At 74.4% G+C, this 56,225-nt stretch carries 50 protein-coding genes and 2 tRNA genes (1 of these 52 running past the window's edge); 22 read left to right on the forward strand and 30 right to left on the reverse strand.

From position 1 onward, the window contains the following. Positions 1–52 precede the first annotated feature (52 nt). The 3 genes from hisC to gap form a co-directional block, all read right to left on the reverse strand. Positions 53–1,123, reverse strand: coding sequence for a histidinol-phosphate transaminase (gene hisC, locus AB0O09_RS28480; RefSeq protein ID WP_363546223.1), 1,071 nt, complete (start codon positions 1,121–1,123; stop codon positions 53–55). A 29-nt stretch (positions 1,124–1,152) separates the two neighbouring features. Next, positions 1,153–2,052, reverse strand: a complete 900-nt coding sequence (locus AB0O09_RS28485) for a pyridoxamine 5'-phosphate oxidase family protein (protein WP_363546225.1) — start codon at positions 2,050–2,052, stop codon at positions 1,153–1,155. Between the two features lie 139 nt (positions 2,053–2,191). Then, complete coding sequence (gene gap / locus AB0O09_RS28490; protein ID WP_363546228.1) at positions 2,192–3,199, reverse strand: type I glyceraldehyde-3-phosphate dehydrogenase; 1,008 nt, start codon at positions 3,197–3,199, stop codon at positions 2,192–2,194. Positions 3,200–3,511: 312 nt separating this feature from the next. On the opposite strand from gap, the gene AB0O09_RS28495 reads away from it, so the two are divergent. The 4 genes from AB0O09_RS28495 to AB0O09_RS28510 all read left to right on the forward strand — a co-directional run bounded on the left by AB0O09_RS28495 (position 3,512) and on the right by AB0O09_RS28510 (position 7,648). Continuing rightward, positions 3,512–4,258, forward strand: a complete 747-nt coding sequence (locus tag AB0O09_RS28495) for a helix-turn-helix domain-containing protein (protein ID WP_363546231.1) — start codon at positions 3,512–3,514, stop codon at positions 4,256–4,258. A gap of 167 nt (positions 4,259–4,425) precedes the next feature. Continuing rightward, entirely contained in the window at positions 4,426–5,208 is a 783-nt protein-coding gene (locus AB0O09_RS28500; protein ID WP_363546234.1) for a class I SAM-dependent methyltransferase, read from the forward strand. Then, positions 5,205–6,872 (forward strand): AMP-binding protein, encoded by a 1,668-nt coding sequence (locus AB0O09_RS28505; protein ID WP_363546236.1) that lies wholly within the window; start codon positions 5,205–5,207, stop codon positions 6,870–6,872. The genes AB0O09_RS28500 and AB0O09_RS28505 overlap by 4 nt, the downstream gene beginning before the upstream one ends. Before the next feature lie 182 nt (positions 6,873–7,054). Beyond that, positions 7,055–7,648 (forward strand): TetR/AcrR family transcriptional regulator, encoded by a 594-nt coding sequence (locus tag AB0O09_RS28510; protein WP_344622153.1) that lies wholly within the window; start codon positions 7,055–7,057, stop codon positions 7,646–7,648. Here AB0O09_RS28510 and AB0O09_RS28515 read toward each other — a convergent pair. The 3 genes from AB0O09_RS28515 to AB0O09_RS28525 form a co-directional block, all read right to left on the reverse strand. Then, positions 7,549–8,022, reverse strand: a complete 474-nt coding sequence (locus AB0O09_RS28515) for a LysR family transcriptional regulator (RefSeq protein WP_363546238.1) — start codon at positions 8,020–8,022, stop codon at positions 7,549–7,551. The two genes, AB0O09_RS28510 and AB0O09_RS28515, sit on opposite strands and share 100 nt — an antisense overlap. A 60-nt stretch (positions 8,023–8,082) precedes the next feature. Next, complete coding sequence (locus AB0O09_RS28520; protein WP_363546241.1) at positions 8,083–9,105, reverse strand: ScbA/BarX family gamma-butyrolactone biosynthesis protein; 1,023 nt, start codon at positions 9,103–9,105, stop codon at positions 8,083–8,085. 211 nt (positions 9,106–9,316) lie between these two features. After that, on the reverse strand, positions 9,317–9,967 hold the full coding sequence (locus AB0O09_RS28525) for a ScbR family autoregulator-binding transcription factor (RefSeq protein WP_363546243.1): 651 nt from the start codon (positions 9,965–9,967) through the stop codon (positions 9,317–9,319). Positions 9,968–10,280: 313 nt separating this feature from the next. Here AB0O09_RS28525 and AB0O09_RS28530 point away from each other — a divergent pair, with 313 nt between their 5' ends. Then, a complete protein-coding gene (locus AB0O09_RS28530; RefSeq protein ID WP_344622157.1) occupies positions 10,281–11,447 on the forward strand; it encodes an acyl-CoA dehydrogenase family protein in 1,167 nt (388 codons plus the stop codon). A gap of 99 nt (positions 11,448–11,546) precedes the next feature. Here AB0O09_RS28530 and AB0O09_RS28535 read toward each other — a convergent pair whose 3' ends face one another. Both AB0O09_RS28535 and AB0O09_RS28540 read right to left on the reverse strand, forming a co-directional pair. Further along, positions 11,547–11,927, reverse strand: coding sequence for a hypothetical protein (locus AB0O09_RS28535; protein ID WP_344622158.1), 381 nt, complete (start codon positions 11,925–11,927; stop codon positions 11,547–11,549). After that, the gene (locus AB0O09_RS28540) at positions 11,924–13,555 is read right to left on the reverse strand and encodes a class I adenylate-forming enzyme family protein (protein ID WP_363546246.1); all 1,632 of its coding nucleotides are present in this window, start codon (positions 13,553–13,555) and stop codon (positions 11,924–11,926) included. Before AB0O09_RS28540 ends, AB0O09_RS28535 begins: the two co-directional genes overlap by 4 nt. 421 nt (positions 13,556–13,976) lie before the next feature. Here AB0O09_RS28540 and AB0O09_RS28545 point away from each other — a divergent pair, with 421 nt between their 5' ends. The 4 genes from AB0O09_RS28545 to AB0O09_RS28560 all read left to right on the forward strand — a co-directional run bounded on the left by AB0O09_RS28545 (position 13,977) and on the right by AB0O09_RS28560 (position 16,796). After that, on the forward strand, positions 13,977–14,429 hold the full coding sequence (locus AB0O09_RS28545; RefSeq protein WP_363546249.1) for a hypothetical protein: 453 nt from the start codon (positions 13,977–13,979) through the stop codon (positions 14,427–14,429). A 127-nt stretch (positions 14,430–14,556) separates the two neighbouring features. Further along, positions 14,557–14,970 carry a DUF3151 domain-containing protein gene (locus AB0O09_RS28550; protein ID WP_263104466.1) on the forward strand — a complete coding sequence of 138 codons (414 nt, stop codon included), beginning with the start codon at positions 14,557–14,559 and terminating at the stop codon, positions 14,968–14,970. A gap of 153 nt (positions 14,971–15,123) precedes the next feature. Beyond that, positions 15,124–15,699 carry a hypothetical protein gene (locus AB0O09_RS28555; RefSeq protein ID WP_363546252.1) on the forward strand — a complete coding sequence of 192 codons (576 nt, stop codon included), beginning with the start codon at positions 15,124–15,126 and terminating at the stop codon, positions 15,697–15,699. Positions 15,700–15,923: 224 nt separating this feature from the next. Next, entirely contained in the window at positions 15,924–16,796 is an 873-nt protein-coding gene (locus tag AB0O09_RS28560) for a DUF3152 domain-containing protein (RefSeq protein WP_363546255.1), read from the forward strand. Between the two features lie 93 nt (positions 16,797–16,889). Here AB0O09_RS28560 and AB0O09_RS28565 read toward each other — a convergent pair whose 3' ends face one another. The 5 genes from AB0O09_RS28565 to purS form a co-directional block, all read right to left on the reverse strand. Continuing rightward, on the reverse strand, positions 16,890–18,641 hold the full coding sequence (locus AB0O09_RS28565) for a hypothetical protein (protein ID WP_363546258.1): 1,752 nt from the start codon (positions 18,639–18,641) through the stop codon (positions 16,890–16,892). Between the two features lie 107 nt (positions 18,642–18,748). After that, the gene (locus tag AB0O09_RS28570; RefSeq protein ID WP_363546260.1) at positions 18,749–19,558 is read right to left on the reverse strand and encodes a sterol carrier family protein; all 810 of its coding nucleotides are present in this window, start codon (positions 19,556–19,558) and stop codon (positions 18,749–18,751) included. Between the two features lie 69 nt (positions 19,559–19,627). Next, positions 19,628–21,883: a phosphoribosylformylglycinamidine synthase subunit PurL gene (purL, locus tag AB0O09_RS28575; RefSeq protein WP_363546262.1), complete on the reverse strand. Its 2,256-nt coding sequence runs from the start codon at positions 21,881–21,883 to the stop codon at positions 19,628–19,630. Continuing rightward, on the reverse strand, positions 21,883–22,560 hold the full coding sequence (purQ, locus tag AB0O09_RS28580) for a phosphoribosylformylglycinamidine synthase subunit PurQ (protein WP_030274667.1): 678 nt from the start codon (positions 22,558–22,560) through the stop codon (positions 21,883–21,885). Before purQ ends, purL begins: the two co-directional genes overlap by 1 nt. Continuing rightward, positions 22,557–22,817: a phosphoribosylformylglycinamidine synthase subunit PurS gene (purS, locus tag AB0O09_RS28585; RefSeq protein ID WP_199922992.1), complete on the reverse strand. Its 261-nt coding sequence runs from the start codon at positions 22,815–22,817 to the stop codon at positions 22,557–22,559. The genes purQ and purS overlap by 4 nt, the downstream gene beginning before the upstream one ends. A 453-nt stretch (positions 22,818–23,270) precedes the next feature. Here purS and AB0O09_RS28590 point away from each other — a divergent pair, with 453 nt between their 5' ends. From AB0O09_RS28590 to AB0O09_RS28620, 7 genes are all read left to right on the forward strand, one after another. Further along, entirely contained in the window at positions 23,271–23,588 is a 318-nt protein-coding gene (locus tag AB0O09_RS28590) for an Lsr2 family protein (RefSeq protein WP_030274670.1), read from the forward strand. Between the two features lie 139 nt (positions 23,589–23,727). Beyond that, a tRNA-Gly gene (locus tag AB0O09_RS28595) sits at positions 23,728–23,800 on the forward strand. A 54-nt stretch (positions 23,801–23,854) separates the two neighbouring features. Beyond that, positions 23,855–23,927, forward strand: a tRNA-Gly gene (locus tag AB0O09_RS28600). A gap of 176 nt (positions 23,928–24,103) precedes the next feature. Continuing rightward, positions 24,104–25,078, forward strand: a complete 975-nt coding sequence (locus AB0O09_RS28605) for an ABC transporter ATP-binding protein (protein ID WP_363546265.1) — start codon at positions 24,104–24,106, stop codon at positions 25,076–25,078. Then, on the forward strand, positions 25,075–25,917 hold the full coding sequence (locus AB0O09_RS28610; protein ID WP_363546267.1) for an ABC transporter permease: 843 nt from the start codon (positions 25,075–25,077) through the stop codon (positions 25,915–25,917). The genes AB0O09_RS28605 and AB0O09_RS28610 overlap by 4 nt, the downstream gene beginning before the upstream one ends. A gap of 98 nt (positions 25,918–26,015) precedes the next feature. Continuing rightward, positions 26,016–27,263, forward strand: coding sequence for a sensor histidine kinase (locus AB0O09_RS28615; protein WP_363546269.1), 1,248 nt, complete (start codon positions 26,016–26,018; stop codon positions 27,261–27,263). Continuing rightward, positions 27,260–27,874, forward strand: coding sequence for a response regulator transcription factor (locus AB0O09_RS28620; protein ID WP_363546271.1), 615 nt, complete (start codon positions 27,260–27,262; stop codon positions 27,872–27,874). The genes AB0O09_RS28615 and AB0O09_RS28620 overlap by 4 nt, the downstream gene beginning before the upstream one ends. An 87-nt stretch (positions 27,875–27,961) precedes the next feature. Here the strand turns inward: AB0O09_RS28620 and AB0O09_RS28625 are convergent, their stop codons facing one another. From AB0O09_RS28625 to purD, 4 genes are all read right to left on the reverse strand, one after another. Beyond that, a complete protein-coding gene (locus AB0O09_RS28625) occupies positions 27,962–28,861 on the reverse strand; it encodes a phosphoribosylaminoimidazolesuccinocarboxamide synthase (protein ID WP_363546274.1) in 900 nt (299 codons plus the stop codon). Positions 28,862–28,904: 43 nt separating this feature from the next. Then, positions 28,905–30,446, reverse strand: a complete 1,542-nt coding sequence (locus AB0O09_RS28630) for a N,N-dimethylformamidase beta subunit family domain-containing protein (RefSeq protein ID WP_363546277.1) — start codon at positions 30,444–30,446, stop codon at positions 28,905–28,907. A gap of 163 nt (positions 30,447–30,609) precedes the next feature. Continuing rightward, entirely contained in the window at positions 30,610–32,082 is a 1,473-nt protein-coding gene (locus tag AB0O09_RS28635) for a hypothetical protein (RefSeq protein ID WP_363546280.1), read from the reverse strand. 520 nt (positions 32,083–32,602) lie between these two features. Next, entirely contained in the window at positions 32,603–33,844 is a 1,242-nt protein-coding gene (purD, locus tag AB0O09_RS28640; RefSeq protein WP_363546283.1) for a phosphoribosylamine--glycine ligase, read from the reverse strand. A gap of 481 nt (positions 33,845–34,325) precedes the next feature. Between purD and AB0O09_RS28645 the strand changes: the two genes are divergently transcribed. Beyond that, on the forward strand, positions 34,326–35,096 hold the full coding sequence (locus AB0O09_RS28645; protein ID WP_363546335.1) for an SLATT domain-containing protein: 771 nt from the start codon (positions 34,326–34,328) through the stop codon (positions 35,094–35,096). Positions 35,097–35,195: 99 nt separating this feature from the next. Here AB0O09_RS28645 and AB0O09_RS28650 read toward each other — a convergent pair whose 3' ends face one another. The 3 genes from AB0O09_RS28650 to AB0O09_RS28660 form a co-directional block, all read right to left on the reverse strand. Beyond that, positions 35,196–35,846, reverse strand: coding sequence for a hypothetical protein (locus tag AB0O09_RS28650; RefSeq protein WP_363546286.1), 651 nt, complete (start codon positions 35,844–35,846; stop codon positions 35,196–35,198). 121 nt (positions 35,847–35,967) lie between these two features. Further along, the gene (locus AB0O09_RS28655; RefSeq protein WP_363546288.1) at positions 35,968–36,885 is read right to left on the reverse strand and encodes a GntR family transcriptional regulator; all 918 of its coding nucleotides are present in this window, start codon (positions 36,883–36,885) and stop codon (positions 35,968–35,970) included. 226 nt (positions 36,886–37,111) lie between these two features. Further along, on the reverse strand, positions 37,112–37,909 hold the full coding sequence (locus AB0O09_RS28660; protein WP_359984455.1) for a carbon-nitrogen family hydrolase: 798 nt from the start codon (positions 37,907–37,909) through the stop codon (positions 37,112–37,114). A 156-nt stretch (positions 37,910–38,065) separates the two neighbouring features. Here AB0O09_RS28660 and AB0O09_RS28665 point away from each other — a divergent pair, with 156 nt between their 5' ends. Both AB0O09_RS28665 and AB0O09_RS28670 read left to right on the forward strand, forming a co-directional pair. Continuing rightward, complete coding sequence (locus AB0O09_RS28665; RefSeq protein ID WP_363546291.1) at positions 38,066–38,899, forward strand: maleylpyruvate isomerase family mycothiol-dependent enzyme; 834 nt, start codon at positions 38,066–38,068, stop codon at positions 38,897–38,899. 163 nt (positions 38,900–39,062) lie between these two features. Next, complete coding sequence (locus AB0O09_RS28670; protein WP_363546293.1) at positions 39,063–39,872, forward strand: Bro-N domain-containing protein; 810 nt, start codon at positions 39,063–39,065, stop codon at positions 39,870–39,872. Between the two features lie 84 nt (positions 39,873–39,956). Here AB0O09_RS28670 and AB0O09_RS28675 read toward each other — a convergent pair whose 3' ends face one another. The 6 genes from AB0O09_RS28675 to AB0O09_RS28700 all read right to left on the reverse strand — a co-directional run bounded on the left by AB0O09_RS28675 (position 39,957) and on the right by AB0O09_RS28700 (position 47,849). After that, entirely contained in the window at positions 39,957–41,273 is a 1,317-nt protein-coding gene (locus AB0O09_RS28675) for an MFS transporter (RefSeq protein WP_363546296.1), read from the reverse strand. Positions 41,274–41,392: 119 nt separating this feature from the next. After that, complete coding sequence (locus AB0O09_RS28680) at positions 41,393–42,619, reverse strand: M64 family metallopeptidase (protein WP_363546299.1); 1,227 nt, start codon at positions 42,617–42,619, stop codon at positions 41,393–41,395. 199 nt (positions 42,620–42,818) lie between these two features. Continuing rightward, positions 42,819–44,069 (reverse strand): ABC transporter permease, encoded by a 1,251-nt coding sequence (locus tag AB0O09_RS28685; protein WP_363546301.1) that lies wholly within the window; start codon positions 44,067–44,069, stop codon positions 42,819–42,821. Further along, positions 44,066–44,749 (reverse strand): ABC transporter ATP-binding protein, encoded by a 684-nt coding sequence (locus tag AB0O09_RS28690; protein WP_363546304.1) that lies wholly within the window; start codon positions 44,747–44,749, stop codon positions 44,066–44,068. The genes AB0O09_RS28685 and AB0O09_RS28690 overlap by 4 nt, the downstream gene beginning before the upstream one ends. Continuing rightward, complete coding sequence (locus AB0O09_RS28695) at positions 44,746–46,287, reverse strand: peptidoglycan-binding protein (RefSeq protein ID WP_363546307.1); 1,542 nt, start codon at positions 46,285–46,287, stop codon at positions 44,746–44,748. The genes AB0O09_RS28690 and AB0O09_RS28695 overlap by 4 nt, the downstream gene beginning before the upstream one ends. A gap of 332 nt (positions 46,288–46,619) precedes the next feature. After that, on the reverse strand, positions 46,620–47,849 hold the full coding sequence (locus tag AB0O09_RS28700; protein WP_363546310.1) for a benzoate/H(+) symporter BenE family transporter: 1,230 nt from the start codon (positions 47,847–47,849) through the stop codon (positions 46,620–46,622). A 192-nt stretch (positions 47,850–48,041) separates the two neighbouring features. Here AB0O09_RS28700 and AB0O09_RS28705 point away from each other — a divergent pair, with 192 nt between their 5' ends. Continuing rightward, positions 48,042–48,929 carry an LPXTG cell wall anchor domain-containing protein gene (locus tag AB0O09_RS28705; RefSeq protein ID WP_363546313.1) on the forward strand — a complete coding sequence of 296 codons (888 nt, stop codon included), beginning with the start codon at positions 48,042–48,044 and terminating at the stop codon, positions 48,927–48,929. Between the two features lie 65 nt (positions 48,930–48,994). Here the strand turns inward: AB0O09_RS28705 and AB0O09_RS28710 are convergent, their stop codons facing one another. Genes AB0O09_RS28710 through pdhA form a run of 3 tightly spaced genes read right to left on the reverse strand, consistent with a single transcriptional unit; the run spans position 48,995 to position 52,574 of the window. Next, positions 48,995–50,428 (reverse strand): dihydrolipoamide acetyltransferase family protein, encoded by a 1,434-nt coding sequence (locus AB0O09_RS28710; RefSeq protein ID WP_363546315.1) that lies wholly within the window; start codon positions 50,426–50,428, stop codon positions 48,995–48,997. 14 nt (positions 50,429–50,442) lie between these two features. Beyond that, positions 50,443–51,420: an alpha-ketoacid dehydrogenase subunit beta gene (locus AB0O09_RS28715; RefSeq protein WP_363546338.1), complete on the reverse strand. Its 978-nt coding sequence runs from the start codon at positions 51,418–51,420 to the stop codon at positions 50,443–50,445. Beyond that, a complete protein-coding gene (gene pdhA / locus AB0O09_RS28720; protein ID WP_344622184.1) occupies positions 51,417–52,574 on the reverse strand; it encodes a pyruvate dehydrogenase (acetyl-transferring) E1 component subunit alpha in 1,158 nt (385 codons plus the stop codon). Before pdhA ends, AB0O09_RS28715 begins: the two co-directional genes overlap by 4 nt. A 373-nt stretch (positions 52,575–52,947) precedes the next feature. On the opposite strand from pdhA, the gene AB0O09_RS28725 reads away from it, so the two are divergent. Together AB0O09_RS28725 and AB0O09_RS28730 are read left to right on the forward strand one after the other, a co-directional pair. Beyond that, entirely contained in the window at positions 52,948–53,616 is a 669-nt protein-coding gene (locus tag AB0O09_RS28725) for a response regulator transcription factor (RefSeq protein WP_344622185.1), read from the forward strand. A 178-nt stretch (positions 53,617–53,794) separates the two neighbouring features. Continuing rightward, entirely contained in the window at positions 53,795–54,820 is a 1,026-nt protein-coding gene (locus AB0O09_RS28730) for a phosphotransferase (protein WP_363546340.1), read from the forward strand. Positions 54,821–54,832: 12 nt separating this feature from the next. Here AB0O09_RS28730 and AB0O09_RS28735 read toward each other — a convergent pair whose 3' ends face one another. Continuing rightward, positions 54,833–56,225, reverse strand: partial view of a protein kinase gene (locus tag AB0O09_RS28735; RefSeq protein ID WP_363546319.1) — the 3' portion only. 356 nt of this gene lie beyond the right edge of the window; 1,393 of the gene's 1,749 nt are visible here — the last part of the coding sequence; its start codon lies beyond the right edge, outside the window; it ends in the stop codon at positions 54,833–54,835.

The following is a 56,225-nucleotide window of genomic DNA, read 5'->3' on the forward strand; positions in this document are numbered from 1 at the left end:
GGGGCACCTCCCAGCCTTCGGCCGGGAGGTGCCCCCACGCGCCCCTGATCGGTTACCGCCAGGCGGCAGCCGCCCGCAGGACCACGTCGTTGGCCTCCGGCTCCCCCACCGTGATCCGCACGCCGTCCGTCCCGTACGGTCGGACCACGGCGCCGAGTTCCGCGCAGGCCCCGGTGAACGCGGCGGTGCGCCCGCCGAGCCGCAGCCAGACGAAGTTGGCCTCGCTGTCCGGCAGGTCGAAGCCGCTCTCACGGAGCGCCGCGGTGACCCGGGCCCGTTCCTTCACCAGCAGTTCGACCCGGTCGAGGAGTTCGTCCTCGGCGGCGAGCGAGGCCAGTGCGGCGTCCTGGGCGAGCCCGCTGACGCCGAACGGCAGCCCCGCCTTGCGGAGCACGGCCGCCACCTCGGGGTGGGCGACGGCGTAGCCGATCCGCAGGCCGGCCAGGCCGTAGGCCTTGGAGAAGGTGCGCAGCAGCACGACGTTGCCGTGCCGGCGGTGGAACGCGAGGCCGTCGGCGGCGTCCGGGTCGCGGACGAACTCGGTGTAGGCCTCGTCGAGGACGACCGTCACGTCGCCCGGCACCCGGTCGAGGAAGCGCTCCAGTTCGGCGCGGCGGACGGCGGTGCCGGTGGGGTTGTTGGGGGTGCAGAGGAAGATCAGCCGGGTGCGGTCGGTGACCGCGGCGGCCATGGCGTCGAGGTCGTGGCGCTCGTCGGCGAGCAGCGGCACCCGGACGGAGGTGGCGCCGCAGACCTCGGCCATGATCGGGTACGCCTCGAACGACCGCCAGGCGTACAGGACTTCGTCGCCCGGTCCGGCGGTGGCGCGGACGAGCAGCCGGCCGACGGCGACCGAGCCGGTGCCGAAGACCAGCCGGTCGGCGGGGACGTCGAGGCGGGCGGCGAGCGCCTCGGCGAGGGCGGTGCAGGCCGGGTCGGGGTAGCGGTTGATCCGACCGGCCTGTTCGCGGACGGCGGCGACGACCGAGGGCAGCGGCGGGTAGGGGTTCTCGTTGGAGGAGAGTTTGAGGTTCTCGCAGCCCTGGCGCGGGGAGCGGCCGGGGACGTAGTCCGGGACGGCGGCCAGCGCGGCTCTGAGCCGGGGGGCGTCGTAGCGGCTCACGGCGGGTACCTCCTGCGGTCGGGGCCCGATCAGGTCGGGTTGAAGGGCGAGGGGGCGGCGAACTTCCAGCGCAGGGTGGTGAAGTCACGGACCTCGACCACCTGCTCGACGTCGAACTCGACCAGCCGCAGGGCGCCCTGGACGGCCTTGGTGCGGGACTCGTCCCAGTCGATCCGGGCCTTCCCGGTGACGTGCAGGGCGTGGCCGGCCTCCCAGTCGAGGAAGGTGAGGCCGCAGGCGGGGTCGAGCTGGAGGTTGCCGAGGGTCATGTAGAAGGAGTTGCCGAAGTAGTCCGGCCAGACGATCCTGTTCGGCGCGGGGACCTCGACGAAGCCGGGCGCGCCGCCGCGGTGCGAGGCGTCGGCGCCGTGCTGCGGGGCGCGGCTGGCGATGAAGAAGGTGTCGGCGCCGGTGATCCAGCGCTGCTGGTCGGCGTCGAGCACGGTGGAGCGGCGCACGGCCGGCGCGGCGGCCTGCGGTGCGTCGGGGCGCAGCACCCGCTGCTGCAGGTACTTGGGGCAGTTGCCGAGGACCTGCTCGGTGGTGACGACGAGGACGTCGCCCTCGCGCTGCGCGACGCCGTTGATCCGGATCCGCTGGCTGGTCTGCGGCTCGATGGCGAGCATGCCGATGTCGCGCTGTTCGTCGAAGACGTGCTCCAGCGGGTCGCCGGCCACCGGCAGGGCCTTGACGTGGATGGTGTGGGAACCGACGGCGCCGGCGAAGCCGCGCGGGCCGGTCAGGACGGTGGACCAGGCGGCGCCGTCGTCGTCCACGCCGCCGATCACCAGCATCCGCTGGCGGCGCAGGAACATGTCGAACGGCGGCGGGATCGCGGCCTCGAACATCGGCGAGCCCCAGCCGGGGTGGCCCTCGCCGGCCCGCTGCTGCACCGCCTGCTCGCCCTCGTGGTACGGCGTCTTGACCATGGGTCGGCCCTCTCTGTGCGGGTGTTCGTCCGGTGCGGCGCGTCTTCGCCGCGGGTCGCCCGCTCGGTTCACGGGCGCGGGCCGGGCGCCCGGGGTTCGCCCCGGGCGCCCGGCCCGCGTGTGCGGTCGGCGGCGCCGGTCAGGCGTGCTTGCCGATCAGCAGGACGGTGTCGACGACGCGGTTGGAGAAGCCCCACTCGTTGTCGTACCAGCCGGCGACCTTGACGGTGCGGTTGTTGATGACCTTGGTGAGCCCGGAGTCGAAGATGCAGGACGCCGGGTCGGTGACGATGTCGTTGGAGACCAGCGGCTCGTCGGTGTAGCGCAGGACGCCGGCCAGCGCGCCCTCGGCGGCCTTCGCGAACAGCGCGTTGACCTCCTCGACGGTGGTGTCGCGGGCGACGGTGACGGTCAGGTCGGTGACCGATCCGACGACGACCGGGACGCGCAGCGCGTAGCCGTCGAGCTTGCCGTTGAGCTCGGGCAGCACCTGGCCGATGGCCTTGGCGGCGCCGGTGCTGGTCGGCACGATGTTGCCGGCCGCGGCACGGGCCCGGCGGAGGTCCTTGTGCGGACCGTCCTGCAGGTTCTGGTCCTGGGTGTAGGCGTGCACGGTGGTCATCAGGCCCTGCTCGATGCCCAGGCCGTCGTTGAGGACCTTCGCCAGCGGGGCGAGGCAGTTGGTGGTGCACGAGGCGTTGGAGACCACGTTGTGGACGTCCTCGTCGTACACCGCGTCGTTGATGCCGATCGCGATGGTGAGGTCCTGGTTGGTGGCCGGGGCCGAGATGATGACCTTGCGGGCGCCGGCCGCGAGGTGCGCCTTGGCCTTCTCGGCGTCGGTGAAGACGCCGGTGGACTCCACGACCACGTCGACGCCCAGCTCCGCCCAGGGCAGGTCGGCCGGGTTGCGCTCGGCGGTGACGCGGATGCTGCGGCCGTCGACGACGATCTCGCCCTGGCCCGCCGTCACGGGCACCGGCAGCTTGCCGAGCGTGGTGTCGTACTTCAGGAGGTGGGCCAGGGTCGCCGCGTCGGTGAGGTCGTTGACCGCCACGATCTCGATGTCGGCGTTCTGCTCAAGTGCGGCGCGGAGGAAACTCCGGCCGATCCGGCCGAATCCGTTGATGCCTACCTTGATTGCCACGGGTGGGCCCCTTCTGGGTGGGTGCACAGGGGGACGCGCGCAGCGCCGGTGATCCGCGCGCCCGGCACTGATCTGTACCGCCGACGCTAGGCGGGGCCCGGCCGGGCGACTTGTCGGAACGCGCACGGGTTGTTGTGCGGCCGCGCACGATCCGGCCGGAGCGCTTCACAGCGGGCCGGGCATCACTGCTGCCGATGAAAACCGCATACCTTCCAGAAGGTATGTTTCCATGATGGAGGGGTCCGCCCTCCCGGGGCGGACCGGGTACCGGCTGACGCGGCCTCAAGTCCTCGCGGGGGAGCCATGGATGCAATGCCTACCGAGAACGGGCACACCGAGAACGGAACGGCACCGCGCCGGGCGCCGGAGCCGCCCGTGCTGCCGGTGGTGGAGAACGTGAGCGAGGTCAGCCTCGGAAAGGTCCGGATCACCGTCGTCGAGGGCACCGCCCCGGAGTACGGCGACGACGTCCGGGTCTCCCAGCACCGCACCCGCGGAGGCGAGGCCTACCTGCGGGTGAGCTGTCCGCTGTCCGACCCGCTCGCCGTCCCCGAGCTGCTGCGCCAGCTCGCCGACCAGGGCGCGCTGCCCTCCGACCGCACCGCCGAACTGCTGGCCCGCGGCATCACCGGGCTGGTCGCCCAGGCGTGCGCCGACTACATGGACCGCGACCAGGACTCGCCCCGTCCGGCCCGCAGCTCCGGCCTCGCCCGCCGCGCCATGCTGCAGCGGATCAAGCACTTCGCCCGCAGCCGGCTCGCCGACCCCGAGCTGAAGCCGGAGATGCTCGCGCAGCACCACCACATCTCGCTGCGCTACCTGCAGAAGCTCTTCCAGGAGCACGGCCAGAGCCCGGCCAGCTGGATCCGCGACGAGCGGCTGCACCGCTGCTGCGCCGAGCTGCGCGACCCGCGGCTGGCGCACCTCACCATCGCGATGATCGGCGAGCGCTCCGGCCTGTACGGCGCCTCGCACTTCAGCCGGCTGTTCCGCGACCGCTACGGCATCTCGCCGCGCGAGTACCGCCGCGACCACGCACGCCTGACCGACGCCGCCTGACCCGGCGCCGTCCGCCGGGCCGCCCGGCCGGTGTCGCCGCACCGCCCGCACCGCCCGCACCGCCGTCCCGCACCGCCCGAACCACGCCGCCCGCCGGGCCGTCCGGCACCGACCGGACGGCCCGGGAGGACCGGCGCCCGCCGGTCCCGAGCGAAAGGCCCTCCTCCTTGTCCAGCCTGTCCAGCTTCGAATACCCGGGCGAGTTCTACGAGGTGATCCGCAAGGATTTCCGCGACCTCGCCACCGAGACCGAGTTCCTCGCCTCGTACCTGCCGCCCGGCGGGTCGGTGCTCGACATCGGCAGCGCCACCGGCGCCAACCTGCGGGCCCTGGCCGCCCTGGGCCACCCCGGGACGGGCCTCGACCAGAGCGCCGCCTTCACCGGGTACGCCGCCTCGAAGGCCCAGGAGCCCGGCTCCGCCGCCGTCGAGTACGTGCACACCCGGGCCGAGGAGTACCGCACCGACCGGCGCTTCGACCTGGTGTACAGCCTGTTCAGCACCCTCAACCAGCTGGACCGCGGCGAGCTGCGGCAGCTGCTGGAGTCCGTCCGCGGCTGGCTCGCCCCCGGCGGCCACGTCGTGGTGGACATCGGCCACCTGCTGAACTTCGTGGACGGCTACCAGCCGAACATCATCGCCCACCACCAGGGCGACGGCCTGCTCGTCACCCGGCTCGCCCGGCAGTCCGTGCACGCCCACCGTGCGGTCTGGCGCAACGAGGAGACGATCATCGCCCGGGACGGCGACGGCACCGTCTCGATGTACGCCAACTTCTTCGACCAGACCGTCTTCACCGCCCCCGAGGTGCGCGACCTGCTGGTGGACGCCGGCTTCGAGGTGGTCGCCGAGTACGGCGGCTTCCGCAAGGAGCCCGGCCCGCGGATCGGCCGCGGCCCGCTGCTGTTCGTCGCCCGTGCCGCCGCGACCGGCGAGGAGGCCGCCGCATGACCGCGCCCGCCGACACCCGCACCCTGCCGGACGCCGTCCTCGACGGCGGCCCGGCCCCCGAACTCCCGGTCTGCAACCTCGGCGAGGCCCTGCAGCGCGCCGCCGCCCGGCCCGACGCCGGCCGGATCCACCTCGTCCGCGCGGACGGCTCCGACACCGTGCTCGGCTACCCCGAGCTGCTGGACGGCGCCCGACGGATCCTCACCGGCCTGCGCGCGGGCGGCGCCCGCCCCGGCGACCGGGTGCTGCTGCAGATCCGCGAGGAGTCCGACCTGCTGGCCGCGTTCTGGGCCGCCGTCCTCGGCGGCCTGGTGCCGATCCCGGTGCCGCCGGGCCGCACCGACGCCCCCGAGGCCGCCGCCCAGCAGCTGGAGTGGATCTGGGCCGGCTACGACAACCCCTGGGTGGTCGTCGGCGACGACGGCGCCCCGGCCGGCCGGGCGATGACCGAGGCCGGCCGCTGGCTCGGCCGCACCGGCGAGCTGCGCGGCCACGCCCCGGCCGAGGAGCTGCACCCGGCCCGCGCCGACGACCTGGCCGTCCTGCTGCTGACCTCCGGCAGCACCGGCGTGCCGAAGGCCGTCGCGCTGACCCACCGCAACGTGCTGGCCCGCTCCACGGCCACCGCGCAGGTCCGCCGGCTGGACGTGACCAGCCGCTCGTTCAACTGGATGCCGCTCGACCACATCGGCGGCCTGGTCATGTTCCACGCCCGCGACGTGCTGCTCGGCTGCACCCAGGTGCACGCCCGCACCGAGTGGATCCTGGACGACCCGACCCGCTGGTTCGAGCAGATCTCCCGGCACGGCTGCGACACCACCTGGGCGCCCAACTTCGCCTTCGGCCTGGTCAACGACCGCGCCGAGGAGATCGCCGGCCGGGACTGGGACCTGCGCAGCCTGCGCTACATCATGAACGGCGGCGAGTCGGTCAAGGCCCGGGTGATCCGGCGCTTCCTCGACCTGCTGGCACCGTTCGGCCTGCCGCGCACCTCGATGCACCCCGGCTGGGGCATGTCGGAGACCTCGGCCGGCATCGTCGACTTCGTCTTCGACCCGGACACCACGGGCGACGAGCGGTTCGTCCCGGTCGGCCGGCCGCACCCGGGCGTCCGGCTGCGCGTCGTGGACGAGCACGACGCCCTGCTGCCGGCCGGCACCGTCGGCCGCCTCCAGGTGACCGGCGACCCGGTGTTCTCCGGCTACTACGAGAACCCGGAGCAGAACGCCAGGTCCTTCACCGGGGACGGCTGGTTCCGCTCCGGCGACCTCGCCGTGATCGAGGACGGCATCCTCACCGTCACCGGCCGGGTGGACGACCTGATCACCCTCAACGGCGCCGAGTACCACGGCCACGAGATCGAGGCGCTGGTCGAGGAACTCCCCTTCGTGGAGCCCTCGTTCACCATCGTCTCGCCGTGCACCGCGGCCGGCGGCGAGGAGGAGCTGGTGGTCTTTTACCACCCGCGCGGCGGCACCGGCACCGACGAGGCCGACCGCCGGATCCGCGACCTGGTCACCGAGCGGTACGGGGTGCGCCTGGGCGGGGTCGTCACCCTCGCCCGCGAGGACGTGCCGAAGACCGGCATCGGCAAGCTCCGCCGCGCCGAGCTGCGCAAGCGCCACGAGGCCGGCACCGCCGGCGGACCGGGCACCGGGGCCTGACACCCCGCCGCGGCACGCACCGAGCGGCCCTTGGTCCGGACACCCGGCAGACCGAGGGCCGCTCGGTGCGTTTATGGAGAGGGAATGGACGATAGACGGGGGTCCGGAAGAAGGGTTTGCCTTCGAACCATGAACTGCGGTACGTGAGTTCACGGGCAACGTGGTGGAACGGAAGGAAGCCGATGGCACAACAGGAGCGGGCCAGGAGGACGTACGAGGCGGTGCTGGACGCCGCAGCGAGGGAGTTCGCCGCCCACGGCTACGCCAACACCAACCTCGGCCATGTGGCGCAGAGCACCGGCGTCACCAAGGGAGCCCTGTACGGCCACTTCGCCTCCAAGGAGGAACTGGCCGCAGCGCTCGTCCAACACCTTGACGACGCATGGAAGTTGATCGAGGACGGGGTCGGCGACAGCCCGGACTCACCGGTGGCGACCCTGAAGAACGTGACCTGCGCGCTGGTCGCCCGGCTGCACCGCGACATCCGGGTCAACGCGGCCCTGCGGCTGCTGCTCGAGGAGGCCCAGTCCTCCAAGCGGACGCCGGCCTTCGTGTCGGACGTGGAACGCACGCTGCTGCGCCTGGTCGTCCAGGCGCAGCAGCAGGGCGAGATGGACTCCGACTACCCGCCGGAGCCGGTGGCGCAGTTGATGACCACCGTCATCTTCGGCGCGCACTATCTGGGGTCGGTGCGCGAGGAGTTGGATCTGATCACCCGGGTCAGGTCGTCCTGGGACGTGCTGCTGCCCGCCCTGGGCGCCCGTTGGGTGAGCTGAAGGCGCCCCCGCTGGGCGGGCAACCTGACCCCCGCCCGGCGGGGCACGGCGGCCCGCCCCAGGGCCGGTCCGGCCGCTTCGGCGGCCGGGCGCTCGGCCCGGCCGGACGGCCGGTCCGCCGCGCCGGCAACCTCGCGGTGGGCGAGGTCGGCCAGGGCGACGATGCGCTCCGCCACCGGGCGCAGCCGCATGCCGCTCTCGGTCAGCGCGATCCGCCGGCCGCGCCGGTCGAACAGCACGGCGCCGAGCGAGGCCTCGAGGTGCTGGATCTGCGCGGTCACGCTGGACTGCGCGTAGTTCAGCTTCTTGGCGGCCCGGGTGAAGCTCATCTCGCTCGACACCTCGAGGAACGAACGCAGATGCTGAAGTTCCATCAGGACTCCTTCGGAGCGGGCCGGCGGGCACGGCGGTGCACGGACGCACCCGGCGGTCCGTCAGGACGTGGGGCCGCCGGGCAGGGCGGCCGGGCGGAACACGAGGTCCGCCTGGGCGATCGGACGGCCCGCCTGGGCCGCCGTGGCGCGTACGGTCCGGGTGCCGGGCTCGCCGCCCGTGGCCCGGGCGTCGAGCAGGATCGGCGTACCGAACTCGCCGTACGCGTGGAACTCGACCCGCAGGCCGGTGAGCACCTCGGCAAGGGCGCCCCGGGCCGGGCCGTCGGCGAGCAGGCCGCTCTGGCGCAGGGCCTCGAGCAGCAGCACCGCCTGGACGTGGTCGGATCCGTGGTCGAAGAAGGTGGGGTGGCCCTGGTCCACCCGCAGCCGCCAGCGGGCGTCGTCGCCCGGCTGCGCGGCGAGCAGCACCACGTCGTCGGGGCGCCGCCGTCCCACCTGGGCCGGGGTGGCGGCGACCGCGCCGCCGTCCTCGGCCGGGAGACCGGGCTCGGCCGGGCGGGCGGCCCGCAGCCGCCGGTAGAGCGCCGGGTCGAGGATCTCGCCGCCGATGGTCACCCGGGCGCAGGGGCGCCCGGCGCCGGCGTGGACGACGGTGTGCGTCCGGAAGGGCATCCGGCGGCCGGCCCGGCGCTCGGCGGGCATGTCGACCACCAGGTCGAGGGTGACCTCCTGCGGCGCACCGAAGGAGCCGCGCGCGGCCTGGTCGTCCGTCAGCTCGAAGTCGAAGCTCTTGGCGACGAAGGGCAGTTCGAGCGGCACGCCGTAGTACTCGTGGAACGTGAACATGGTGGCCTGGCGGACCGTCTCGATGATGACCATGCTGTCGGCGGTGCCGCCCGGTCCGGGCTGGAAGACCGCGTGGTCGCGGGGCCACTGGGCGGCCAGCAGGTAGCTGTCCGCAGTGGCTCTGGCCGAATCGGTGAGGAACACCTCGGAGACCGCGGCCTTGTGGACCAGTTTGCGCGACACCGTTCGATGGAAGTCGAGATCTGCGGCGCTCCGCTGCCGCGGCAGCAGTCCGGCCGTCGGATGGGTCAGCTGATCTGGTGCAAAGGTGTCCATCGCGAGCCTTCCCCCACGGGGCTGTGAACGACAGGGCACTGGCCAGGGTCCGACCTTGGGACCGAAAGAAAATATACCTCCGGGAAGGTATGTTGCCAAGCTTTGACCCTCCCCCAAGTCCCTTTCGCCACAAGGGAAAAGCGGGGGCATCGGCTCCGCGCAGTTCTGCGCGGAGCCGATGCCCCCGCCGGAATCGGGGTGGGCGGGACGGTCAGCTCCCCGGCAGGATCAGGTCCAGCAGCTCCTCGACCCGCGCGACCACGTCGGCGCGGTCGTTCAGGATCCACGACACGTGCTGGACACCGAAGAACGAGGCGACGATCGTCCGCGCCAGCGACTCCGCGGAGGCGTCCGCCGGGAGCTCGCCCGCCTCCTTGGCCCGCTCCAGCAGCAGGGTGTAGACGGCGATGTAGTCGATGAAGGGCAGCGGCAGTTCGGCGTCGGTGACCATGCGCTCGGTCTGCAGCCGGACGGCCGCCTGCGCCACCGCGTCGTCGCGGAGCCGACGCGCCGTCTCCATGGTCAGCCGGCGGACGGTCTCCAGCGGCTTGAGGTCCGGGTCGGCCAGGGCCGAGGTGGTCTTCGGCGCGGCCGCGTAGAAGCTGCCGACCAGTTCGGCCGCGAGCGCCTCCTTGTTGGGGAAGTGGAAGTACACGGCGCCCTTGGTGGCACCGGCCTCCTCGGCGATCTCCTGCATGGTGACGACTTTGAAGCCCTTGCGGGCGAAGAGTGCGGCGGCGGCCTCCAGGACCGTCGCCCGGGTGCGCAGCGCCCGCGCCTGTTTCAGGGCCGGAGCGCTCCGACCTGCTGCCGTTCCCCGGCTCCTGCTGGTGCCGCTGACCGGATTCCCGCTGGCCGCCATGGCTCAACCTCCAGGGGTGCCGGCACGGTCGTGCCGGGGTTTCGCGCGAATCATAACGTCACGAAGGTATGTTCCAAATATTCTGCGGTACGACGGCAGCCGGCCACGTACCCGTGCCCCGGAACGCCCGCATCCGCACCCCGTGGCTGCGGCCGCCTTCCGCGACCGGTTCCGGTCGGCCACGCTGTCCTCGTCGACGACGACGTCCCCGCCCGCTGCGCCGCTAACCGAACGGGCAACGGGCGCCCCGGCCCTGCCGGCGGCCGGCGTCGTCCCGACACGTGACGCCAGTCCACGACAGGGGGAGACAACGTTGAGCATTCTGGACGATCCCTGCACCACGGCCCGGACCACCGGGCTGCCCGGGTCACTCACGTCGGCCGCGGACGCGCTCCGCCCGACCGCCTTCGGCCGGGCCGCCGAGACCGACCGGCTGCGCGGCCTCGACGCCGCGCTGGCCGAGCGGCTGGCCGGCTCCGGCTTCGCCCGCCACTTCGTCCCGCGCCGCTGGGGAGGCGCGGAGGGCAGCTTCACCGAACTCGTCGCGGCGACCGCCTCGTTGGCGGAGGGCTGTACCTCGACCGCCTGGTGCGCCGCCCTGCAGGCGGCCCACGGGCGGCTGGCCGCCTTCCTGCCCGAGGCCGGCCAGCAGGAGATCTGGGGTGCCTCCCCGGACGTCCCGATCGCGGCCGCGCTCGTGCCGCCGACCGGCCGGCTGGAGCGGACGGCCGACGGCGGGGTGCTGGTCACCGGCCGCTGGCGGTGCGTCAGTGGGGTCCGGAACGCGGCGTGGGTGCTGCTCGCGCTGCCCGACCCGGCGGCCCTGCCGGGCGACTTCCTGATCGTCGCCGTCCCCCGGGAAGCGGTGACGGTCCACGACACCTGGCACAGCAACGGGCTGCGGGGCACCGGCAGCCACGACGTCAGCGTGGCCGAACCCCTGGCCGTGCCGGCGCACCGCTGCCTGGCCTTCATGGACCTCGTCCGGGCCTCCGCGGCCCCGGACCGGGCCCGCTGCCACGGCGTGCCGCCGCGGCTGGTGGCGGGGCTCGCCTTCGCCGCGCCCGCCGTGGGGGCGGCGCGCGGCGCACTGAAGGCCTGGGCGGCGCCGCTGGCGGACACTCACGGTCCGGGCGGTCCGGCCGTCAGCCCGGCCCGCTGCGAGGTGATGGCGCGGGCCTCGGCCGAGATCGACATCGCGGCCTCGCTGCTGGCTGACGCCGCGACGCGGGCGGACGCCGGGGCCGTCGGCGACCGCGCGGTGGGTCGCAACCTGCGGGACACCGCGCTGGCGGTGGAACTCACCGTCTCCGCGGTGGAGCGGCTCTTCCGGGCCGGCGGGGTGGCCGCCCAGTGGGAGGACTCTGCACTCCAGCGGGCCTGGCGGGACGTCCACACGCTGGCCGCCCACGGTGCGCTCAGCTGGGAGGCGGCGGCCGCCGAGTACACCCGGACGGGCCTGGCCGCGTACGCCGGCTGAGGCAGGGGTGCGGCCCGGGGCCGGCGGGGTTTCGTGCCCCCGCCGGCCCCGGGCCGCCGGCCCCGGTGCCGGGGCGCGACCGGCACCGGGGAGTCCGGCTCAGGCCGACATCTCCTTGGGCAGCAGCAGGTCGCGGGCGATCTGCGGCAGCATCTCGTCGAAGAGCTGCTGCCCGCGCAGCTCTCCGTCCAGGGTGTACGGGATGTCGTCGACCGGGATCACCAGCGCGGGCAGCGCCGGGACGAGCCGGGCGCAGGCGGCCCGGGCGGCGCGCTGGGTGGACTCCTCGCGCTCGGCGTCGGCCGGCACGAAGGCCACCAGCAGCACGTCGCCGTGGTCCGGGAGTTCGCCGATCAGGACGGCGGTCTGGCGGGCCGCGGGCAGCTCGGTGAGCGCCCGTTCGAGGGAGAGCAGCCGGGTGCCGAGGTCGGCCTCGTCCAGCTGGTCGTCGGAGGTGTGCGGCGGAACCGGCGTGGTCATGCGGGGATCTCCGTAGCTGACTGCTTGTCCAGGTGGATGTAGAGGTTGACCAGCGGCATGATCTCGGTGAGCAGCTCGCCGGTGCGGATGGTGCCGGTGGGGCTGTACGGGATGGCGTCGACCGCGATCACGTGCGCGGAGATCCACGGCACCCGGCGGGCGCAGACCGCGCTGACCGCCCGGTAGGCGGACGCCTCCAGGTCCCGGGCGACCGGGACGAAGGGCACCGCGAGCACGGGGCCGTGGTCCGGCACGGTGACCCGCAGCACGGCCAGGTCGCGGACGGCCGGCTGGTCGAGCAGCTCGGTCTCCAGCCCGAAGAAGGCGGAGTCGTGGTCGCCGTCGGCCCGGGCCCGCACCGCGCCGCTGGTCCGGCCGGTGAGTTCCAGCCGGCCCTCGTAGTCGATGACGCCGTCGTCGCCGGTGAGCAGGAAGGGCCGCGGGCCCTGGCCGTCGCTCAGGTCGACCAGCACGGAGGGCGCGGGGGCGTCCCCGTAGGCGTCCATGAGCTGGTAGCTCGCGACGGCGACCCGGCCGCGCGCGCCGGGCGGCAGCGGGCGGTGTTCGGCGTCCAGCACGGCGATGCCGATGCCCGGCATCGCACGGCCGGAGCGGCAGGGCGACAGCGCCAGCTCGTCCGGGCCGAGCAGGGTGACCAGCCCGGTCTCGGTGGAGCCGTAGTAGTGGTGCAGGACGGGGCCGAAGCGGTCCCAGGCCTCGTTGATGATCCAGCGGTTGAGGTGCTGGCCGCCGGTGAGCAGGAAGCGCAGCCGGGAGGTCTGCCGCAGCTCGGCGGAGGCCGGGTGGGCGAGCAGCCGGGAGAGCACCGGCGGCACCATCAGGGTGGCGGTGACGCCCTCGTCGGTGATCAGCCGGCACATCTCGGCGAGGTCGTGGTACGGGCCCAGCACCACGGTGCCGCCCAGGGCGAAGAACACCCGCGCCCAGCCCGGGCTCGACGCGTGGTACATCGGGACGGTCACCAGGTAGGTGTCGTCCTCGTCGAAGGCGAACTCGTCGACCAGCTCGGCGAGCCTGCGGGCCTCGAAGGAGCGGCGGCGGACCACCAGCCGCGGGTCCCCGGCGACGTCGTAGCTCACCGCGAAGTGCTCGTAGGGTTGGGAGATCGGCGCGGTCACGGCGGTCTGCGCGGCGGCCAGCGTCGAGTAGTGCACCGGCTCGCCGGCCTGCGGGTCCGGGACGACCGGCTCGGGCGCGGCCAGCTCCTCGCCCACGCCGTGCAGGTGGACCTGCAGCACGCCCTCGCGGTCGGCCCAGCCGGCGGCGATGAGCAGCGGGCGGTGCAGCTTGCTGCTGACCACGACGGTCGGGCGGAGCTGCGCCAGGGCGTCCGCGGTCGCCTCCGGGGCGGCCTCGAAGTCGAGGCCGGTGACGGACACGCCCAGCGTCTCGAAGGCGGCCATGGTGACGACCAGCTCCCAGCCGTTGCAGCAGAGGAAGGCGGCGCGGGCCGGCCGTCCCTCGGGCAGCACCGCGGCCAGGCCGCCGGCCACCTTGGCTATCTCGTCGGCCAGTTCGCTCCAGGTGATCCGGCGTCCGCCGTCCACCAGTGCGACGTGGTCCGGGCGTTCAGCGGCGTGCCGCAGGGCGTCTTGCAGCTTGATCATCTCGAACTCCGTTCCAGTGGGCTGGAGTTGGCCCTTCTGGTTCATCCATCGGTTGGGGCGCCGGAACACCTGCCCGGCGGTCTCGCTGGGGAAGGTCGGGCTCTTCTTCGCTGCACGCGGTCGCCGCCGAATGCGCGGGCACGCGTCGGGACACCCACCCGATAGAAACAAACCTTCCCGAAGGTATCAATGGCCATCGGCAGGACCGATGTGCGGCCCGCCGACACCCCCGGCCGACCCCCGGCAGACCCCGTCCCGCCCCACCACCACCCGCCCCCACCTGCGGACACGACCGACGTGCGCGGATCCACGACGCCCGGTGCGCGGACCGGCAACACCCCCGTCCGGCCGGTCGGTAGCTTCGGCCGGGCACCGTCCCACCGCGCCCCGCCAGCCGTCCCACCGTGGAAGGAACAGCCCCATGAAGCGCCGTTTCGTCGCCCTCGCCGCCGCCCTCGCCCTCTCCGCAGGCGGCGCCACCCTCGTCGCCGGACAGGCCTCCGCCGACGACGGCACCGCGGCCGCGACGGCCTCCGCCGCCCGCACCAGCCTGCCCCCGTTCGCCGGCAAGACCTACCTGATCACGGTCGACAACGGGAACGTCTACAAGAACACCTACTCCGCGGACGGCACCTCGCTGCACTCCGAGACCGTCGCCGGCACCGGCGTCGGCGAGACCTTCGACGCCGCCCTGGCCACCGCCCAGGTCGGCTGGGGCCTCTACTTCACCAACTGGGTCGAGCCCAACGGCGTCACCGTCAGCCACGTCATGAACTTCAACAACAACACCGTGAAGGTGTACTTCACCTTCGCCACGGCCGCCGGCACCCGCCTCGGCCAGCTGCACAGCGCCACCATGAGCTGCGTGGCCTGACCCCCTTCCGGCCCGCACCCGGCGCGCCGCGCCCGGCCCCCCTTCCGGCGCCGCGCCCCGGCCGTGCCCGGGTACCGCCCTCCCTGCGGTACCCGGGCACGCCGCCCGGCAGTGGTTGACTGGGCCCATGAGCATTCACGAGAACCTGCTCGGCGGCCCGCCGCCGACCCACCTCCCGGCCGAGCCCGGCCCGCTGGAGGCGCTGGCTCAGGGCGCCTCGCCCGCCGAGGTCGCGGCGAAGTTCCCGACGTCCTCGCTCGCCTGGGCGCAGCTGGCCGACGACGCCTACGCCGCCGGCCGCGTCGTCGAGTCCTACGCCTACGCCCGCACCGGCTACCACCGCGGCCTCGACGCGCTGCGCCGCAGCGGCTGGAAGGGCCACGGCCCGGTGCCGTGGGAGCACGAGCCGAACCGCGGCTTCCTGCGCGCCCTGCACGCCCTGGGCCGGGCGGCCGCCGCCATCGAGGAGAAGGACGAGGCCGAGCGCTGCGCCCAGTTCCTGCGCGACAGCTCGCCGACCGCCGCCGACATGCTGGGCTGACCGCCCGCCGCGACACCCCGCGGGCGGCCGCCACGGCCGCCCGCGGACTTCCCGCCGCACCCCCGGGCCCCCGCCGCCCGGCCCGCCCGCCGATCCGGCAGACTCTGCGCCGACACCGGGACGGCCGGGCGCGGCGGTGAGGGCGGGATCGGCATGGCGGAGCACCTGCGCGGGGCACGGCCCCTCGTCCTGGCCGGCGCGGCGGCCCTCGCCGTGTTGGGCACCGGCCTGTGGGCGGGGCGCTCGGGCGGCCCCTTGCTGCTCGCCCGGATCTGCGACCACCCGGTGGTGCTGGGCACCGCCGCGATCATGCTGTTCACCGCCGCGCTGGTGCGGCGGACGCGCTCCCCGCTCGTCCGGGTCGAGACCGCCCTGGTGGGTGCGGCGCTGGCCGCCGTCCTGCCGGCCGCGCAGTTCCTCGGGTTCTTCTGGAACGGCGAGGTGACCGTCCGGCAGGCCGCCCCCGGGCGCCCCGACCGCGTGCTGGTGGTCGAGGAGGCGTCGGACTGGATCGACACGCTGAGCCGGGTCTACGTCGACGACGCCACCGGGCTCGTCGAACGGCGCTGGCGCCTCGGTGAGTTCACCGGTGACGACCCGTCGGCCGGGCTGACCTCCGTCGCGTGGGACGGCCCGGACCGGCTGCGCGTCACCGTCGGCGGAGAGGTCCACCTGGTCGACCTCGCCCCCGGCACCGGCCGGCCCGACCGCTCCTTCCACCTGCACTGACTGCACTGACGCCGCCGCGGCGGGGCGGGCGGCGCCCGCAACCGACCCGGGGCGCGGCGCGTCTCCAGTCGTGGCGTCCGCCCGGACGCGACCCGCACCGGGCGGCCGATGCATACCGAGTATGTGGACATGCGGGCCGGTTGCGTGCGAGGGTGGATCGACGGTATCGATCCTGCAACACCATGACGGTCCGTCACGTCCCGTCGCCGACCAGAAAGCACCTCGTGCGAGCAGCCTCCGCCACCAGGAACGCACCCGCGCCCAGCCGACGCCGCGCCCGACAGCAGCGGCGGCGCCGGGCACGGCGGCGCACCGTCTTCGGCGTCGGCCTGCTCTGCTCACTGACCGTGCTGGGCGGCACCGCCTTCATGGTGCTCGGCGGCGCCAAGGACGCCGGGGCCGGCGGCCCCACCGCCCAGGCCCGGCCGATCCCGCCGCTGGCCAGCAGCGCCGCTCCGGCCGTCAAGAAGACCGAGTCACCGACCCCGGCCCCGAAGCCCACGCCCAGCCCCACCCCGAGCCCGACCGCCGTCACCGAGAAGGGCAAGGGCACCTTCACCGTCGCCACCTCCAAGGGCGATGCGGTCGGCAAGGGCCTGATCCGGCGTTACCGGGTCGAGGTGGAGGACGGCATAGGCATCGACCCGCAGGCCGCCGCCCAGCAGGTCCAGACGATCCTCGGCGACAGGCGCAGCTGGACGACCGACGGCAAGAACGGCTTCAAGCTGGTCTCCGACGGCGTCTACGACTTCACCGTCAAGGTCGCCTCACCCGACACCGTCGACCGGATCTGCGGCTCGGCCGGCCTGGACACCAAGGGCGAGGTCAACTGCGACGTCGGCAAGCAGGTGGTCGTCAACTCCAAGCGCTGGATGACCGGTTCGCCGCAGTTCAGCGGCTCCCTGGACGACTACCGGGCGCTCATCGTCAACCACGAGGTCGGGCACCGGATCGGCCACGGCCACGAGGGCTGCCCGGGCAAGGGCAAGCCCGCCCCCGCCATGATGCAGCAGATCTACGGCCTCAACGGCTGCGTCGCCAACGCCTGGCCCTACACCGCGGACGGCACCTACATCAGCGGGCCGGCGGTTCCGTAGCACCCGGCGTCCCGCCCTGCCCGGCCGTTCGGTGCTGCCCGGCCGGCGCCCCCGGGCGGGTGCCGCGGACGCCGTACCGGCAGTGGCGGGCCGTCAGCAGCGGATCGCCGCGACGCCCTCCCCGGTGCCGGCCACCAGCAGCTCGGCGGTGAGCGCCAGCGCCCAGACCTGCGAGCCCAGTCGCAGGTCGACCGGGCCGTCCGCGCCCGGCCGGCGGAGCCGTACGAGACCGTCCGCCCACGCCGCGGCCGTCGCCGGCCCGGCCGGGGTGTCGACCGCCGCCACGGCGGTGACCTGGCTGCCGCGGCGGTCGACCGGTTCGGCCTCCGGCCCGTCCACGGCCGCGTCCCAGCGCCGCACAGCCCCGTCGAAGCCTCCGCTGAGCAGCAGTCCGGCGGTGCCGGCGAGCGCGGTCACCGGGCCCTCGTGCAGCTTCTCGGCGTCCGTACCGCCGTCCGGCCGGCAGCGGTGGACCGAGCCGGTGTCGTCGGCCACCGCCGGCAGCCCCTGCGGGCCGGTGGTGGCGAGGGCGCTCAACTCGCCGCGGACGGCGGCCTGCAGGGCGTGCAGCGCCTGCTCGGCGGCGGCCCCGCCCGCCGTCTGCCCGGCCGGCTCCGGCAGCACGGCCGCGGTCCCCTCCGCGTCCAGCAGCAGCACGGTGCCGTCCGGGGCCGTCGCCAGCCCGCGCAACGGCCGGGCGTCCGGCAGGGCGACCCGGGCCAGCGGCCGGCCCGACGGGGTGTCCACGGTGCGCACCACGCCGCCCGGGTCCGCCAGCAGCAGCTGCCCGGCGTAGCCGCCGGTGCCCACCGCCAGACCGGCCACCGGGCCGGGCCAGCCCTTCGAGGATCCCGGCCACATCGCCCACTCGGCCCGCCAGGGCGCGGGCACCTCGCCGAGCCGGTCGGCCGCGGTGTCGTCCATGCCGATCAGACGGGTGCGCAGCACCGCGGCACGGACGGCCGGGTCGTCCTCGCCGACCAGGGCCGGGCCGGCCGCCGTCCAGGCGTCCGGGACGGGACCGTTGACGAAGTCCATGGCGGCGGTGACCGCCACCGGCCGTGCACGGGTGAGGAGTTGGGCGTCGGCGAGCAGTCCGGAGGCGGAGCCGTCCTTGGCGGCGGCCGTCCACAGGTCGCCGAGCAGCGCCTCGTCGGCGGCACCGAGGTCGGGCCGGCCGTCGGGATGGCGCGGCACCCGGGCGATCAGCTCGGCCGCGGTCTCCGCGGGCCGCCCGGCGCTGCCGTCGGCCACCCCGGGACTGGGGTAGGCGGCCGGGTCGCCGCCGACCGAGGCCGCCCAGGCGGCGAACCGGGCCGGGTCGGTCCACTCCGGCCGGTCGAGGTCCAGGACGGCCGCCTCCCCGGCGGCCGTGCCGAAGGCCGCGGCCGCCGCGCCGCCGTCGGGCGCCTCCACGACCAGCCGCACCAGCTCGGACTCGGCGAGCGGCCGCAGCAGCCCCGCCACCAGGTGCGAGGGGTGCACCGCACGGCCCAGGTCCGGGACGCAGACCACCACCGGCCGGCCCTCGTCGGCCAGGGCGGTGATCAGCTCCCCCGGGCTGTGCACCAGGTGGCCGAGGCGGCGGCCGAGCAGCCAGAGCGCACTGTCGACGGTGAGCCGCTCGCCGTCGAGCACCGCGTGCACCCGCTGCGGCTCGGGCAGCCGCTCCCCGGTGCAGGCCTCGCCGAACCAGGTCAGCAGGTGGGTCTTGCCCGCCCCGGGCGAGCCGGCGACCCGGCACAGCCGCGGCGCGCGGGGGTCGGCCAGCCAGCCCAGCAGCGCCCGTCCGGCCGGCTTGCGGCCCGCCCTCAGCGGCGGTATCCGACGCGCACCGTCACTCATGCCTGGTCCCCTCGTAGCCCGGTGAACGACCCATGAGCTTACTGAGCACCGACACCTCGACGGTCCGTCACCCCGCGGCGGCGCCGCCGCGGCCGCGGCGGCGGGCGTCAGCCCAGGACGGGCAGCCAGCCACGGAGGTCGCTGCGCTCCCCGCCGGCGTGCACCTCGGCCGCCTCGACCGCGTCCGGCCAGGCGCGCCGGCCGGTGGCCAGCCGGATCCAGGTGAGCGGGTCGGTCTCGACGACGTTCGGCGGGGTGCCGCGGGTGTGCCGGGGGCCCTCGACGGCCTGCACCACCGCGTACGGCGGGATCCGCAGCTCGACGGCGCCGCCCGGCACCTGGTCGGCGAAGGCGTCGGCGAGCAGCCGGGTCGCCGCGGCCACCGCCTGCCAGTCGTGCGGGAAGTCGGTGCCGAGGGCGTCCGCGAGGTCGTCGGCGTGCACCACGGTCTCCACCAGCCGGGTCACCAGGAAGTCGGCCAGCGGCATCGGGCCGAAGCGCATCCCGATCAGCCGCCCGGCCTCCGCCGCGGCCGGGCCGGCCAGCACCGCGTGGAGCTCCGCGCAGCGCCGGTCGAACTCGGCGGCCACCTCGGCGGGCGTGCCGGCGAACGGCCCGGCCGCGAGCTCCTCGGCGATGTCGTTGATGGTGGCGGCCGCCGTCCGCGTCCTGCGCGCCCAGTCGAGCGGGGTGATGGCGGGGGCCTCCGGCAGCGGCTCGTCCAGGTGGGCCGGCACCCAGCTGACCACCATGCCCAGGTGCGACACCAACTCCCGTACCCGCCAGTCGCCGAGGCGGGTCGGCAGGTCCAGCTGGGCGGCGGTCAGGCCGCGGACGGCGCCGCGCAGCGCCTCGGTCTGCCCGGCGAGCGCGGCGCGCACCTTGGCCGGGTCGTACGTGCGGGTCTTCGTCGGCATAGCCAGCAGCGTACGCCGAGGGGCGGCCCGCTCCGCAGAGCCGGCCGCCCCTCGGGACGTGCGCATCCGTCAGGCGAGCAGGGCCTCGATGACGCCGGTGTGGGCGTCCTTCAGCTCCGCCAGCGTGACGGTGAACTGGCCCTGGACCTCCAGGGCGTCGCCGTCGACGACACCGATCCGGGCGACCGGCAGGCCGCGGGCACCGCACATGTCGTTGAACCGGACCTCCTCGCTGCGCGGCACGGAGACCACCGCGCGGCCAGCCGACTCGGAGAACAGGAACACGAACGGGTCCGTGCCCTCCGGGACGACGACGCGGGCGCCGTTGCCGCCCTTGAGGCAGCTCTCCACCAGCGCCTGGCCGAGGCCGCCGTCGGCGAGGTCGTGCGCGGCGTCGATCATGCCGTCGCGGGAGGCCGCGATGAGGATCTCGCCGAGCAGCCGCTCGCGCTCCAGGTCGACCTTGGGCGGCAGGCCGCCGAGGTGGCCGTGCACGACCTGGGTCCAGGCCGAGCCGCCGAGCTCGTCCTCGGTGTCGCCGAGCAGGTACAGCAGCTGGCCCTGCTCGCCGAAGCCGATCGGGGTGCGGCGGGTGACGTCGTCGATGACGCCGAGCACCGCGACCACCGGGGTCGGGTGGATGGCGACGTCGCCGGTCTGGTTGTACAGCGAGACGTTGCCGCCGGTGACCGGGGTGCCGAGCACCTGGCAGGCGTCGGCGAGGCCGCGGGTCGCCTCGGCGAACTGCCACATCACGTCCGGGTCCTCGGGGGAGCCGAAGTTGAGGCAGTCGGAGACGGCGAGCGGCTTGGCGCCGCCGGCCGCGACGTTGCGGTACGCCTCGGCCAGGGCCAGCTGGGCGCCGGTGTACGGGTCCAGCTTGGCGTAGCGGCCGTTGCCGTCGGTGGCGACCGAGACGCCGAGGTTGGTCTCCTCGTCGATCCGGATCATGCCGGAGTCCTCGCCCACCGAGAGCACGGTGTTGCCGAGCACGTAGCGGTCGTACTGGTCGGTGATCCACGCCTTGGAGGCCTGGTTCGGCGAGCCGGCGACCTTGAGCAGGGCGTCCTTGAGCCCGGCGCCGTCCACCGGGCGGGCGAGCCGCTCGGCGGTGGGGGCGTCGGCCTGCAGCGCGTCCTGCCAGGCCGGGCGGGCGAAGGGGCGGTGATAGGTCGGGCCCTCGTGGGCGACGGTGCGCGGGGGCACGTCCACGACCTGCTCGCCGTGCCAGAAGATCTCCAGGCGCTCGCCGTCGGTCACCTCACCGATCACGGTGGCGATGACGTCCCACTTCTCGCAGATCTCCAGGAAGCGGTCGACCTTGGCCGGCTCGACGATGGCGCACATGCGCTCCTGCGACTCGCTCATGAGGATCTCCTCCGGCGAGAGCGTGTTGTCGCGCAGCGGCACGGTGTCCAGCTCGATCCGCATGCCGCCGGTGCCGGCCGAGGCCAGCTCCGAGGTGGCGCAGGACAGGCCGGCGCCGCCGAGGTCCTGGATGCCCGCGACCAGGTCCTCCTTGAAGATCTCCAGGGTGCACTCGATGAGCAGCTTCTCCTGGAAGGGGTCGCCGACCTGGACGGCGGGGCGCTTGGCCGGGCCGGTCGCGTCGAAGGTCTCCGAGGCGAGCACGGAGACGCCGCCGATGCCGTCGCCGCCGGTGCGGGCGCCGTAGAGGATGACCCGGTTGCCGGGGCCGGAGGCCTTGGCGAGGTGGATGTCCTCGTGCTTCATGACGCCGACGCAGAGCGCGTTGACCAGCGGGTTGCCCTGGTAGCAGGAGTCGAAGACGACCTCTCCGCCGATGTTCGGCAGGCCCAGGCAGTTGCCGTAGCCGCCGATGCCCGCGACGATGCCGGGCAGCACCCGGCGGGTGTCCGGGTGGTCGGCCGCACCGAAGCGCAGCGGGTCCATCACCGCGACCGGGCGGGCGCCCATCGCGAGGATGTCGCGGACGATGCCGCCGATGCCGGTGGCCGCGCCCTGGTAGGGCTCGATGTACGACGGGTGGTTGTGCGACTCGACCTTGAAGGTGACCGCGTAGCCCTGGCCGACGTCGACGACGCCGGCGTTCTCGCCGATGCCGACGAGCATCGCGTCGTTCTCCGGGGCCTTCTCGCCGAACTGCTTGAGGTGGACCTTGGAGCTCTTGTACGAACAGTGCTCCGACCACATGACGGAGTACATCGCGAGTTCGGCGCCGGTCGGACGGCGGCCGAGGATCTCCCGGATGCGCGCGTACTCGTCCTCCTTGAGGCCGAGCTCGGCCCAGGGCTGGGCGGCGTCCGGGGTCTGCTCGGCGTTCTTGACGGTGTCGAGGCTCATCAGGCGTTCACCAGCTGCTTCAGGACGGAAGTGAAGAAGCCCAGGCCCTCGGTGGTCGGGCCGGTGAGCGGCTCCACGGCGTGCTCCGGGTGCGGCATCAGGCCGACGACGTTGCCCGCCGCGTTGGTGATGCCGGCGATGTCGCGGTACGAACCGTTCGGATTGACGTCGAGGTAACGGGCCACGACCCGGCCCTCCGCCTCGAGTTCGTCCAGGACGTGCTCGTCGGCGACGAAGCGGCCCTCGCCGTTCTTCAGCGGTACGACGATTTCCTGGCCGCTGCTGTAATCGGACGTCCACGCTGTGTCGGCGTTCTCGATGCGCAGCTTCTGGTCGCGGCAGACGAAGTGCAGCGAGTCGTTGCGGGTGAGCGCACCGGGCAGCAGGTGCGATTCGCACAGCACCTGGAAGCCGTTGCAGATACCGAGGACGGGCATTCCCTGCCGGGCCTGCTCGATGATGGTGTCCATGACCGGCGAGAAGCGGGAGATGGCCCCGCAGCGCAGATAGTCGCCGTACGAGAATCCGCCCGGCAGGACGACGGCGTCGACCTGGTGCAGGTCCTTGTCCCGGTGCCAGAGGGCCACCGGCTCGGCGCCGGCGAGGCGCACCGCGCGCTGGGCGTCGCGGTCGTCGAGCGAGCCGGGGAAAGTGACGACGCCGACGCGTGTGGTCACTTCGCCTCTCCCTCGACGCGGACGGTGAAGTCCTCGATCACGGTGTTGGCGAGAAACGTCTCGGCGGCCTCGCGGATGCGGGCCAGCGCGGCGTCGTCCACCGGCCCTTCCAGCTCCAGTTCGAAACGCTTGCCCTGGCGGACGTCGGCGATCCCGGCGAAGCCGAGACGCGGCAGTGCGCGCTGCACCGCCTGTCCCTGCGGGTCGAGGATCTCCGGCTTGAGCATGACGTCGACTACGACGCGTGCCACTGGCACTCCCGGTGGTGATTGCGTGAAGGCGGGGGACCTTCAGACTACCTGGCATTTCGGGCCTCCCGGCGGGTCGGTCCTGGTGACGCGCGTAGACAAACGCCCCTTACGCCGCAAGGGCTCCGCGCGTTCGAGCCGCCCCCGCACGCCCCTTTTCTCCGGATTCAATGGCGTCCCGGCCGGCCGGGCCGAGAACACCCGAATACCGGCACACCGGACATGTCGACCACGACTATCCCCGACTATCCGGCATCCTCGTGAAGCCTCGTGAATATCCGGAAAAAAGGAATGCCGGGGCCTTCGATTTCCAGCCTCTTTGGGTGCAGAATAGGGCGACCGGCGGCAGTCATCGGCTGTCATTTGGCACGGCATGCCCGCATGCCGCCGTGCGCGCCGCCGGCGGACGGGCCACCGGACACCAGCATCCGGCGGCCGAATTGCCCGAGAGGATTGACACCCATGGCTCAGCGTGTAGTCGTCACGCTCTCCGACGACCTGGACGGCGGCACCGCCGCGGAAACCGTCCACTTCGGTGTCGACGGGAAGTCGTACGAGATCGACCTCTCCGTGGAGAACGCGGAGAAGCTGCGGGAGGCCCTCGCCCCGTTCGTCGCGGCCGGCCGCCGGCAGAGCCGCACCGGCAAGTCCTTCCGGCGCACCGCCCTGACCCCCGACCCGCAGGCCGTCCGGGCCTGGGCGCAGTCGCACGGCATGGACCTCCCGGCCCGCGGCCGCATCCCGAAGGCCGTCTACGAGCAGTTCGCCGAGGCCAACTGAGCGTGCCGCCGCCCCGCCCCGGTACCCCTCCGGGGAAAGGGTGGGGCGAGCACTCCGATCGATGGGGTAGAGTATTTCTCGTCGCCGCAACCGGAGGCCGAAAGGCAGCCGGGAGGGGCGATCGGTGCCGAGGCACCGTGCGGACGTGGCTCAGTTGGTAGAGCATCACCTTGCCAAGGTGAGGGTCGCGAGTTCGAATCTCGTCGTCCGCTCGCAGTGTTCGAGCAACACAGCAGTAGCAGTGCAGCAGTACAACTCAACAGCATGCGGACGTGGCTCAGTTGGTAGAGCATCACCTTGCCAAGGTGAGGGTCGCGAGTTCGAATCTCGTCGTCCGCTCCGAGTACGAAGGGCTCCCTCGCAGAGGGGGCCCTTCGTCGTGCTGCCGACTCCTCGTGCTGCCGACACGCGCGGCACCGCCGATGACATTTGTCACCGCCCACCCGTGCAAGCGCACCGGCAGCCGGTGACGGCACGCACTGACCCCGCGCGCCGCCCGCCGGGAGGCTGGAGGCATGAAGGACACCAGCCACTCCGGGCCGGCCGTCGAGGCCGTGGACCTGCACCGCCGTTACGGCCCCACCGGCCCGGGCGGCTTCGACGCCGTCCGCGGCCTCGACCTCACCGTCCGCCGCGGCGAGCTCTTCGCCCTGCTCGGCACCAACGGCGCGGGCAAGACCTCCACCATGGAACTCCTCGAAGGACTGGCCGCCCCCACCGGCGGGCAGGTCCGGGTCCTCGGCCACGACCCGCACCGCGAGCGCACCGCCGTCCGGCCGCGGATCGGCATCATGCTCCAGGAGGGCGGCTTCCCCGGCGACCTCACCGTCACCGAGACCTGCCGCGGCTGGGCCGGACTGACCGGCGGCGCCCGCCCGGTCGGCGAGGCGCTCGACCTGGTCGGCCTCGGCGGCCGCGCCGGGGTGCGGGTCAAGCAGCTCTCCGGCGGCGAGCGCCGCCGCCTCGACCTCGCGGTCGCCCTGCTCGGCCGCCCCGAGGTGCTCTTCCTCGACGAACCCAGCACCGGCCTCGACCCCGAGGCCCGCGCCGCGGTCTGGCGGCTGGTCCGCACGCTGCGCGAGGACGGCACCACCGTGCTGCTCACCACCCACTACCTGGAGGAGGCCGAGGAGCTCGCGGACCGGCTCGCGATCATGCACGCCGGCCGGATCGCCGCCACCGGGACCGTCTCCGAGGTCATCGCCGGCCGCCCGGCCAGGATCGCCTTCGAACTCCCGGAGCGCTGCGGCCCGTACGAGGCGATCGGCCTGCCCGCCCTGCCCGCCGCGGACATCACCGCGGACGGCCGCCGGATCACCGTCCGCACCCCGCAGCTCCAGGCCGACCTCACCGACCTGCTCGGCTGGGCCGCCCACCACGGCGTCGCGCTCGGCGGCCTGGAGGCCCGCAGCGCCACCCTCGAAGAGGCCTTCCTCGCCATCGCCGCCGAAGCGGCCGCCACCCCCGAGACGATCGGCAGCCCCCGATGACCACGCACGCCGCCACCGCAGCCGCCTCCGCACCCGGCGCCCCGGCCACCACCACCGCCGGCCGTCTGCTCGCCCTCGGCCGCACCGAGGCCACCCTGCTGCTGCGCAACCGCACCGCGCTGTTCATGGCCGTCGCCATGCCGGCGGTCATGATGGTGAGCCTCAAGGGCATCCTCGACCAGCAGGCCGAGACCACCCCCGACCTGGACCTGCACGCCAACCTGGTCAACGGCGTCGCCGGCCTGGTCCTGCTCTTCGTCGTCTACTACAACCTCACCACCGCCTACGTCGCCCGCCGCGGCGAACTGGTGCTCAAGCGGCTGCGCACCGGCGAGGCCCGCGACCTGGAGATCATGGCCGGCACGGCGATGCCCTCGGTCCTCCTCGGCCTGCTGGAGTGCGGCCTGATCGGCGCGTTCGGCGCCGCCAGGCTGGACCTGCCCACCCCGGTCAACCCGCTGCTGATGGCCGCCGGCCTACTGCTCGGCACCGGTCTGCTCGTCGCGCTCGCCGCCGCCACCAGTGCCTTCACCAAGTCCGTGGAGACCGCCGGCATCACCACCCTGCCACTGCTGCTGGTCGCCCAGATCGGCTCCGGCCTGCTCATCCCGCTGGAGACCATGCCGGACGGCCTCGCCACCGCCTGCCGGCTGCTGCCCACCACCCCGGCCTTCCAGCTGATCCGGCTCGGCTGGTTCGGCACCGACGGCTCCGGGGCACCCACCGGCTTCCTCGGCAGCTGGGTCGAGGCCCTGCCGCACCTCGGGCTCGGCGTGCTCTGGCTCGCCGCCGCCGTCTGGGCCGCCCGCCGCTGGTTCCGCTGGGAGCCGCGCCGCTGACCCCCGCGGCCTCCGCCATGCCCGCCGCACCGGAGGAGTCCGGCAGCCACCACCGATGGGAGGATCTGACGACCGTGCATCCGTCGAGAGGGGACGACGTGGACCTGCTGAGGCCGTCGCGGCGCTGGCGGGCGCTGGGCAAGCCCAAGCGCACCGAGCTCTTCATCCGCTGGTCCCTCTACGTGACCGGCGTGCTGCAGCCGCTGCTCCTGATCGGCGCCCTCACGGGCAAGCGCGGGGCGGGCCTGCCCGACGCCGTCCGGATCACCGTCGCCGCCGCCTCGCTCACCGCCTCGGCGCTGTTCGTCGTCTGCTGCCGCGCCGGGCTCGCGCACTACCTCGGCCGACGGGCCCGGCCCACCGGCTGGCTGGTCGCCTTCACCGTCGGCACGCTGGTCTGCTACTGGGCGGTGCTCTCCACCACCCGCCCGACCGGCGACGACCCCGTCCCCAGCGGCGTCGCGACCGCCACCTGGCTGCTGGTCTTCTGGTTCGCCCCGGTGGCCGTCGCCGTCCCGGTGAAGGCCACCGCGCCGATCGGGCTGCTCGGACTGGCGTCGTCCGTCCCCGTCGCCGTGCTCGCCGGCGTCCCCGCCTCCACCGCCACCGGCCTGGCCGTCGGCTCCGGCATCGCCATGGCCCTGATCGGCGCGACCTGGCGGGGCACCGCCTGGATCGCCGCCGTGGTCTGGGAACTCGACGCCGCCCGCGAGGCACAGGCCCGGCTCGCCGTCGCCGAGGAACGGCTCCGCTTCTCCCGCGACCTGCACGACGTGCTCGGCCGCAACCTCACCACCATCGCGCTGAAGAGCGAACTCGCCGTCCAGCTCGCCCGCCGCGGCCGCACCGAGGCCGCCGACCAGATGGTCGAGGTCCAGCGGATCGCCCAGGAGTCGCAGCGCGAAGTGCGCGAGGTCGTCCGCGGCTACCGGACGGCCGATCTCGCCGCCGAGGTGGCCGGCGCCCGATCCGTCCTGCGCGCCGCCGGCGTCGAGTGCGACATCGACCTCGGCCCGGACGCCGCCGCCCTGCCGCCCACCGCCCAGTCCGTGCTCGGCTGGGTCGTCCGCGAGGCGACCACCAACGTGCTGCGGCACAGCGAGGCCGGGCACTGCACGGTCACCCTGCGCCTCGACGGCGGGCAGGCCCGGCTGACGGTCGAGAACGACGGCGTTCCCGGGCGGGCCGCCGACCGCGACCACCCCGGGACGGGCCTGCTCGGCCTGCGCGAACGGCTCGCCGCCCACGGCGGCGGGCTCGCCACCCCGCCCGCGGACCCGGGCCGCTTCCGGCTCACCGCATCGCTCCCGCTCGACCTGCCGGCCCTGGAGGTGGCCGCCCCGTGACCGATCCCGTCCGCGTCCTGCTCGCCGACGACGAGCACCTCATCCGCGGCGCCCTGGCCACCCTGCTCGGGCTGGAGGACGACCTGCAGGTCGTCGCCCAGGCCGCGTCCGGGCCGGAGGCCCTCGCCATGGCCCGTGCGCACCGGCCCGACGTCGCCGTCCTCGACCTGCAGATGCCGGGGCTCGACGGGCTGGAGGTCGCCGCCGAACTGCGGCACGTCCTGCCGGACTGCCGGACGATGATCGTCACCGGGCACGGCCGACCCGGCTACCTCAAGCGGGCCCTGGAGGTCGGGGTGCGCGGATTCCTGCCGAAGACCGTCTCCGCCTCCGACCTCGCCGGCATCATCCGCACGGTCGTCGCGGGCGGCCGCTACGTCGACCCGGAGCTCGCGGCCGACGCCATCAGCGCGGGCGACAGTCCGCTCACCCCGCGGGAGACCGACGTCCTGGAGCTCGCCGCGCACGGCACCTCGATCGCCGAGATCGCCGAACGGGCCGCCCTCTCCCCCGGCACCGTCCGCAACTACCTGTCCTCCGCCGCCGGCAAGCTCGGCGCCGAGAACCGCCACGCCGCCGTCCGCACGGCCCGCGAACACGGCTGGATCTAGACGGGACGGGTGCAGCCCGAACAGGGGCGCGTGGGGCCACCCCCCAGCCTTCGGCCGGGGCCCACGCGCCCCTGACGGGTCTACCGCTCAGGCCCAGGACGTCCCGGTGAGGCGCTCGTAGGCCTCGATGTACTTGGCGCGGGTCCGCTCGACGATCTCGGCGGGCAGGGCCGGCGGCGGCTCCTCGCCGGTGCGGTCCCAGCCGGACTCCGGCGAGGCCAGCCAGTTGCGGATGATCTGCTTGTCGAAGGACGGCTGGACCTGACCCGGCTGCCACTCGTCGGCGGGCCAGAAGCGGGAGGAGTCCGGCGTCAGCACCTCGTCGCCGATGATCAGTTCGCCGTCCAGCAGACCGAACTCGAACTTGGTGTCGGCGAGGACGATCCCCCGCTCGCGGGCGATGTCCCGGGCCCGGGCGTACACCGCGAGGGTGGTCTGCCGCAGGGTGGCGGCCAGCTCGGCCCCCAGGCGGCGGGCGGTCTCCTCGTAGGGGACGTTCTCGTCGTGCTCGCCGACCTCGGCCTTGAGGGCCGGGGTGTAGATCGGGGCGGGCAGCTCGGAGCCGTCCTCCAGACCCTCGGGGAGGGCGATGCCGCAGACGGTGCGGGAGTCCCGGTACTCGACGAGGCCGGAGCCGGTCAGGTAGCCGCGGGCGACGCACTCGACCGGCACCATCTCCAGGCTGCGGCAGATCAGCGTCCGGCCCTTCCAGTCCGCGGGGGCGCCGGCCGGCAGCTCGGTGGAGACCACGTGGTTGGGCACCAGGTCGGCGATCCGCTCGAACCACCACAGCGAGAGCTGGGTGAGGATGCGGCCCTTGTCCGGGATCTCGTTGGGCAGCACCCAGTCGAAGGCGGAGGTCCGGTCGCTGGCCACCATCACCAGGTCGCCGTTGGCGGCGCGGTACAGGTCGCGCACCTTGCCGGTGTGCAGGTGGACCAGGCCGGGAACCTGGACGGGCTCGGGCTTGGTGACAAATCCGCTCAAGGTCGTCTCGTCCTCAGGGAAGGGGGCTGACGGCCCGAGTCTTTCACGTCGGGCCGCCGGCCTCCTTGCAGAGGTGGTCGAGCAGGTTGGCGGTGGCCCGCTGAACGCGCTCGTCGGTGTGCCCGGGGCGGTCCAGCGCCGGCGACCAGGCGAAGGTGCCGGCGGCGAAGACGTACGCGCCGCTGGGCGCCCGGTAGAGCGAGGTCTGCTGGTGCCGCAGCCGCCCGGCGCTGTCGCGGTACGGGGAGTGGGCGAGCAGGGTCCGCTCGGTGTGGTCGGGCAGCGGCGCCCGCGGGTGGTAGTGGTCGGCCTCGCCGGCCACCAGGCCGGGCAGCGGGTCGCCGTCCTGGAGACCGGTGCCGGCCCACAGCCAGTGGCCGGTGTTGCGGGCGATCATCGGGGCGGGCGAGGGGACCCGCCCGGCGTACTGGACGCCGAGCAGGGCCTGCTCCGGCTCGCCGGCCTCGCGCCAGAGCGCGCCCGGGGTGCCGGGCAGCCCGGCGGCCGGGTTGCCGGCCGGGACCTTCTGCCGCTTGCGGCAGTTGAGCAGCCGGTTCGGCTCGCCGGACGGCCCCGGCGAGAGGTCGACCCGCCAGTACATGGTGTTGGCGGAGAGGAAGACCAGCGAGGTGCCGGTGTCGCGCGCGAACTCGACCGTCCGCCGCATCGGCTCGGACCAGTACTCGTCGTGCCCGGGGAAGACCATCGCGCGGTGGCGCTCCGGCTCGACCAGGCCGGCGTGCAGGTCGGTGGCGGTGGCGTAGGCCAGGTCGTAGCCGTACCGCTCGGCCCAGCGGATGAAGTCGTAGGCGTGGCCGACGTGCAGCGGCAGTCCGGCGCCGGCGTGCGGGCGGTCGAAGGAGACGGTGACGGCGGCCTCGGACTCGCCGACCAACCGGCCCTGCCCGTCCCAGGCGTGGTAGAGGCTGGCCCCGGTGTGCCCGTCCTCGGGGAAGAGGTTGTAGGCCTGCCAGGTCACGTCGGGCAGGACGAGCAGCAGGTCCGCCGGGTGCTCCGGGTCGGCGTCGCGGACGGTGAACGGGACGTGGCTGCGGTGCCGGTCGTCGGCGGTGGTGAGGACCGCGACGTACGCGCCGGGGCGCCAGTGCGCGGGGATGTGCAGCCGCCAGGACTGCCACCAGTGGTGGCAGGAGACCGTGCGGCCGACGACCAGCGGCGCGGCCTGGGCCAGGCCGGAGATCAACGGGCTGGAGGTGACCTGGCGGGCGCCGTCGCCGCCGTAGTGGCCGATCCGGTAGACGTCCACGGTGAACTCGCGGGGCGGGTTCACCGTCACCCGGAAGTCCACCGAGCCGCCGGGCCGGACCACGCCGGCCGAGGCGAACCCCTTGATCTGCTGGTCGACGTCGTCGGCGTTGGCCGGGCTGTTCACCACCGGCGCGGGCCGGGGTGCGCTCAGCGGCTGCTGGCCCGGTGCGTCGACGCTGACGTACCACGGCACCCCGCCGTCGGCGAGGTACTGGTCGGGGCTGCGCAGCCACGGCAGCGGCCCCTGGCCGAAGGGGTCGGACACGCCGTGCGCCAGCGTGCCGGACTCCCAGCGGCGGTTGAGTTCCGTCCCCACGCGCCCCTCCCACGGTCGCCGGCGTCAGGCTCGGCGCGCCCGTCCGCGACTGGCATGTGCCACACGGATGTGCGTGCGGTCCAGCACACCACAGGTTGCTGGCACTGCGTCACCCCACCGTAGCAACTGGTAGGCAAGACACCCGATTCCGCACCATTCGTCATCAACTGCGCACGGGGCGCGCGAGCCGCACGCCCGCCGTCTCCAACCAGCCCCGCAGCGGTGCGTCCTTGCCGAGTTCGACGGCCTGGCCGACCACCGCGACGAGGTCGGCCCGCCGTACGCCGCCCATCAGCAGCACCGGGCCGTCCAGCCAGTCCAGGCCGGCGACGGCGGCACCGGCGTCGACCACGGCGCAGCTGACCATCGCGGTGAGGTGGTCGGCGAGCAGGTCGCGGGCGTGGCGGCCGGGCGCGGTGTGGCCGCAGCGGCCGGCCAGCGCGGCGGCCAGGGCGTCTCCGCCGCCGCCGGCGAGCCGGGCGAGCACCCGTGCGAGCGGCGGGCCGTCGGCCCGCCCGGCCCCCGGGCCGTCCAGGGAGGCCTGCAACACGGCGGACTTGTCGCGCCAGCCGCGCAGGGCGACCTCGCCCGGGTAGGCGTCCCATTCGAGCGGCTGCCAGCCGCCGGGCGGCACCTGGTGGAGCAGGTCGGCGGCGAGCAGCGAGACGGCGGCGTCCACCCGGCCCGGCTCCTCCAGCAGGTCGCAGGCGGGCCGGTCGCCGAGACGGGTCTCGTAGCCGTCGGCGAGCCGGTCGCGGCGGGCCAGCTCGGTGAGCGCGGCGACCACGCCCGCGTTCAGGTGCTCGGGGTGGCGGCCGAGCCGCCAGGCGGGCAGCGCGACCCGGGTGAGCAGGCGGTCCCACCCCGCGTAGGCGAGGCCGACCTGCTCCTGGGCGGCGATCCGCATCCCGTAGTCGACCGCCCTGGCCTGGTGCGAGGCCCAGGCCGCCGCCGAGCGCTCCAGCTCGGCGGAGTGCTCGCGGCAGGCGCCGAGCAGCAGGCGGTTGATCCGGTCGATCACCGCGGCCGGGCCGCGGTGCGGCTCGCCGAGCGCGGCGTCCAGACTGCGGACGAAGCGCCGGGCGGCGGCGATGTCGGTGTCGGCGGCGACGGCGGTGCCCGCCACCACGGGGGCGAGCAGGGCACGGAGCTCACCGGCCCGCATCCACCACAGGAAGGGCGAGCCGATCACCAGAACGGGCGCCGGGTGCGGGGTGCCCCGGTGGTGCGGGCCGGCGGGCTCCTCCAGCCAGCTGTCGCAGTCCGGGGTCAGCGCGATCCCGGAGGGCACGGGCACCTCCAGGCGCTCGGCGAGGTCGACCAGCAGCCGGTAGAGCTCGGGCGCCTCCTCCGGGCGGACCGGGACGGCCGGGGTGGCCGGCGGCACCGCCGTGCGGTGCGAGCGGTGCACCAGCCAGCCGGTCACCAGCGCCAGGACGGCGACGGCGGCCACCGCCCAGCGGACGGCGTCCCACGTGCCGCCGTCGGGCGAGCCCGGCGCGCCGATCCGGCCGGTGAGACGGCCCGCCAGCAGCACGACGGCCAAGGCGGCGGGGACAACGGTGGCGGCCAGGGCCCAGCCACGGATTCGCAGCACGGCCTGGGCATGCGCGCGTGCGGCGTCGACAGCGGCCATTCGGCGCGGCACCCCCTTCGGAGCGGTCGGAGGCCAGTGGGCCGGGGCCGGCAGGACCGACGGGACCGGTGGCCGAGGCGTCCGAGCGACTCGAAATGATCAGTATCCGACCGGGACTCGGCGGCAGCCGCCCCCGGTTGTGCATCCTGCATGGCTCTTCTGACAGTTTTGACGCCCTCGTGCAGATGGGTGTTCCGGATCGCACCGCTTTCCACTCGTCCTGGTGACGGCGCGAACGATCCGGACGCCCCCAGCATCCCCCCGGGAGCGTCGCCCCACCCGGCGGCGGTACCGCGGGTGACGCGGTCCGGCACCGCGGGCGGGCGCGATTCAGCGCACCCTACGACCGGAGCGCCGGTTGCGTCAGCCGGATGCCCCATGAGTCACCCGAAGGGCTGGATTCCCGGCTTCGGGGAACCTCCGGAGGTCCGCCGAACGGGTCGAGAAACGCCCGAGGGCGCTGCGCCCATGGGGGTGTCCCCGCGGAGGCAGCGCCCTCGGCGCCGTCGACGGCCGTGCGCTACTGCGAGGCCTTCAGCGCGATGTCGGTGCGGTGGTGCGAGCCCTTGAGCGAGATCTTCGCGACCCCGCGGTAGGCCCGCTCGCGGGCCTCGGCGATGTCGGCGCCGGTCGCGGTGACCGACAGCACGCGGCCGCCGGCGCTGAGCACCTCGCCGCCCTCGCCCGCGCGGGTGCCGGCGTGCAGCACGTGGGTGTGCTCGTCGGCGACCTCGGCCAGGCCCTCGATCGGGTCGCCGGTGCGCGGCGCGGCCGGGTAGCCCTCGGAGGCCACGACCACGGTCACCGCGGCGCCCTCGTCCCAGCGCAGCGGCTCCAGGCCGGCCAGCGTGCCCTCGGCGGCGGCCAGCAGCACGCCGGCCAGCGGGGTGCGCAGCCGGGCCAGCACGACCTGGGTCTCCGGGTCGCCGAAGCGGGCGTTGAACTCGATCACGCGGGTGCCGCGCGAGGTCAGCGCGAGGCCCGCGTAGAGCAGACCGGAGAACGGGGTGCCGCGGCGGCGCAGCTCGTCCACGGTCGGCTGCAGGACGGTGGCGAGCACCTCGTCGACCAGGCCCTCGGGGGCCCACGGCAGCGGCGAGTAGGCGCCCATGCCGCCGGTGTTGGGGCCCTCGTCGCCGTCCAGGGCGCGCTTGAAGTCCTGGGCGGGGACGAGCGGCAGCACGGTGGTGCCGTCGGTGATCGCGAAGAGCGACACCTCGGGGCCGTCGAGGTACTCCTCGATCACCACGCGCTCGCAGGCCGCGGCGTGCTCCAGCGCGGCCTCGCGGTCGGAGGTGACCACGACGCCCTTGCCGGCGGCCAGGCCGTCGTCCTTGACCACGTACGGGGCGCCGAAGGCGTCCAGCGCGGCGGCCGCCTCCTCGGCGGTGGTGCAGACGTACGAGCGGGCGGTCGGCACGCCGGCCCCGGCCATCACGTCCTTGGCGAAGGCCTTGGAGCCCTCCAGCTGCGACGCCTCGGCGGACGGGCCGAAGACGGGGATGCCGGCCGCGCGCAGCGGGTCGGCGACGCCGGCCACCAGCGGGGCCTCGGGGCCGACCACCACCAGATCGGCGGCGAGCTCCCGGGCCAGGGCGGTGACGGCCGCGCCGTCCAGCTGGTCGACCGGGTGCACCGTGGCGACCTGCGAGATCCCGGCGTTGCCCGGGGCGCAGTGCAGCTCGGTGACGGCGGGATCGAGGGACAGTGAGCGGCACAGGGCGTGTTCGCGGGCGCCGCCGCCGATTACGAGGACCTTCACGCTTGGCAAGGGTAGTCGGTGGCCGGATCCGCGCTCGTGCCGCCGGGGTGCCGACCGTGGCGAAACCTCCAATGCTGCCGCTTTTCGGCGCATCTGGTCTGGAGGATCGTCCAATACGGAGGGGGCCGGGGCGAGCACCGGGCGCCGCCGCAGGCCGCGGGTCATGTCCGCGGGCCCGCCGGGCCTCGCTCGGAAGAGTGAAATCTCGCCGCCCGACGAAACCCTCTCACCTCGGCTTCCGGACCCGAATTCGGATAACGATCACAGCCGAAGCGCCCCCACGGTAAGCCATTTGGGGGTAAGAAGTGCTGATGGACGAGAACCGGCGGACTGCCGGAGCACGGCACCATGGGCGGCTCACACCACCCGCGCACGGAGCCATGTCCGACGATGCGTCGGTTCGACGCACCGTCAGCCGGGCGTCCAGCCAGGACTGCACTGTCACCCGCCACAGGGAGCCCCACAGGTGAGCCAGCCGGAAATGCAACCCGAGGAGAGCCCCTGGGGCAAGGACGTCGGTGAGGAGGACCAGCCCTCCCCGGCGTCGGCCGGCCGCACTCCGACGCGCCGCCGCACCGACCTGAGCGCCCGTCAGTTCCCGCTCGGCGACTGGGGCGAGCCCGCCGAGCGGCTGGAGGAGCTCTACCGCTGGTCCGAGGAACGGGCCGTGGAGGCGATCGACTGGTACCGCAAGGACCGTGTCTGGAAGCGGCGTTGGGCCCGGCTGCTGCGCTTCGGCGCCGCGGTGTCCGGGGTCGCCGGGGTGAGCGCCCCGCTGGTCGGCACGACCGGCGTGCTGGACGGCGCCGCCGGCTGGGGCTACGTGGGCCTCGCGATGTCGGCCGCCTGCCTGCTGACCGACCGCGGCTTCGGCCTGACCTCCGGCTGGATGCGGGACGTCTCCACCGCGCAGGCGCTGCAGCGGCGACTGGAGGCCTTCCAGTTCGACTGGGCCTCGGAGTGCGTCCGCGAGGTGCTCGGCCCCACCGAGGGCACCGCGGGCGAGGCCGCCGAGCGCTGCCTCGGCGTGCTGCGGCGGTTCTGCGAGGACGTCTCCGACATGGTCCGCACCGAGACCTCGGAGTGGATGCTGGAGTTCCGCGCGACAATGACCCAGCTGCCCACCCAGGCGCCGGGCGTCTGGGGCGGCCGCTCCGAGGGCGGGATCGGCGCCCAGGTGCGGGTGCTGCCGCCGCCCGGCACCCGGCCCACCATGCCGCGCCAGCGCCCGCCGGAGGGCCCGCTGCGCTGACCGCGCGCACCGACAATAGAGGGCGGGCCCGGCGGGCCCGCCCTTCCGTGTGCCGGCCGTGGCCGAGGCCCCGGCTCGGGCTCGGGCTCAGGCTCAGGCTCAGGCGAAGACGATCATCGAGCCCTGGGTGACGCTACGGGTCGCCGCCGCGTACAGGCCGGCCCAGGCGTGCCGCTCCCGCGCGAACGGGTGGTGCGCCTCGTCCAGCGGCGGGGCGAAGGGCTGCTCGAGGCCGGTCGGCGAGAGCGGCCGGGTCGGCGCCGGCGGGTCGAGCACGTCGATGCCCAACACCGGCGCCACCGCCTGCAGTTCGCGCAGCAGGCCGTACGAGGAGCCGAGCGGGCCGCCGGTCGCCAGCAGCGCGTCGTCGACCAGCGGGACGGGGAACTCCACCGGGACGTACGCCCCGGCGTGGTCGAAGTGCCAGACCAGGTGCGACTGTTCGGCGGTGGACTCGAACATCTCCAGCAGCTGCTCGTAGTCGCCGCCGAGCGCGTCCACCGGGGTGATCTGGAAGCCGGTCACGCCCAACAGGTAGGCGCGGCGCAGGAAGTGGAGCGAGTCGTAGTCGAAGGCGGCTATCGGCTCGACCTCACCGGTGATGCCGGGCGCGTAGCCGTGCACCGGGACCTCGGGCAGCCCGTGGCCGGCCAGCACCGCGTTGTAGCGGACGAGGTCGTCCCGGAAGGGGTTCTCGGGGTTGTAGGTGAGGACGTCCACGAGCGGGACGAGCCAGAGGTCGCAGGCCATGGCCGGCTCATCCTCTCCGGGGGTCGGACGCGGCGCGCGCGCCGCCGACGGTGGTCGGGGAACGAGCGCCCACCCTACCGGTGCCCCGCCGGGCCCACGGGGCCGAGGACGGCGTCCCCGCTCAGGACGGAGAGGTGCGGCCCGGCACCGGGCCGGAGGGGCGGACCGGCCGCCCGAAGCGCCCGGGCGGCACCGACCGGGGCGGCGGGACCCGGGTGGCCTCCTCCGCCGGCGCGGCCGGAGCGGCGGGGACGGCCGGGGCCGGGGCGGCGGCCTGCGGACCCGACTCGGAGGCGCTCGCGAGCGGCGCACGCAGCAGCGCCGCCACCGGCACCGCGTCGGTCTCCTCGCCCGCCAGCCGGCCCAGCAGCTCCAGCGTGAACAGGTTGTAGTCGTTGACCACCCGGTGCGCCCCGGACAGGTCGCGGGCCTCGATCCGGTCGACCAGGTCGCCGTGCCGGTCCCAGCAGACCCCGCCCAGGTCCCCCACCTGCCGCAGGTAGGGGGCGGCGAACATCCAGGACTGCACCCGCAGCCAGCCGAGGTAGTCGGCGATCCGGGCGTTCCCGAGCAGGGCCGCGGCCTCCTGCCAGAACCGCAGGTCGCAGCCGACCAGCACGTCCAGCTGGCCCTGCCGGGAGGCGCGGGCGGCGGCGTCGGCCCGGCGGCGCAGCGAGGGCATCCGGGACCAGTCGTAGCCCCCGGAACCCCGGGCCGGGTGCGCGGTGAGCCGGCGCATCGCGCTGTCGGTGAGCAGGGTGCGCGCCTCGAAGATCTCCACGAAGTCCCGCCAGGTGAAGGCGGGGACGGTGAAGCCCCGGTGGTGCTCGGTGCGCAGCAGCCCCTGGGCGGCGAGGTCGACCATCGCCTCGCGGGCCGGGGTCGCGGACACCCCGTAGAGGTCGGCGATCTCCTTGACGGTGAAGTTCCGGCCGGCGGCGAGCCGGCCGGCCATCATCTCCTCGCGCAGCGCGTCGGCGATCTGCTCGCGCAGGCTGTTGCGCTGGATCGGGGGACGGGCGGCACCGGTGCCGTACATGCGGGCCACCCCTCCTCGGCAGGCGTCACGGGGCCAGCGCGGAAGGCGGTGGCGGCCCATCTTCTCAAAGTCGCCCCCGGGGTGCACAAGTACCCCATCACGCCCATAACCGGACAGCGGACGCCGACTGCCGGGCAGCGGGCGGCCGCCGCACCGACCGGGCGGGGACGGTGCGCCAAGGCGGGCGGCCGGGAGGCGGCGGCCCGGTGCCAGTGCCGGACGGACGTCAGCGCTGGACGGGCGCGGGGATGCCGAGCAGCCGGTCGCGGTGCACCGGGAAGTCGGCGCGGGCCTTGCCGACCTCCGCCGGGTCGAACTCCACGGTGAGCACCTCCTCGTCCGGGCCGGCCTCGCCGAGCACCCGGCCCCACGGATCCACCACCAGGCTGTGCCCGGCCTGCGGGACCCCGCCGTGGGTGCCCGCGGTGTTGCAGGCCAGCACGAACGCCTGCTCCTCGACGGCCCGGGCACGGGCCAGCAGCGTCCAGTGCTCGCGGCGGCGCTCCGGCCACGCGGCCGGCACCACGAGCAGCTCGGCGCCGTCGTCCAGCAGGGCCCGGAACAGCTCGGGGAAGCGCAGGTCGTAGCAGGTGGCGAGGCCGAGCCGGCCGAGGTCGGTGGCAGCGGTGACGATCTCCTGGCCCGCACCCATCGCGACCGCCTCACCGCTGTCGAAGCCGAAGCGGTGGATCTTCCGGTAGGTGTGGGTGAGGGTGCCGTCCGGCGCGAACAGCAGCGAGGTGTTGTAGATCGGACCGTCCGGATCGCGTTCGACGATCGAACCGGCGTGCAGCCACACCCGGGTCGCCCGGGCGGCCGCCGACATGGCCTCGGCGGTGGGTCCGTCCAGGGGCTCGGCCCCGGTCGCCCACGCCTCGTAGGCGAAGCCGCCGAGCGCCCACAGCTCCGGCAGCACCACCAGGTCCGCGCCCTCCTGGGCCCTGACCAGCGCCGCGGCGCGGGACCGCCGCTCGGCGGGCGGCTCGGAATCGGAGACCGCGAGTTGGATCAATGAAGCGCGCACAGTACCACCGTCCACGGCAAGAGTCCTACGATCATCACCCGAAAGCGCTGCCCTGCTGTGACCCGACAGCGTAACGTGCGGGTAGCGCTTGCGCCCCCAGGTCCCGGCGGCGGCCGGCGGGGCGTGTTGGAAGCTGACGGAGGGCCGGAGATACCCGTGACGGACAACCAGACCGTGCAGGCTTACACCGACGCGTGGACGCAGTCCATCGAGTCCGTGGCCGAGCTGCTGGCCCCGCTGCCGACCGACTCCTGGAACCGGCCCACCGAATGCCCCGGCTGGTCGGTCCGCGACATCGTCTCGCACATCATCGCCGTCGAGTCGGAGCTGCTCGGCGACCCCCGGCCGATCCACTCCCTCCCCCGCGACCTGCGGCACGTCACCAGCGAGTTCGCCCGCTACGTCGAGCTGCCGGTCGACAAGCGCCGCTGCCACACGCCGGTGGAGATCACCAGCGAGCTGGAGTACACGGTCATCCGCCGCTCGCGTGCCCTGCGCAACGCCCGCCAGCAGCCGGAGGACCTCGTCCGCTGGCCGGCCGGCCCGCTCTCCCGGGACATCAGCTACACCGAACTGCTGCGCAACCGCGCCTTCGACGTCTGGGTGCACGAGCAGGACCTGCGCCGTGCCCTGCGGGTGCCCGGCAACCTGGACTCCCCCGGCGCGGTGGTCGCCCGCGACTACCTGGTCCAGGGGCTGCCCAAGGTGGTCGCCAAGCTCGCCGGCGCACCGGCCGGCACCACGGTGGTCTTCGACGTCAGCGGCCCGCTGGAGTTCCTGCGCACCGTCCGGGTCAACGCCGTCGGCCACGGCAGCGTGGACACCTCCGTCGGCCTCGCCCCCGACGTCCAGTTCCACCTGGACTGGGAGACCTACCTCCGGCTCGCCTGCGGCCGGGTCCGCCCCGAGATCGCCGCGCACGCCGTCCGCGTCGACGGCGACACCGAACTCGCCGCCCGCATCCTGGCCCACTTCGCCCTGACCCCCTGACACCCCCCGCCCCGGCCCTTTCGGGGCCGCCCCTGGCGCACGCCCCCGCGCGCGGGTGGCGCACGCCCTCGTACCCCCGTACGACGCCTGCCGACCGCCACATCATGCGTTCGGACTCGTTGATGTGTGCAGAACCCATCACCGAGAGTGAAGGAGGGGCGGTATGCGCGACGAGACCGACATGGTGTTGGTGCCGTCGAGCTTCCCGATCACGGGGCAGCCGATCAGGGTGGTGATGATCGACGGGGAGCCGTGGTTCGTCACCGCGGACGTGTGCAGGATCCTCGGGTTGACCAACCCGAGCGAGGCCGTGAGGAGCCTCGACAGCGTCCGCGTCCGGCGGGTAGACCTTCGGGTGATTACCCTCAGCCCGGCTGAGGGTAATGACGTTTCTGCAGGTGGAAAACCCTATGGACGCGGCAACCCAGTGGTCGGTGTAGTGGACGAAGCCGGCCTGTACCGGCTGATCCTGCGGTCCGCCAAGCCGGCCGCCCAGCCCTTTCAGGAGTGGATCACCGGGGAGCTGCTGCCATCGATCAGGCGCGGTGACTTCGACCTCGGTCACCATCGGGCGCGGATGGCCGAGACCCTGGCCGAGGCGGTCGGGGAGCAGGTGGAGATCATCACCGACGTCACGCGGGGTGACGGCATCGGCGCCCACGTCCGCTCGGACGGCACGGTGCACTGCCGGCACGGCGAGATGGAGTTCAGGATGCCGGGCCGTGGCGAGGACAGCGGGCCGCCCTTCGGCCCGTACTACAGCTGTCCGAGCGTGGAGCGGGTCGGGATCCGCGGGAGCGTGGTGCTGCCGCGCTGCCCGCGGCTGAAGCTGGTCGAGTTGATCCGGCACCTGGCCGAGACCGGCCGCCGCAACCACCCGGGCGGCACCGTCCGGTGCGAGCTCGGCCGGGTCACCTTCTCGGGGGCGCCGCTCGACATCGCGGACCTGCTCCGGGAGATCGGCGAGGCCTGAGTGGTGACCCTCAGCCGAAGTCAGGGTTTCTGACCTGCGGAAACGGCCAATATCCTCGCCTGAGGCGAGGGTATTGGCGTTCTCTCAGTGCCCCGCCCTGCGGCGGAGGCGGAGGATCATCGCGGTGCCGACCGCCAGCGGCACGTACAGCCAGCAGAAGGCCCAGCGGTAGGCCTCGGCGGAGTGGGTGCCGTCGGCGCCGGCGAGGGTGTCGAGGAGGACGCCGATGCCGAGCAGGGTGACGACGGCGCCGACGAAGCCGCCCATGTTGGCGATGCCGGAGGCGGTGCCGAGCCGTTCGGCGGGGTTGTGGGAGCGGGCGTAGTCGAGGCCGACCAGTGAGGCGGGGCCGTTGCTGCCCATGACGGTGATCAGCACCACCAGCAGCCAGAACGGCGGTCGTCCGCCGGGCCAGCCGAGGGCGGCGGCCCAGCAGAGCGCGGTGGCGGTGATCACCGCGAGGGTGAGCGGCATCCGGCTGCGCGGGCTGCGGGAGACCGTCCGGCCGAAGAGCAGCGCGAAGGCCATGTTGCTGACCACCAGCAGGGTGAGCATCCCGCCGGCGGCGGTGCGGCTCATGCCCTGGCCCTCGACCAGGTAGGGCATGCCCCAGAGCAGGCCGAAGGCGCTGGCGGGGAAGGCGGTGGTGAAGTGCACCCACAGCCCCAGCCGGGTGCCGGGTTCGGCCCAGGCGTCCCGGATCTGTCGGCCGACGGACGTGGCGGGGGCGGGGCTGCTGCGGCGGGTCCGGCGGTCGTGCCCGGGTCCCTCCCGCAGGACGAGCCCGACGAGCGCGAAGATCCCGGCGCCGGCCAGGGCGATGGCGGCGAAGGTGGCCGTCCAGCCCTGTTCGTGCAGGGCCCGGGCGAGGACGACCGTGGTGACCAGGTTGCCGCCGACCCCGACCAGGCCGGTGAGCTGGGCGATCAGCGGGTTGCGGGCGGCCGGGAACCAGTGCGCGGCGATCCGGAGCACGCTGATGAAGGTCATGGCGTCGCCGCAGCCGAGCACGGCCCGGGAGGCGAGGGCCGGGCCGAAGGAGGTGGCGAAGGCGAAGGCCAGCTGCCCGGTGCTCATCAGCAGGACGCCCAGCAGCAGCACCCGCCGGGCGCCCTGGCGGTCCACGAGCAGGCCGACCGGGATCTGCATGGCGGCGTAGACCAGCACCTGGAGGATGGCGAAGGTGGAGAGGGCGGAGGCGCCGATCCCGAAGCGGGCGGCGGCGTCGAGGCCGGCGACGCCGAGGCTGGTGCGGTGGACGACCGCCAGGAGGTAGACCGAGGCGCCGACGGCCCAGGCCGCCCAGGCGGCACGGCCGCCGGGCGGGACGGGACGGACGAGGGGCTGCGGCGGGACGAGGGGGGACGGGGGACGGGTGGTGCCGACGGGGTCCGCGCTCATGGCCCCTGAGCCTAGTCATCCCATGACCGGATCAATCCGGCAGGGTACGAACCGGGTCCGCGCCGCGGACGCACCACGGACATCCCCGAACGCACCACGGACCGCCACCAGCACGCCGGTCAGCCGGTCAGCGTCCAGCTCACCGTGCGGGTCATGAAGCGGTCCCGGAACGCCTCGTCGCGCACCCAGTCGGTGGTGTCGCGGACGGTCGCGGTGACGGTGGCACGGGCGCCGGGTGCGAGCGTCAGGCCGGCGGTGTCCAGCCAGGTGCCGCCGGGAGCCGCCACCCGCCGCCCGTTCACCGTCCATTCGACGGCCAGCTGGCGCGTCCCCTCCAGGGGCACCGCGCTCACCTGGAGCCTCGGCCGCCCGGTGACCACGCCGGGCGTGGGCGAGGCGCCGTCCAGCGGCTTCACCCGGCGGTAGATCTGTTCGACGATCGCCTCGCGCGAGGGCAGGTTGTACTGCCCGCCGAGGGTGCGCATCACGGAGTCGGCGGTGGGCCGGTAGAGGCCGTTGGCACTGCGGTAGGCGCCCACCACGCCGCCGCCGTCCGGCGAGGTGGCGCCGAGCCAGCGCCACCACTTGGTGTGGGTCCGCAGCATCTCGTCGGCGTCGACGGCCGAGAGGTTGGCGTAGTCGGGGTCGTCGGGGGCGCTGTCGTACTCGTCACCGAGGTCGCCGACGGTGTGGCCGATCTCGTGCTGGATGATCCGGCCGGCGTCGGGGCTGCCGCCGGCCAGGGTGGTGACGCCGGTGCCGCCCGCGCCGCCGTACTCCTCGGAGTTGGCGAGCGCTATCAGGAACTGCGGTCCGGCGTCCTCGCCGGCGTAGCGGGCGGTCGCGGACTCGTCGGCGCAGAGCAGCCGGGCGGTGCCCTCGCACCAGAAGTGCATGCCCAGCGGGGTGTCGGTGGGTCGGCCGTCCTCGGCCTCGGCTATGCCGGCGACCGGGGAGACCACCTCGACCCTCCGTATGTTGAAGAAGTTCTGGTAGGTGCGGAACGGCTCGATCTCCATCAGGGCCCGCCAGGCCCGGTCGGCCTGTTCCCGGAAGAGCGGCTGCTGGGCCGCGGTGTAGCCGTCGCCGAGCAGCACCAGGGTGATCCGGTTGGCCGGGTCGCCGGCGCGCCGGATGTCGATGCTGGGGGCGGCACCGGGTGCCCGGAGGTCGATCCGGTTCTGGGCGGGCGGCGCACCGCGGTCGGTGAGGGGGCCGGCGGGCGGCCCTATCACCGCGGACGGAGCGGGGGCCGCGACCTCGAGCGCCGCGGGCAGCACGGCGGCCGACATCAGCACGAGCGCGGCCAGACTCCGGACGATCCGGCCAGGGTTGCCAGGCGGCATGCGGGTGCGTCCTCCGGGCTCCGGTCACCCGGTGGGGGACCGGGTGGTGGTCGCACAGACGTACCCCTCGCGACACGCCCGGCCGACCGGACGCATCCGAAGTTCGCCGGACCGGCCCAATGCCGTAACGGCGTGTCGACTGGCCACCGGCGGCGAACCGTCTCCAGAACCTGCTGATCAGCGCCGGCGCGGGCCCCGGTCAGCCGCCGCGGAGCGCGGTGAGCGGGTCGGTCCGGGCGGCCCGGACGGCCGGGTAGAGCCCGGCGAGCAGGCCGACCGCGGAGCCGATCAGCGGCGCCGGCAGGGTGGCCCAGGGCTGCAGGACGGCCGTCCAGTCCCGGGAGGCGGCCACCGCGAGCACGGTGAGCACCCCCAGGCAGGTGCCGATCAGCCCGCCGAGGGTGCCGAGCGCCGTCGACTCGGTGAGGAACTGCGCGGCGATGTGCCGGGTGCGGGCGCCGAGCGAACGGCGCAGGCCGATCTCGGGGGTGCGTTCGAGGACGGCGACGAGGGTGGTGTTGGCGATCCCGACCGCCCCCACCACCAGGCAGATCGCGGCCAGCGCCAGGAAGAGGCCGGTGAGGTCGGAGGTGACCCGGTCGCGCAGGCCGTGCGGGTCCGGCGGCGCGGTGACGGTGAGCAGGTCCGGGGCGTCCGGGCGCAGGGCCACCGCCAGCTGGCCGGCGACCACGTCGGCGGCACCGACCCGGGTGGCGGCGATCAGGTGCGCGGCCTCGTCGTCGGCCGTGCCGGGGTTGCCGAAGCGCTCCAGCGCGGTGGACCCGGGGACGATCATGCCGAGCATGGTGTCCGGCAGCCGTTCGACCCGGTCGTAGACGCCGATCACGGTGTACGGCAGGCCCTGGATGAAGATCGCGGGCTGGGCGTCCAGCCGGGTCACCCCGAGCCTGGCCGCCGCCGTCCGGCTCAGCAGCACCACCGGCAGCGCGGCCCGCTGCGCGTACGGGTCGAGGGTCACCCCGGCGGCCAGCGTCGGGTGCGCCGCGGCGACGGCGCCGGGGGTGGCGGCGAACAGGGAGAGCCCCTGGACGCCCGGCCCGGTCTCGGGGGCGGCCGAGATCCGCAGGTCGTCCGAGGGGATCCGCCACCACAGGCCGGCCGCGGTGACGCCGTCGATCCGGCCGGCCCGGGCGTCGGAGTCGGCGGGGAAGCCGCTCGGCGGGTTGGCGCCGGGCGGGACGCCGTCCGTCACGGGGTGGTCGGTGACGGTCACCGTGGTCGCCCGCGCCAGGTCGAACCCGGCGCCGATCTGCCCGGAGGCGGTGGCCGTCAGACCGAGCACCGCGACGAACGCACCGATGCCGAGCACCGTGCCCAGCATGGTCAGCGCCGAGCGGCCGGGACGCTGGAGCACGCCCGCCAGGGCCTCGGCCGCCAGGTCGCGCGGCCCGAGCCGGGAGAGCGGCCCGACCGGCCCGGAGGCGGTCATCGGACGGCCGCCGGCTCGGTCAGGCGGCCGTCCGCGATCCGGACCACCCGGCGGGCCCGGGCGGCCACCGCGGGATCATGGGTGATCATCACCAGGGTGTAGCCCTCGTCGTTGAGCCGCTCGAACCGCTCCAGCACGGCGCCCGCGCTCGCGGAGTCCAGGTTGCCGGTGGGTTCGTCGCAGAGCAGCAGGTCCGGCCGGTTGACCAGGGCGCGGGCGACGGCGACCCGCTGCCGCTCGCCGCCGGACAGCGTGGTGGGCAGCGCCTCCACCCGGTGGCCGAGGCCGACCAGGTGCAGCGCCTCCCGGGCGGCCGTCCGGCGCTGCTCCCGGGGGACGCGGTTGTAGACCTGGGCGAGCTGCACGTTCTCCTCGGCGGTGCGGTGCGGCAGGAGCTGGAAGGACTGGAAGACGAAGCCGATCCGGCGGCCGCGGAGGGCGGAACGGTCCCGGTCGCGGAGGCTCCCGGTGTCGATGCCGTCCAGCTCGTACCGGCCGGTGGTCGGGGTGTCGAGCAGCCCCAGCAGGTGGAGCAGGGTGGACTTGCCCGAGCCGGACGGGCCGGTCACCGCCACGAACTCGCCGCGTCGCACGGACAGGTCGCAGGGGTGCAGTGCGGTGACCGGCGGCGGCCCGGCGAAGCTGCGGCCCACGCCCTCCAGTCGGATCACCTCGCTCACCGGCCGACCACCACCTGGTCGCCCGGCTGCAGCTGCGCGGCCTGCACGGGGGTGACGGCCACGTACCCGTCGGCGTTCACCCCGGTGGTCACCGGAACGGTGACCCGGCGGCCCGTGGAGCCGATCCGGGTGACCGCCGTCCGCCCGGTGGCGTCGGTGTACACGGCGGCGACCGGCACGCACAGCACCGGCCGGGCGGTGGCGCTGCGCCGGACGGTGATGCGGACGTTCTGGCCGCCGAGGGCGGCGGGCAGCGGCTCGGTGGGAGTGATCCTCAGCGGTACGTAGGCGGCCGCGGGCGGGGCGGCCGGCGCCGCCGGGGCGGCAGCTGCGGCGCCGGCGGACCCGCCGCCGGTGCCGGAACCGGCCGGGGCGGCGGCGCCGCCGATCGCGATCACCCGGCCCGCCGGCGGCGCGGTGGTCTGCGGGCCCAGCTCGGCGACCTCGCCCCGCACCACCGTGCCGGTGCTCTCCGAGAGGATCTCCACCGCCATGCCCGGGGTGATCCCGGGCGCCTGGCCGGGGGTGAGCTGGCCGGTGACGACCAGGTCGCCGCTGGTCAGCGAGAGCAGCGGACCTGCGACCGGGGCGCCGACGGTTGCGTTCACGGCCGTCACGGCGGCCGGCAGCACGGGCAGGAAGACCACCTCCCCGGCGGGCACCACCGGCCCGTCGGCCGCCTGCGCCCGGGCCAGCGCCGCCCTGTCGTCGGACAGCCGCCGCTCGGCCTCGTCGAGCTGGGCGGCGAGGCCGGGCAGGACGCCCTGGTCGGCCGGGGCGGCGGAGGGCGCGCCCGACGGCGGGGCCGCAGCCGGCCCCTGCCGGGCCTTCAGGTCGTCGACCGTCCGCTGGTCCGCCTCCACGGCGCGCTTCGCGGCGTCCACGGCCTGTTCGGCGGCCGCGCCCGCGGTGGGTGCGGGGTGGCCGAGCTGCCGGTAGAAGTCGGTGACGGCCTGCGCGGTGCCCGGGCCGTACTCCCCCTCGGCGTCCGAGCCGCGCCCGTGGCCGAGGTCGGCCAGTGCGGCCTGCAGCTGGGCCACGTCGGACCCGTTGGCTCCCGGCTTGAGGTCCCGGTAGGCGGGCACCGCGCCCTTGAGGACGAACAGCGGCCGGCCGGAGACCTCCGCGAGCAGCCGGCCGTTGGCGACCGCGTCGCCCGCCTTCACCGCCAGCGCGGACACGTACAGCTGCGTGATGTCCGGGGAGGACGTGGCGGGGGTGACGTCGTAGCGGGTGGGCGGGTAGACCTGGCCGCGGGTGACGGTGGCACGCGTCAGCACCTTCGTCTCGGCCTCGGCGGTGAGCAGCGTGCCGGGCGGCGGGGCGGTGTCGGCCGCCCGCTCGGCGGGCGACTTGACGAGCCCGGCGGCGCCCAGGCCGCCGCAGGCGACCAGCGCGGCGGAGGCCGCGATCGCCAGCAGGGCGCGGCGGCGCCGCACCAGCCGCGAGCGGCCGGATCCGACCGCCTCGGCGGCGGCGGTCTCCTCCTCCCCCTCGAATTCGCGCTCCGCATCCCGGATCAGATCGCCCACTGCCATGTCACCAGCCATCGCCGCTGCTCGTCGGAGGAATTCACGTGCACCGGAGCGGGTGATTCCGAATTCCCCACCGCATCCGGATCGAGCCGCCTCAGCCTACCCGCGCGACCCGCTCCGCCATGCGATCCGCGGCCCGTGAATTTCGTGCCGAACTGCCCGTACCCGCACGGAATTCGGCCGTTCGGGGAAGTTCCGCGAGCACATCACCGGCAAGATCGCACCCCGGGTTCGGCCGTCCGGTCCACCGGATCACGCGCACGGCGTCCACGAACCCTGAATGCGGGCATTCGACGTGATCCCGATGGAATACCGCGGGAATGGGAGAACGGTTTTCAGGCTCTGCGGCGGTGCAGCACGAGATGGGTGGCGACGCCGAGCAGCAGTCCCCAGAACGCCGCACCGATGCCGAACAGCGTCATGCCCGAGGCGGTCGCCAGGAAGGTCACCACGGCGCCGTCCCGGCCCTGCTCGTCGGCGACCGCGCCGGCCAGGCTGCCCTGGAAGGAGGCGAGCAGCGCGACCCCGGCGATCACCGCGATCAGGACGTGCGGCAGCCCGGTGAACAGGCCGACCAGCACCCCGCCGAAGCTGCCCACCAGGAGGTAGAGGACGCCGGCGGACATCCCGGCGACGTAGCGCCGCCGCGGGTCGGGGTGGCTCTCCTCGCTGGTGCAGATCGCGGCGGTGATGGCGGCCAGGTTGACGCCCGGCGAGCCGAACGGCGCCAGCAGCACGGAGACCGCGCCGGTGGCCCCCACCAGCATCCGGTCGTCCGGCCGGTAGCCGGAGGCCCGCATGATGCCGAGGCCCGGGGCGTTCTGCGAGGCCAGCGCGACGATGGTGAGCGGCAGTGCCAGGCCGACGGTCGCGGACCAGGAGAAGGCCGGCACGGTGAGCACCGGCCGGGTTGGCCCGCCCGACCCGAAGTGCAGCGGCAGCCCGACGGTGGCCGCGGCGAGCGCCGCACCCGCCAGCAGCGCCAGCGGGACGGCGTACCGCGGCAGCCACCGCTTGGCGATCAGGAAGGCGGCGAAGGTGCCGAGCACCAGGACGGGGGCGCTCCTCAGCTCGGTGAAGATCCCGGCGCCGAAGGTGAACAGGATGCCGGCCAGCATCGCGTTGACGATGCCGACCGGGATCGCGCGCACGAGCCGGCCGAACAGGCCGGTGGCGCCGAGCACGGCCACGGCGACCGAGGAGAGCAGGAAGGCGCCCACCGACTCCCGGTAGGGATGGGCGCCGAGGCTGCCGACCAGCAGGGCCGCGCCGGGGGTGGACCAGGCGGTGATCACCGGGGTCCGCGTCCACCAGCTGAGCAGCAGGCAGGTCAGGCCGCTGCCGATCGACACCGCCCAGATCCAGGAGGCGGTGTGCGCCGGGTCCAGGTGCCCGGCGGAGGCGGCGGCGAGCACCACCACCAGCGGGCCGGAGAAGGAGACGGCGATGCAGACCAGACCGGCCAGCAGGGCCGGCACCGAGACGTCGTGCCGCAGCGAGGGCCGGGGCTCGGGCAGGTCGGGGGCGCTGCGGGCGGCCTTCACCGCGGTCTGACGATCGGACATGGGAGCAGTATCGCCGAGGGACTCCGGGGGCCCGGAAAGAATTTCCCGGAACCACCTGCAACCCCCGGGTCGGATGCACGTCCATCAGAGTGAAGGCACGGAGAGCAGGACCGGCGGGCAACGGCCGGGGGGCCGATGCACCGGACACCTTCACCCACACACCGTCAGCACACCGCCCTGGGGGGACCAGTCATGCGCACGCCCGTTATCTCCCGTTTTGTCCGCAACGCCGCCGTCATCACCGCCGCCGCCGTCGCGGTCGGCGTCGGTCTGCCCGTGCTGACCGGCGGCACCGCCGCCTGGGCCTGCGGCGACGAGCCGGCGCCTTCGGCCACCGCCACCGCGCCGCAGGTGAGCCACGGCGGCTCCAGCGCGTTCCTCCCGGCACCAGCGGGCGTCACCGCCGGCGGCGCCCCGGTGGAGATCGGCATGGAGCAGTACAACGACACCGGCGCGGCGATCCCGGCGCTGGCCCCCTCCTTCGCGCTGTTCGCCTCCGAGCCGGTGCCCGGCACCGACCGGCTGGTCAACCTGCAGCCCGAGAACGTGAAGGTCGAGGTGAAGTTCCACGGCCGGTGGAAGCGGCTGTCGCTGCGGCACTCCTGCGACCCCACCCTGGTGGCGAACACCGCCTCCCTGGCGGAGCCGGTGGCGGCGGGCCGCGCGCACCGCTACACGTTCCGGCTGACCGTGCTCGCCGGCACCCCGGCGCAGATCCGCACCCTCGACCTGTTCAGCGGCCAGGGCAGCAACGACCGCATCACCCTGGCGGTGAAGCACCCCGCGCCGACCACCCCGACCGCCACGCCCACCCGTACGAAGCCCGCCACCACCGCGCCCGCGCCCACCCGCGCCGCGTCCGCCACCACCGCGGCCGCCCCCGTCCGGGCCGCCCTGCCGGCCGCCGCGACCACGGCCCCCACGACCGCCCGGGCCACCACCGCGCCCGCCGCCCCGGCCACCGAGCTGGCGCAGACCGGCCCGTCCTCGGCCACCGCCTTCCTGTTCGCCTCCGGCGGGGTGCTGCTCGCCCTCGGCGGCGGGGTGCTGCTCGCCGTGAAGCGCCTCGCCCGCCGCTGACCGGCCCGGGAACGCCGCCGGCCCCGTCCCCTCGAGGGGACGGGGCCGGCGGCGTTCACCGGGGATCAGGCCCAGGTGATGAGCCGCTTCGGGCGCTCCAGGATCGCGGCGATGTCCGCGAGGACCTTGGAGCCGAGCTCGCCGTCGACCAGACGGTGGTCGAAGGAGAGCGCCAGCGTGGTGACCTGACGGGGCACCACCTTGCCCTTGTGCACCCAGGGCATCTCCCGGACCGCGCCGAAGGCGAGGATGGCGGCCTCGCCCGGGTTGAGGATCGGGGTGCCGGTGTCGACGCCGAAGACGCCGACGTTGGTGATGGTGATCGAGCCGCCCTGCATGTCCGCGGGCGAGGTCTTGCCCTCGCGCGCGGTGTCGACCAGCTCGCCGAGCGAGAGGGCCAGCTGGGTCAGCGTCTTGCCGCCGGCGTCCTTGATGTTCGGGACGATCAGGCCGCGCGGCGTGGCCGCGGCGATGCCGAGGTTGACCTGCCCCTTGATCACGATCTCCTGGGCGGCCTCGTCCCAGGCGGCGTTGATCTCCGGGTGCCGCTTCACCGCGGTGAGCAGCGCCTTGGCGACCAGCAGCAGCGGCGAGACGCGGACGTCCCGGCCGAGCTCGCCGGTCTCCTTGAGCTTGCGGACCAGCTTCATCGTGCGGGTCACGTCGATCTGGACGAACTCGGTGACGTGCGGCGCGGTGAAGGCCGAGGAGACCATGGCGGCCGCGGTGGCCTTGCGGACGCCCTTGATCGGCACCCGCACGTCGCCCGCACCGCTCGCCACGGGGGCGGCGGCCGGCGCGGCCTGCGGGGCCGGGACGGCTGCGGCGGCCGGGGCGGCCTCCGCGGGGGCCGGTGCGACGGCCGCGTGCACGTCCTCGCGGGTGATCACGCCGTCCGGGCCGGTCGGGACGACCGTGCGGAGGTCGACGCCGAGGTCCTTGGCCAGCTTGCGCACCGGGGGCTTGGCCAGCGGCCGCTCCCCCCCCTGCGCGGGCACCGGCACCGGGACGGCGACGGGTGCCGCCGGGGCGATCGGCGCCGCCGGGACGGGCGGTGTTTCACGTGAAACCGGAGCGGCGGCCGCCGGTACGGCGGTCCGGCGGGCCCGGCGCTGGGTGCCGCCGGTGCGCGGACCGTAGCCGACCAGCACCTCGCGCCGCTCGGGCACCTCCTCCGCCTCGGCCGGGGCGGCCGGTGCGGGGGCGGCAGCGGCGGCCGGCGCGGCCACCGCCGGGGCGGCACCCTCGACCGCCACCGCGATGATCGCGGTGCCGACGTCGACGGTGGAGCCCTCGGGGAAGAACAGCTGCTCGACGACACCGGTGAACGGGATCGGCAGCTCGACGGCGGCCTTGGCCGTCTCGACCTCGCAGACGACCTGTCCGTCGGTGACGGTGTCGCCCGGCTTGACGTACCAGGAGAGGATCTCGGCCTCGGTCAGCCCCTCGCCGACGTCGGGCATCTTGAACTCGCGGAGCGCGCGGACTTCGGTGGTCATGTGCGTCGCTCCTCTCAGTACGCGAGCGCGCGGTCGACGGCGTCGAGCACACGGTCGAGGTCGGGCAGGAAGGACTCCTCGACCCGGGACGGCGGGTACGGCGCGTAGTAGCCGCCGACGCGCAGGACCGGCGCCTCCAGGTGGTAGAAGCACTTCTCGGTGAGCCGGGCGGCCAGCTCGGCGCCCATGCCCAGGAAGACCGGCGCCTCGTGGACGACGATGCCGCGGCCGGTGCGCTTCACCGACTCCTCGAGGGTGGCGAAGTCGACCGGGGTGAGCGAGCGGAGGTCGACGACCTCCAGGTTGCGGCCGTCCTCCTGGGCGGCCGCGGCGGCCTCCTGGCAGACCTTGACCATCGGGCCGTACGCGATCAGGGTCGCGTCGGTGCCCGGGCGGACGATCCGCGCGGAGTGCAGCGCCAGGTCGGAGCTGTCGCCGACCTCGCCCTTGTCCCAGTAGCGGCGCTTGGGCTCCAGGAAGATCACCGGGTCGTCCGAGGCGATCGCCTCGCGCAGCATCCAGTGCGCGTCGTGCGCGTTGGACGGGGTGACCACCTTGAGGCCCGCGGTGTGCGCGAAGTAGGCCTCGTGCGACTCGCTGTGGTGCTCGACGGCGCCGATGCCGCCGCCGTACGGCATGCGGACGGTGATCGGGAGCTTGACGTGCCCGAGCGAGCGGGCGTGCATCTTGGCGAGCTGGGAGACGATCTGGTCGAAGGCCGGGTAGACGAAGCCGTCGAACTGGATCTCCACCACCGGGCGGTAGCCGCGCAGCGCGAGGCCGATCGCGGTGCCCATGATGCCGGACTCGGCGAGCGGGCTGTCGATGACCCGGTCCTCGCCGAAGTCCTTCTGCAGGCCGTCGGTGATTCTGAAGACGCCGCCGAGCTTGCCGATGTCCTCTCCCATGAGGAGGGTCTTCGGGTCGTTCTCCAGCGACTTGCGGAGCGCGTCGTTGAGCGCCTTCGCGATGCTGAGTCGCTCTGCCATCAGTTCTGCTCCCCGCCCTCGAAGGAGGCCGCGTAGGCCACGTACTCGGCCCGCTCCTCGTCCACCAGCGCGTGCGGTTCCGCATAGACGTGGTCGAAGATCAGGGTGGGGTCCGGGTCGGGCATGGAGCGCACGCCCTCGCGGACCCGGAGGCCGAGCGCGTCGCTCTCGGCCTCGACGCCGGCGAAGAACGCGTCGTCGGCGAGGCCCTCCTTCTCCAGGTGGGCCTTGAGGCGGGTGATCGGGTCCTTGGCCTTCCAGGCCTCGGTCTCCTCGGAGCCCCGGTAACGGGTCGGGTCGTCGGAGGTGGTGTGGGCGCCCATGCGGTAGGTGAACGCCTCGACGAGCACGGGACCGTTGCCGGTGCGGGCGTGGTCGAGCGCCCAGCGGGTCACCGCGAGGCAGGCGAGCACGTCGTTGCCGTCCACCCGCACGCCCGGGAAGCCGAAGCCGGAGGCGCGGCGGTAGAGCGGGATGCGGGTCTGGTTGGTGGTCGGCTCGGAGATCGCCCACTGGTTGTTCTGGCAGAAGAAGACCACCGGCGAGTTGTAGACCGAGGCGAAGGTGAAGGCCTCGTTGACGTCGCCCTGGCTGGAGGCGCCGTCGCCGAAGTAGGCGATCACCGCGTCGTCCGCGCCGTCCTTGGTGATGCCCATCGCGTACCCGGTGGCGTGCAGGGTCTGCGCGCCGATCACGATGGTGTAGAGGTGGAAGTTCTTCTCGTTCGGGTCCCAGCCGCCGTGGTTCACGCCGCGGAACATGCCGAGCAGGTTCAGCGGGTCGACGTCGCGGCACCAGGCCACGCCGTGCTCGCGGTACGTCGGGAAGGCGTAGTCGCCGGGGCGCATCGCACGGCCGGAGCCGACCTGCGCAGCCTCCTGGCCGAGCAGCGACGCCCACAGGCCCAGCTCGCCCTGGCGCTGCAGCGAGGTGGCCTCGGCGTCGAACCGCCGGACCAGCACCAGGTCGCGGTAGAGCGCGCGGAGCTCCTCGGGGCTGGTCACCAGGGGGAAGTCCGGGTGCTCGACCCGGTCGCCCTCCGGCGTGAGCAGCTGGACGAGCTCCGGCGCGGCGCCCGTGCCTGCGCGGAGGTTGTCAGGGACGCCGGGGGCGGCCTTCTTGCGCGCCCTCGCCGTGCTTTTGACGGTCACGTTCACTCCTCGGTCTGTCCGGCCGCCCGGGGTCGCCGGTGACCGGTCCGGTCACCTCCGGGCAAAGCGCGCTGGGTGTGCGCACCGGCTGCTCGGCAGGTGGTGATCCTTCTCCGACGGCGTCCCTCACGAGAACGTTACCCAGCGGCGCCCCTTGGCGCGCTTGCGCTAGGACGTCCTACTTGTTCCTGTCCGAGAACCGCCGGTGTGGTGCGGGTCTCGACTCGGTGGCCGTCAGGACACCAGCGCACGGTATCCGGGCAAAGCTCTCCGCGTAAGGGGGTAACGGGCATCGATTCGGTGTCTCCCGTTCCCGGCTGTCCCCCGGGGAGCGGCCGGGAGCAGGGATTTCGACACGGTGGCGTGGAAGGATTCCCTCATGACAGGAAACGGACATATTAGGGTATTCCTCCTCGACGACCACGAAGTCGTGCGGCGCGGCGTGCACGACCTGCTGTCCACCGAGGCGGACATCGAGGTGGTCGGCGAGGCCGGAACGGCCGCCGAGGCGCTCGCCCGGATCCCGGCGGTCGAACCGGACGTGGCGGTGCTCGACGTCCGGCTGCCGGACGGCAACGGGGTGGAGGTCTGCCGGGAGGTCCGCTCCCGGGTGCCCGGGGTGCGCTGCCTGATGCTGACCTCGTTCTCGGACGACGAGGCGCTGTTCGACTCGATCATGGCGGGCGCCTCCGGGTACGTGCTGAAGGCGATCCGGGGCACCGACCTGATCACCGCCGTCCGGGACGTCGCGGCCGGCCGCTCGCTGCTCGACCCGGTGGCCACCAGCCGCGTCCTGGAGCGGCTGCGCGAGGGCGGCGGCAAGGAGGACGAGCGGCTCGCGCAGCTCACCCGGCAGGAGCGCCGGATCCTCGACCTGATCGGCGAGGGGATGACCAATCGGCAGATCGGCAATGAACTCCACCTGGCCGAGAAGACGGTGAAGAACTACGTCTCCAGCCTGCTCGCCAAGATGGGCATGGAAAGGCGCACGCAGGCCGCCGCGTACGTGGCCCGGAACCTCCCTCCCGGTGCGAGATCAGAAGGTTGACGATCTGTCAACCACACCTTCACGACCTCATTACGCTCCTTCCGTGATTACCGGCCCGGCCTCCCCGCCCGATCTCCGCGGGGACGGCACCCCGTCCCTCCTCCTTCCCCCCGCCCGCCGCGCCCGGCCGCACCGGCCCGCCGCCGCACCGGCCCGCCCCGACCTCTCCGCCCCGCCCGTGGGGACCTTGAGCCCGCCCGTCGCGCACGCCGCCCTGACGGGCGTCCTGCGCCGCTTCGGCACCGCGCCCGCGGTCTCCGTCCGGCCGGTGGCCGAGGGCCTGCTGAACCGCGGCTACCGGGTCACCACCACCGAGGGCCGCTACTTCCTCAAGTGCTACGTCGACCGGGCCACCGCCTCCCGCACCGCGATCACCGCCCAGCACCGGGCCACCACGGCCCTGCACGCCCGCGGCCTGCCGGTGGCCCGCCCGCTGCCCGCCACCGACGGGGACACCGTCGTCGCCCACCGCGGACGGCTGTTCGGCCTCTACCCCTGGGTGGAGGGCGAGCACCGGCACGGCACGGCGCTCGACCCGTCGCAGTGCACGGACCTCGGCGCGCTGCTCGGCCGGCTGCACGGCGCCCTGGCGCAGGTCTGCGCGCCGGTGCGCCAGCCCGCCGGGCGGCTGACCGCCGATCCGGAGGAGACCGGGCGCCTGGTCGACGACCTGCGCAGGCTCGCCGGGCACCACCGCCCGGCCACGCCCTTCGACGCGCTGGCCGAGGAGCACCTCGCGGAGCGGCTCGACCTGCTCGACGCCCACCGCGGCCGACGGCCGGCCCCGGCCGACGCCCCGCCCACCGGCTGGACGCACGGCGACTTCCACGGGCTCAACCTGCTGTACGGCGGCGGGGCGGTCATCGCCGTCCTGGACTGGGACAAGCTCGGGCTGCACCCGACCGCCGAGGAGGCCGTCCGGGCCGCCACCCTGCTCTTCAACGACGGCCGGACCGGCGTGCTGGACCTCTGCCGGGTGCGCGCCTACAGCAGGGCCTACCGGGCCGGGGCGGCGGCCGGCCCGGGCGAGCTGGCCGCCGCCGTCCACCGGGTCTGGTGGGAGCGGCTGAACGACCTGTGGATGCTGCAGTGGCACTACCAGCGCGGCGACCACCGGGCCGACCCGCTCTTCCCCGCGGCCGCCGGCCAGCTGCGCTGGTGGTGCCAGGAGTACGAGCAGGTCCTGGACGCCTTCACCAACTGACCGGACGACCCGTCAGTTGGTGAGCGCGGCGGGGCCGGTCGACCCCCCGCCGCCCGGGGTCGGGGTCGGCGGGGCCGAGGTCGGCTGCTCGGTCGGGGTCGGGGTCGACTTGGTCTCGGTCGGGGTCGGCGACGGCGACGGCGTGTCGGTCGGCGAGGCCGAGCCCGTCGGGCTCGGGCTGCCGGTCGGCGAGTGCGAGCCGAAGGTCGGCTCGGTCGGCCGGGTCGTGCCGGTCTGCGAGTGCGTCGACGGTGCCGAGGTCGGCTGCTCGGTCGGCTGACCGGTGTCCGCGGGAGCGGTGGTCTGGGTCTGCTGCTGGGTCGGCGTGTTGCCTCCGCCCCCGCCGCCGCCCCCGCCGCCGCTGAGGGCCAGCCCGATCCCGACGCCGGCCGCGACCAGCACGGCCAGGACGCCCAGCACCCAGCCCCACGGGCTGCGCCGGTCCTCCGGCTCGTAGCCGTCGTGGCCGCCGCCCCCGCCGTAGCCGGTGTCGCCGTCGTAGCCCTGCCCGCCGTAGCCCTGCCCGCCGCCGGTCGGCCGGTAGGGCCGGGACGGCGTCTGGTAGGGCGAGGTGACCTGGAACGGCAGCGCGGCCGTCGGGTCCGCCGGGTCGGTGCGGCCGATCGGCTCGGTGACGGCGGTGCCGCCGTTGGGCGTCCCCTCCGGTCCGGGCCGGCCGTTGCCGCTGCCGCCCTGGACGGAGGCGGCCAGCCCGGCCGCGGCGGCCGCCGCGGCAGCGGCACCGGCCGCGTAGCCGACGCCCTGGGCGCCGTGCATGGTGCGCAGGGCGTGCTGGACGTGCGCCCGGAACTCGTCGGCGGTCTGGTAGCGGTCGTCCGGGTTCTTGGCCAGCGAGCGCAGCACCAGGTCGTCCAGCTCGGCCGGCACCCGGCCGTTGGTCCGGGACGGCGGCACCGGGTTGTCCTGGACGTGCTGGTAGACCACCGACAGCGGGGTCTCGCCGGTGAAGGGCGGGCGCAGCGCCAGCAGCTCGTAGAGCATGCAGCCGGCCGCGTACAGGTCGGAGCGGTGGTCGACCGGCCGGCCGAGGGCCTGCTCGGGCGAGAGGTACTGCGGGGTGCCCATCACCATGCCGGTCTGGGTCATGGTGGTGGCCGCGCCGGTCAGGGCGCGGGCGATGCCGAAGTCCATCACCTTGACCGCGCCGCTGCTGGTGATGATCACGTTGGCGGGCTTGATGTCGCGGTGCACGATGCCGTGCTTGTGGCTGTAGGCGAGCGCCTCCAGCACCCCGGCGATGATGATCAGCGCCTGGTCGACGGGCGGCGCCTCCTCGTCCACCAGGAGCTCGCGGACCGTCCGGCCCTCGACCAGCTCCATCACGATGTACGGGGTGGAGTCGCCGTCCAGCACCTCCTCGCCGGTGTCGTACACCGCCACGATC

Origin of the sequence: Kitasatospora sp. NPDC093679 (assembly GCF_040683455.1) — a bacterium.
In the GTDB taxonomy this organism is placed as follows: Bacteria; Actinomycetota; Actinomycetes; order Streptomycetales; family Streptomycetaceae; genus Kitasatospora; species Kitasatospora arboriphila.

Bases quoted from the DNA above. Each gene is read 5' to 3' on its own strand.
- AB0O09_RS28485 (WP_363546225.1), bottom strand. From the start codon at position 2,052: ATGGTCAAGACGCCGTACCACGAGGGCGAGCAGGCGGTGCAGCAGCGG.
- AB0O09_RS28495 (WP_363546231.1), top strand. From the start codon at position 3,512: ATGCCTACCGAGAACGGGCACACCGAGAACGGAACGGCACCGCGCCGG.
- AB0O09_RS28505 (WP_363546236.1), top strand. From the start codon at position 5,205: ATGACCGCGCCCGCCGACACCCGCACCCTGCCGGACGCCGTCCTCGAC.
- AB0O09_RS28510 (WP_344622153.1), top strand. From the start codon at position 7,055: ATGGCACAACAGGAGCGGGCCAGGAGGACGTACGAGGCGGTGCTGGAC.
- AB0O09_RS28515 (WP_363546238.1), bottom strand. From the start codon at position 8,022: ATGGAACTTCAGCATCTGCGTTCGTTCCTCGAGGTGTCGAGCGAGATG.
- AB0O09_RS28520 (WP_363546241.1), bottom strand. From the start codon at position 9,105: ATGGACACCTTTGCACCAGATCAGCTGACCCATCCGACGGCCGGACTG.
- AB0O09_RS28525 (WP_363546243.1), bottom strand. From the start codon at position 9,967: ATGGCGGCCAGCGGGAATCCGGTCAGCGGCACCAGCAGGAGCCGGGGA.
- AB0O09_RS28535 (WP_344622158.1), bottom strand. From the start codon at position 11,927: ATGACCACGCCGGTTCCGCCGCACACCTCCGACGACCAGCTGGACGAG.
- AB0O09_RS28540 (WP_363546246.1), bottom strand. From the start codon at position 13,555: ATGATCAAGCTGCAAGACGCCCTGCGGCACGCCGCTGAACGCCCGGAC.
- AB0O09_RS28545 (WP_363546249.1), top strand. From the start codon at position 13,977: ATGAAGCGCCGTTTCGTCGCCCTCGCCGCCGCCCTCGCCCTCTCCGCA.
- AB0O09_RS28550 (WP_263104466.1), top strand. From the start codon at position 14,557: ATGAGCATTCACGAGAACCTGCTCGGCGGCCCGCCGCCGACCCACCTC.
- AB0O09_RS28555 (WP_363546252.1), top strand. From the start codon at position 15,124: ATGGCGGAGCACCTGCGCGGGGCACGGCCCCTCGTCCTGGCCGGCGCG.
- AB0O09_RS28565 (WP_363546258.1), bottom strand. From the start codon at position 18,641: ATGAGTGACGGTGCGCGTCGGATACCGCCGCTGAGGGCGGGCCGCAAG.
- AB0O09_RS28570 (WP_363546260.1), bottom strand. From the start codon at position 19,558: ATGCCGACGAAGACCCGCACGTACGACCCGGCCAAGGTGCGCGCCGCG.
- purL (WP_363546262.1), bottom strand. From the start codon at position 21,883: ATGAGCCTCGACACCGTCAAGAACGCCGAGCAGACCCCGGACGCCGCC.
- AB0O09_RS28590 (WP_030274670.1), top strand. From the start codon at position 23,271: ATGGCTCAGCGTGTAGTCGTCACGCTCTCCGACGACCTGGACGGCGGC.
- AB0O09_RS28605 (WP_363546265.1), top strand. From the start codon at position 24,104: ATGAAGGACACCAGCCACTCCGGGCCGGCCGTCGAGGCCGTGGACCTG.
- AB0O09_RS28610 (WP_363546267.1), top strand. From the start codon at position 25,075: ATGACCACGCACGCCGCCACCGCAGCCGCCTCCGCACCCGGCGCCCCG.
- AB0O09_RS28635 (WP_363546280.1), bottom strand. From the start codon at position 32,082: ATGGCCGCTGTCGACGCCGCACGCGCGCATGCCCAGGCCGTGCTGCGA.
- AB0O09_RS28645 (WP_363546335.1), top strand. From the start codon at position 34,326: ATGCAACCCGAGGAGAGCCCCTGGGGCAAGGACGTCGGTGAGGAGGAC.
- AB0O09_RS28650 (WP_363546286.1), bottom strand. From the start codon at position 35,846: ATGGCCTGCGACCTCTGGCTCGTCCCGCTCGTGGACGTCCTCACCTAC.
- AB0O09_RS28655 (WP_363546288.1), bottom strand. From the start codon at position 36,885: ATGTACGGCACCGGTGCCGCCCGTCCCCCGATCCAGCGCAACAGCCTG.
- AB0O09_RS28670 (WP_363546293.1), top strand. From the start codon at position 39,063: ATGCGCGACGAGACCGACATGGTGTTGGTGCCGTCGAGCTTCCCGATC.
- AB0O09_RS28675 (WP_363546296.1), bottom strand. From the start codon at position 41,273: ATGAGCGCGGACCCCGTCGGCACCACCCGTCCCCCGTCCCCCCTCGTC.
- AB0O09_RS28680 (WP_363546299.1), bottom strand. From the start codon at position 42,619: ATGCCGCCTGGCAACCCTGGCCGGATCGTCCGGAGTCTGGCCGCGCTC.
- AB0O09_RS28685 (WP_363546301.1), bottom strand. From the start codon at position 44,069: ATGACCGCCTCCGGGCCGGTCGGGCCGCTCTCCCGGCTCGGGCCGCGC.
- AB0O09_RS28695 (WP_363546307.1), bottom strand. From the start codon at position 46,287: ATGGCAGTGGGCGATCTGATCCGGGATGCGGAGCGCGAATTCGAGGGG.
- AB0O09_RS28700 (WP_363546310.1), bottom strand. From the start codon at position 47,849: ATGTCCGATCGTCAGACCGCGGTGAAGGCCGCCCGCAGCGCCCCCGAC.
- AB0O09_RS28705 (WP_363546313.1), top strand. From the start codon at position 48,042: ATGCGCACGCCCGTTATCTCCCGTTTTGTCCGCAACGCCGCCGTCATC.
- AB0O09_RS28710 (WP_363546315.1), bottom strand. From the start codon at position 50,428: ATGACCACCGAAGTCCGCGCGCTCCGCGAGTTCAAGATGCCCGACGTC.
- AB0O09_RS28725 (WP_344622185.1), top strand. From the start codon at position 52,948: ATGACAGGAAACGGACATATTAGGGTATTCCTCCTCGACGACCACGAA.